Below are 57199 nucleotides of genomic sequence, written 5' to 3'. Positions count from 1 at the left end.
TGTCGATGTCGTCCAGCCCGGCGACCCGGTTGATCTGGTTGTGCATCCAGTTGGCCCGGTAGACATTGCCCGATGCGGCGGTCATGATCCCCTCGCCGATCTCCAACTGGTGGGAGCTGTCAACCTCGCCGGTTTCCCGGTTCACCAGAATGAAGGTGCTGGGCGAGGATCCGTCCCCGGTGTACAGGCTCACCGAGACGAAGTCGGTGCCGGGCAGATCCTGACCCACGACCCACTCGGCGTCCAACGCGCCATCGGTCGCCTTGTTCAGGTCGAGCTCCCACTTCGTGCTGCCGTCGGTCACGTCGATCAGATACACCGGCACCGGATCGGCCGCATCGACCGAGGACGAGTACACCAGCGCCAGATCATCGCCGGCCGGGGCCCATTGCAGGTCTTCGGCCTTCTCGGGCAACCGGAAGGTCCAGGCGATCTCGGGGGCCTGATCGATATCGGGCACCGTGGGCGAGTCGGAGTCGCCACCGCGGAACATCGTCCACCACACCACCCCGCCGATCGCGGCCAACACCACCAGCACCCCCACCAGGGCGATGATCAGTGGGGCTCGACGACGGGCCCCGGGGACGGCCGTGGCCGGGGCGGGGGCCTCGGGTGTCGGCTCCGCAGCGCCGGCCGGGGCGGTCTCAGGGTCGGTCTCGGGAGTGGGTTGAGCCTCGGCCGGAGACACGATGGGCTCGGGGTCGTCGGTGGGGGAGGGCGCCGAACCAGGGGGTACGAAATCGGGCCGGTTGGCGTCGTCCATCATGTCCTCGTGATTCGTCGCAGGCGGATGCTGCCTTGATCTTCCAATCCGTCCGCCGGGGGCGCAACTCAGATCACACTCTGGCCCGTTCCAGGTGCTCCAGAATGTCGCCCACCGTCTCCTCGGGGGTCTGGGCCGAGGAATCCAGCCAGTACCCGAGCCGAGTGGTCTCGTTGCGCAGGGTGTTGTCCATCGCCCCGACCGACATGTAGGTCTCGGATCGCTTGTCCCGTTGACGTTCGCGCCATTCCAGGGCCGACACGCTGGGGGAGAGCACCACCAGGAAACGGTCCACCCCGGTCAGGCGCTCGATGAAGGCCGGCAGGTCGTCGCCGATGATCACGTCCTGGACGATCGCGTCGAATCCGTGCCCCGCCCAGGCCAGTGCGACATGGGCGGCGAGGTCGTAGCGCAGGTCCAACTGGGCCCGCGCCTCGGCGGTGGGGTGCAAGGTCATCTCGGCCCGACCGTTGACGATCATCCGGCGGAAGGAATCCCCCCGGATGTGCACCGAGCGCGGCAGATGATGGGCCAGCATCTCGGCCACGGTCGACTTGCCGGCCGCCATCGCTCCGGTGATGACGATGACACGACCGGTGGAAGGGACTGGCTGTGGCTGGGACACACGCATATTGTCTCCGGTAGTTGGCGGTTGGGTGTCGGCGACTCGCGGAGTGGGCCGGTATCATCGCTGTTCGCGTTTTGACCCGGTGGGATACAGCAAGTAATCTATCTCCTTGTGTTCGGCTTGTCCGGACTCTTGTGCGTGCCTCGACATGGATCGGGCGGTGGTCCGGCCCCGACTGGGAAGCGCGTACTTACTGTTTCGGTGCCCCCGCGCCAGCGTGGTCGGGCCCAGCAGTGTCGCCAGGTCGTGTTGAAAGTTCAATACGCCCCAGCAACGAGGCAAGACATTCGAGCAAGACCACAACGGAAAGAGACATCAGCCGGTGCCCACAATCCAGCAGTTGGTCCGCAAGGGCCGCTCCACCAAGGTGAACAAGAACAAGACCCCCGCGCTCAAGGGCGGCCCCCAGCGTCGTGGCGTTTGCACACGCGTGTACACCACCACGCCCAAGAAGCCGAACTCCGCACTGCGCAAGGTTGCTCGTGTTCGGTTGTCCACCGGTATTGAGGTCACCGCCTACATTCCCGGTGTCGGCCACAACCTGCAGGAGCACTCGATGGTGCTCGTGCGCGGCGGCCGTGTGAAGGACCTGCCGGGTGTTCGCTACAAGATCGTCCGCGGCTCCCTCGACACCCAGGGTGTCAAGGGACGCAAGCAGGCTCGCAGCCGCTACGGCGCGAAGAAGGAGAAGTAATGCCGCGCAAGGGACCCGCCCAGAAGCGCCCGATCAACGTCGACCCGGTTTACGGTTCTCCGCTGGTCAGCCAGCTGGTTTCCAAGATCCTCAAGGACGGCAAGAAGACCGTCGCCCAGAACATCGTCTACACCGCTCTGGAAGGCACCCGGGCCAAGACCGGTGTCGACCCGGTGCAGACCCTGAAGCGTGCGCTGGACAACGTGAAGCCCTCGCTGGAGGTTCGCTCCCGCCGCGTCGGTGGCGCCACCTACCAGGTGCCCGTCGACGTGAAGCCGGGTCGCTCGACCACCCTGGCGATGCGTTGGCTGGTCGGCTTCGCCCAGCAGCGCCGCGAGAAGTCGATGGCCGAGCGTTTGATGAACGAGATCCTGGACGCCTCCAACGGCCTCGGTGCCGCGGTGAAGCGTCGCGAGGACACCCACAAGATGGCCGAGGCCAACAAGGCCTTCGCTCACTACCGCTGGTGATCCCAGCCCACCCCGCACGTCCTCACATCAGTTAGGAAGACCTCCGTGGCCGTCCAGACCAAAATCGACCTGGCTAAGGTTCGCAACATCGGCATCATGGCTCACATCGATGCCGGCAAGACCACCAGCACCGAGCGCATCCTGTACTACACGGGTATCAACCACAAGGTGGGCGAAACCCACGACGGTGGTGCCACGACCGACTGGATGGAGCAGGAGAAGGAGCGGGGGATCACCATCACCTCCGCGGCCGTGACCTGCTTCTGGGAAGGTCACCGAATCAACATCATCGACACCCCGGGCCACGTGGACTTCACCGTCGAGGTGGAGCGTTCGCTGCGGGTGCTCGACGGTGGTGTGACCGTGTTCGACGGCGTTGCCGGGGTGGAGCCCCAGTCGATGACGGTGTGGCGTCAGGCCGACAAGTACCGCGTTCCGCGGATCTGCTTCGTCAACAAGATGGACCGCACCGGTGCCGACTTCTTCCACGTGATCGACACGATCCACAACCGGTTGAAGGCCACCACCGCGATCCTGCAGCTGCCGATCGGTGCCGAGGCGAACTTCGAGGGCGTCATCGACCTGGTCTACATGCGTGCGCTGACCTGGCGCGGCGAGACCAAGCTCGGTGAGGACTACGCCATCGAGGAGATCCCCGCCGACCTGGCCGACAAGGCCGAGGAGTACCGCTCCCTGCTGCTGGAGACCATCGCCGAGAACGACGACGAGTTCATGGAGGTCTACCTCGGTGGCGAGGAGTTCACCCCCGAGGACCTGAAGGCCGCGATCCGTCGCTGCGTGCTGTCCAGCTCGCTGACCGCCGTGCTGTGCGGCACCGCCTTCAAGAACAAGGGTGTGCAGCCGCTGCTGGACGCCGTGGTCGACTACCTGCCGTCGCCGCTGGACGTCGAGGCGATCGAGGGCTTCAAGCCGGGCAACGAGGAGGACCGTGTCGAGCGTCACCCCTCCGAATCCGACCCGCTGTCGATGCTGGCCTTCAAGATTGCCGCCGACCCGCACCTGGGTCGTCTGACCTTCATCCGGGTCTACTCCGGCAAGCTGGAGACCGGTTCGCAGGTGCTCAACTCCACCAAGGGCAAGCGCGAGCGGATCGGCAAGATCTACCAGATGCACGCCAACAAGCGTGAGGAGATCACCTCGCTCGGGGCCGGCCAGATCGGTGCGGTGATGGGCCTGAAGGACACCGGCACCGGTGACACCCTCTGTGACATCAACGACCCGGTCGTGCTCGAGTCGATGACCTTCCCCGCCCCCGTGATCGAGCAGGCCATCGAGCCGAAGACCAAGGGCGACCAGGAGAAGCTCAGCACCGCGATTCAGCGCCTCGCCGAAGAGGACCCCACCTTCCAGGTGCACACCGACGAGGAAACCGGCCAGACCATCATCGCCGGCATGGGCGAGCTGCACCTCGAGGTGCTGATCGACCGGATGAAGCGCGAGTTCAGCGTCGAGGCCAACATCGGCAAGCCGCAGGTGGCCTACCGCGAAACCCTGCGTCGTCCGGTGCAGAAGGTCGAGTACACCCACAAGAAGCAGTCGGGTGGCTCGGGCCAGTACGCGAAGGTGATCATCGACCTGGAGCCGACCGAGGCCGGCAGCGGCTACGAGTTCGTCAACGCCGTCACCGGTGGCCGCATCCCCAAGGAGTACATCCCCTCGGTGGACGCCGGCATCCAGGAGGCCATGCAGTTCGGTGTGCTCGCCGGCTACCCGGTCGAGGACATCAAGGTGACCCTGACCGACGGCGCCTACCACGACGTCGACTCCTCCGAGCTCGCCTTCAAGATCGCCGGTTCGATGATCTTCAAGGAAGCCGCCCGCAAGGCCGACCCGGCCCTGCTGGAGCCGATGATGGCGGTCGAGGTGACCACCCCGTCCGACTACCTCGGTACCGTGATCGGTGACCTGAACTCCCGTCGCGGTCTGGTGCAGGGCACCACCGAGCAGCACGGCAACCAGGTGATCAACGCGCTGGTGCCGCTGTCGGAGATGTTCGGCTACGTGGGCGACCTGCGTTCGAAGACCTCCGGTCAGGCCAGCTACTCGATGGAGTTCGACTCCTACGCCGAGTGCCCGAAGTCGGTGGCCGACGAAATCGTGCAGAAGGCGCGCGGGGAGTAAGGTAAGAAGGCCCGTATCGGTTTGACGTTCGGGCCATAGTCGAGAAAACTTGATTCGGTTCCCCCGAACCCGGGGGGACGGGTCGTAAAAACCAGTACAAGTACAAGCCTCGCAACCGCGTGGCGGACATCCAGAAGGAGCCCCAGTGGCAAAGGCCAAGTTCGAGCGGAACAAGCCGCACGTCAACATCGGCACCATCGGACACATCGACCACGGCAAGACCACGCTGTCCGCCGCGATTTCCAAGGTGCTGCATGACAAGTACCCGGAACTCAACGAGGCGTCGCCGTTCGACATGATCGACAAGGCCCCCGAGGAGCGTCAGCGCGGTATCACCATCTCGATTTCGCACATCGAGTACCAGACCGAGAACCGTCACTACGCTCACGTTGACTGCCCCGGTCACGCCGACTACGTGAAGAACATGATCACCGGCGCTGCCCAGATGGACGGCGCGATCCTCGTGGTCGCCGCCACCGACGGCCCGATGCCGCAGACCCGCGAGCACGTGCTGCTGGCCCGCCAGGTCGGCGTGCCCGCCATGGTCGTCGCCCTCAACAAGTGCGACATGATCGACGATGAGGACGAAGAGCTCATCGAGCTCGTCGAGATGGAGGTCCGCGAGCTGCTGTCGTCGCAGGACTTCGATGGCGACGACTGCCCGGTGGTTCGCGTTGCCGCCTTCCCGGCCCTGCAGGGCGAGGAGAAGTGGGTCAACTCGATCCTCGAGCTGATGAACGCTGTGGACGAGTACATCCCGACCCCGGAGCGCGAGGTCGACAAGCCGTTCCTGATGCCGGTTGAGGACGTGTTCACCATCACCGGTCGTGGCACCGTGGTGACCGGCCGTATCGAGCGCGGCATCGTCAAGGTCAACGAGACCGTCGACATCGTCGGTATCCGCGACGACAAGCAGACCACCACCGTCACCGGTGTGGAAATGTTCCGCAAGCTGCTCGACGAGGGCCAGGCCGGCGAGAACGTGGGCCTGCTGCTGCGTGGCACCAAGAAGGAAGACGTCCAGCGCGGCATGTGTGTCATCAAGCCGGGCTCGACCACTCCGCACACCGAGTTCGAGGCCAACGTCTACGTGCTGAACAAGGACGAAGGCGGCCGTCACAAGCCGTTCTTCAGCGACTACGCGCCGCAGTTCTACTTCCGCACCACCGACGTGACCGGCACCGTGACCCTGCCCGAGGGCACCGACATGGTGATGCCCGGTGACAACACCGACATGACCGTGAAGCTGATCCACCCGATCGCGATGGAGGAGCAGCTCAAGTTCGCCATCCGTGAAGGTGGCCGCACCGTCGGCGCCGGCCGTGTCACCAAGATCCTCAAGTGATCTGACCCAGCCGTAACACCAGGGCCGCATCCCACTCGGGGTGCGGCCCTGGTGCTTTTCTTGGGGTGGCTGTCTGCTGACCGGGAGTGTGATGGTGCCCGGGGGCTATTGGTCGAGAAGCTGTCGCCATGTCCGCAACAGAGACCTTTGACGTAGTCGTCCTCGGCAGCGGTGCTGCCGGTGCGGCCGCCGCGATCAGCGCCTACGACGCCGGCGCCTCGGTGGTGATCCTGGAGAAGTGCGCACCCGACCAGGCCGGTGGCAACACCCGGGTCTCCGGCTCGAGTATCTTCCACAGCCTGGACGCCGAACGCGGGGCGGACTACCTCAGGGCCTTGGCCGACCGCTTCCCGCTGCCCGAGGACGTGGTACGGACCTGGGCGGACGAAACCGTGGCCAATGCCGAATGGCTCACCTCGATCGGCGCGAACCTGCAGAAGGTGCCCGGCTACGGTGAGCAGCCCGAATACCCCGAACTGGACGGCTCGGACGCCTACGGCGGCTACCTGGCCATCGACGGGGTGCTGGGCCATCAGGTGCTGTGGCAGTTCCTGATGCAGGCGCTGGCCGACCGCGGCATCGAGATCCATTACGAGACCCCGGGCCGGCGGCTGCGCACCGACGGGCAGGGCACCGTCACCGGCGTGATCGCCGAACACGACGGCACCGAGGTCGAGTTCGGCGCCCGGCGTGGGGTGGTCTTGGCCACCGGCGGTTTCCAGGCCAATGCCGAACTCGTCCAGCAGTACCTGCCGCTGTCGGAACCCAAGCTGTGGGGTACCCCGCACGCCACCGGCGACGGGCTGAAGATGGCGATGGCCGTCGGCGCCGACCTGTGGCACATGGACAACATGATGTCGATCTCGGGGGTGCCCGACCCGGAAACCCAGCAGGCCTGGTACCAGGCCTTCGTCTTCCGGCCCGGATTCATTTGGGTGGCCCCCGACGGGCGCCGCTTCATCAACGAGCGCGCCAAGTCCGGTCACGGGGTGGCGCTGCTCAACGACGTCTACGAGGTCTTCCCGACCCGGCGCATGCACGTGGTCTTCGACGAGGCCACCCGGGCGGCCGGCCCGATCAGCCTGGGCAAGGACCTGATGGCGGTCGGTTGGAACGTGCTGATCAACGACCGGCACTGGAGCGCCGACAACCTGGCCGAGGTCGAGGCGGGCATCCTGGTCAAGGGCGACACCATCGCCGAACTGGCCGACCAACTCGGCGTCGAGGCAGAAGTGCTCACCGAAACCATCACCAGGTACAACGCGGCCTGCGCCGCGGGGGAGGACCCCTACTTCGGCCGCGACCCCGACAGTCTGGTGCCGCTGGAAACCGGCCCCTATTACGCCTACACCGCCGAGCCGATGCTGGCCTGGACCAACGGCGGGCCGCGGCGTAACGGCAAGGCCAGGGTGCTGAACGTGTGGGGTGAGCCGATCGGCGGCCTCTACGCGGCCGGGGAGATCAGCTCCACCTACTCCCTGGGCAAGGACGGCGGCTTCCACATGGCCGACGCCCTGGCCTTCGGCCGGGTTGCCGGACGGGAAGCCGCCGCACGCGAGCTGTCCTAGGCGTTGGCCGGCAGATCGGTGCCGGCTCCGCGCTTGCGGATCGCCACCTCGGGGGCGGTGTGGGTTTCGGGCTCGGGTTGGGGTTCGGTGTCCTTGACCTTGCCGAGGATCTCGAAGCCGGCGTCGGCGATCATCTTCAGGTCGTCCTCGCCGGTCTGCCCCTCCGAGGTGAGGTAGTCACCGAGGAAGATCGAGTTGCAGATCTCCAGGGCCAGCGGCTGCAGCGAGCGCAGGTGGTACTCCCGGCCGGCGGCGGCCCGCACCTCGGCGTCCGGGTTCACGAACCGCACCATCGCCAGAATCTTCAGGCAACGCTGCGGGGTGAGCTCGGTGTGGGTGGCCAGCGGGGTGCCCTCGAAGGGCAGCAGGAAGTTCACCGGCACCGAATCGGCACTCAGTTCGCGCAGCCCGAAGGCCACGTCCACCAACTGCTCGTCGCTCTCGCCCATCCCGGCGATCAGGCCGGAACACGGCGACAGGCCGCCGGCCCGGGAAGCCTCGACGGTGCGGGCCCGGTCGTCGTAGGTGTGGGTGGAGCAGATGTCGGCGTAGCTCGACTCGCTGGTGTTCAGGTTGTGGTTGTACCGGGCGGCACCGGCCTCGGCCAGGGTGGAGGCCTTTTCCTCGTCGACGAAGCCCAGGCAGGCGCAGATCTTCACCTGCGGGTGCTCCTTGTGGATGTCCTCGATGTAGCCGGCGACCTTGTCGGTCTCGCGCTGGGACGGGCCGCGTCCCGACGCCACCAGGCACACCGTCGAGGCACCCCGGTCGACCCCGGCGCGCACCGCCTCACCGACCTGCTCGGAGGTCAGCCAGGTGTATTTGAGGATCTCGGCCTTCGACCCCAGAGCCTGCGAACAGTAGGAGCAGTCCTCGGGGCACATGCCCGACTTGAGGTTCACCAGGTAGTTCAGCAGCACGGTGTTGCCGTAGAAGTGTCGGCGCACCCGCCCGGCGGCGGCGACGATGCTGAGCACATCGGCGTCGTCGGCGGCCAGCAGGGCCAGCGCGTCCTCACGGTCGATCGAGGCCCCGGTCAAGGCGGTGGTGACCATGCGGTCGAGATTGAGGGAGGTCATGTCAGTTCCTTGTCTGGCAGTTGGGCAGGGGATGAGGGTTTGATCCGCGACCACAGCAGGTGGCCGGCGATACCGAGGACGAGCCAACTCAGGCCCACGGTGATCGTGATCTGGGTGCTGCGGGACAGCGCCAGCAGCAGGGTGGCGATACCGGCGACCGGCACCACCAGGTGGGTGAGCCAGCGGGTCGAGCGTTCGGTGCCCAGGCAGCGGGCCAACACGGCCAGGTGCAGCAACACGTAGGACGACAGCGCCCCGAAGGTGACCAGGGAGGTCATCAACTCGGCCTGTTCGGCGAACACCACCGATACCACCAGGGCGATCGCGCCGATGGTCAACACGGCAACGTGCGGCACCCCGCGGGAACTGGTGCGGGCCAGTTGACGGGGCAGCACGCCGTCGCGGGCCATCGCGAACAGCAGCCGACTGGAGGCGGCGTGCGCGACCACCAGGCAGGCGAAGATCGCGACGAAGGCGTTGGTCAGGGTGAACACCGGCACATACCAGCCAGGGGCGACCGCATCGACCGCGCCGTAGAAGGCCCGGTTGGTGGCGGCCCCCGGTGCGAATCCGGTCGCATCGCTGACCACCGCCGCGGCCCACAGTTGCAGGCAGAACAGCACGGTGATCAGGCCGAGCAGCATGGTGGTCGCCCGGGACACCGCCTTTCCGCCGCCGCGGGCCTCTTCGTTCAGGGTGTTGACCGCATCGAAGCCCAGGAAGCTCAGGGCGGCGATCGAGACCGCCGACAGCACTGCGGCCCAGGAAACCTCCGGACGCCACAGGCTGTGCAGGGTGAGGGTGATCTGCCCGGCCGCGGCCGCCTGCAGGACGAAGCCGACGAAGAGTGCGATCACGACCAGTTGGATGGCCAGCAGCACCAGGCCGACCCGGGTGGTGATCTTCATTCCGCGCAGGTTCATCAGCACCGAGGCACCGACGAAGACCGCAGCGTAGACCGCGGGCGGAATCGGCCAGATGTGGCCCAGCGCGACTGCCGACAGGATCGTCAGCAGGGCCGGCATCAAGATGTAGTCGAGCAGGATCAGCCAGCCCGCGACGAAACCCAGGAAGCGGTTGGTGGACAGCCGGGTGTAGCCGTAGACCGAGCCGGCCACCGGAAACCGGCGGGCCATCTGGGCGTAGCTGATCGCCGACAGGGCCATGATCGCCGCCGCGACCAGGTACACCAGCACCGGCACCCCGCCGGAGCGGTTCACCACGATGCCGAAGACCGCCACCGGAGCCATCGGGACGAAGAACAGCAGTCCGTAGACCAGCAGATGGCCCATGCCCAGGTTGCGGCGCAGGGCGGGGGTGTAGCCGAGTTTCAGCAACTCGGCATTCGCCGTACCGACTTCGGTCGGCGGTGGACTGTGGGTGGTCACGTCAGGTGCTCCTTGTCGAGGGGGCCGGGTCGGCTGCCGAGCCCGGCCGGTAGGGCCGCCAGCAGGTCGCAACCGGCTGCGGCGGGTAGATCGGTGAGATTGCATTGCTCGGCCAGATCGGGATGGTCGGGCATCGAGCCGATGATCAGGCCGGTCACCGTGTGCTGCCGGGCCCGGATCGCAGCACAGGTCAGCCCGGTGTGGTTCAGGGTGCCCAAGCCGGCTCGGGCGACCACCACGAAACCCGGTGGCATCCCGAGCTCGACCAGTTCGTCGGCCAGGTCGAGCACAGTGGCGCCGGCGTCGTCCAGGCCGACCAGCACCCCACCGGCACCCTCGACCAGGACATGCTCGTAGTCGTCGGCGAGCCTGCGGAGGCGGTCGGCATGTTCGGCCACCGAGGGCAGGGCTACGCCCGCGCGCCGTCCGGCGGTGGTTGGGGCCAGGGGCTCCGGTACCCGGATGCCCTCGACGGTGTGTTCGGGGAGCAGCCCCGAGAGGCGACAGACCTCGGCCAGGTCACCCGGTTCGTCGGCGCTGACCCCGGTCTGGGCGGGCTTGCAGACCAGCACCGTGCGGCCCCGCTGCAACAGCGCGCGGGTGAGTGCGGCGGTTGCCACGGTCTTGCCGACGTCGGTGTCGGTGCCGGTGACGATGGTGATGCCGGGCGGTACCGAGAGCGACTCAGCCATGCTGCCCCGCTGCCTGTTCCGAGCCGCGGACGGCTGCGGTCACCGCGGCGCGGATGCCACCGGCGATGGTGCGCACCTCGTCGTCGGTCGCGACATAGGGCGGCATCGCGTAGATGAGCTTGCCGAAGGGACGCAGCCACACCCCGTGGGCGACCGCGGCCTCGGTCGCGATTCTCAGGTCGGCGGCGCTGCGCAGTTCGACCGCGGCGGTGGCGCCCAGCACCCGCACATCGGCCACCCCCGGATGGGTCCGCAGATCGTCCAGCTCCGCAGTCAGCACCGCCTCGATCCGCGGTACATCGCGTTGCCAGCCGCCGGCGGCGATCAAGCCCAGGGAGGCATTGCTGACCGCGCTGGCCAGCGGGTTGGCCATGAAGGTCGGCCCGTGCATCAGCACCCCGGCCGGGCCATCGGTCAGGGCGCGAGCCACCCGTTCGGTGGTCAACACGGCGGCCTGGGTGAGGTAGCCGCCGGTCAGGGCCTTGCCGACCGCCAACACATCGGGACGAATCCCGGCCCAATCGCAGCCCCACAGCCGTCCGGTGCGCCCGAAACCGGTGGCGATCTCATCGGCCACCAACAGCAGGTCGTACTCATCGGCCAGTTCGCGCAGACGGCGCAGCGCAGCAGGCGCCCAGGCCCACATTCCGCCGGCGCCCTGCAGTACCGGTTCCAGCACGATTCCGGCCAACTCGTCGCGGTGCTGCCGGATCAGGGCACTGGCCTTGTCGTCCCAGGCAGCCAGCTCGGCCTCGTCGGCGTCGAAGGCCGGTGGCCGGGGCAGGAAGACGTGGGATTGCACCTGCCCGGCGTAGAGCGCGTGCATGCCGCCATCGGGGTCGCACACCGACATCGCACCCCAGGTGTCACCGTGGTAGCCGCCGTGCAGGGCGGCGAAGCGGGTGCGCGGACGGGCTCCGGCGATGCCGGCCTGTCGGACGATCTTCAGCGCCACCTCCATGGCCACCGAACCCGAATCGACCGGGAAGACCCGGGCCATGCCGGGGGCCAACTCGAGCAGCCGCTCGGCCAACTCCACCGCCGGGGCATGGGTCAGACCACCGAACATCACATGGGCGAAGCGGGCGGTCTGTTCGGTGACCGCGGCGTCCAGCACCGGGTGGCGGTAGCCGTGGATGGCACTCCACCAACTCGCCATTCCGTCGACCACCTCGTGACGGTGGGTGCCGTCGTCGAGTACCAGCCGGCAGCCCTCTGCCTCGATCACCGCGTAGAGCGGGTCGTGGCGGTAGGGATTGGCGTAGGGGTGCCACAGCTTTTCGCGGTCGCTGGTGATCAGCTCGGCCCCGGTTCGCATGCGGTCACGTTAGCAAAAATCCGAACAGTGTTCAGATCAGGCTGCGTGACGTTCACGATAGGGTGAATATGTGCTGACCCGTGCCGATGTCTTGCAGGCCGCGGCCGACATTCTCGACGAATTCGGTCTGGCCGACCTCAGTATGCGCCGGGTGGCCGGCTCCCTCGGGGTGCAACCGTCGGCGCTCTACACCCACCTGCCCGACAAGCAGACCCTGCTGGCGGGGGTGGCCGACCTGATCCTGGCCGAGGTCGCCGAGCCGCTCGGCCGGTGGCGTCCGGCGGTGGAGGAGTGGGCCGCCGACCTGCGCCGGGTGCTGCTGGAGCACCGCGATGCGGCCGAGTTGGTGATCACCGCCCGCGGTTTCGGGCTGAGCCGGCACGACACCACCAGGCATCCGACCACCCTGCTGGCCGCCGCCGGGCTGACACCGGACGAAGCCCGGATCGCGGCCACCACCCTGCTGCATCTGGTACTGGGCCAAGTGGCCGAGGAACAGGCCCGCCAGGACTGGGAACGTTTCGCCGGGCCCCAGCCCGACACCGAACCCGGCGCCGACCGCAGTTTCGAGATCGGCGTCGGCCTACTGCTGGACGGGGTCGAAGCCCGGTTGTGAGGCTCAAGCCCAGATCGTCGCCGGGTCGCAGGCCTCGGTGGCCGGGGGAGTGGGCATCGTGGCCTCGGTGCGCGAGAAGCGCGGGGCCGGCGCCGGTTGCACCACGCCGTCCACCTCGACCAGCGAACCGCGCGCGGCGATGTGGGTGTCCTCGGCCGCCTCGGCGAAGGTCAGCACCCCGGTGACACAGGCGTCGGTGCCGTCGAAGATCTCTTCCCATTCGGCCCGGGTCCTGGTGGCGATCCGCTCGGCGAAACGCTCCTTCATCGCCGGCCAGGTCGAACGGTCGTGCTGGTTGGGCACCTCATCGGCGTCGAAGCCCAGCCCCTCGAGCAGCATCGCGTAGAACTGGGGCTCGATCGCACCGACGGCCAGGAACTTGTCATCGGCGGTGCGGTACACCTCGTAGAAATGGGCACCGGAATCGACGTAATTCGAGCCGCGCTCGTCATTCCATACCCCCATCCCGCGGAAGGCCCACACGATCGTCGACAGCGACAGGGCACCGTCCACCATCGCCGCATCGATCACCTGACCTTGACCGGAGGTGCCGCGCTCCAGCAGGGCGGCGAGTACCCCCACCACCAAGTACATCGAACCGCCGCCGAAATCACCGAAGAGGTTCAACGGCGGCACCGGAACCTCATCGGGGCGGCCCACCGCATGCAACAACCCGGTGCGCGAGATGTAGTTCAGGTCGTGGCCGGCCTGCTGGGCTCGCGGGCCGTGCTGACCCCAGCCGGTCATCCGGCCGTACACCAGCCCCGGGTTGCGGGGGAGCAGATCATCGGGCCCCAGCCCCAGACGTTCGGTCACCCCGGGGCGGAATCCCTCCAGCACCACGTCGGCCTTGTCCAACAGACTCAGGGCGACTTCGCGGCCCGCATCGCTGCGCAGATCGGCCTCCACCACCCGGCGGCCACGCAGTTCGGCATCGGGGGTGCCCTTCGGCAGCATGCCGGGGCGCTGGATGCGCACCACATCGGCTCCCAGGTCGGCCAACAGCATCGCCGCGTGCGGCACCGGGCCGATCGTGGCCAGTTCAACAACGCGTACGCCCCGCAACGGTCCAGTGCTCATGTGGTCAGGCTAGGAACGCGGTCGGAAACGCCTTGAGACGTTCTCCCATCCAATGGGATCGCCGTCGGAACTCGCCGCGCCAGGTCCGAACATGGACAAGGTTTACCGCAGTCACCGAAGGGGAACACAACGTGTCGATCGAAGAACTGGACGCCACCGCCCTGGCGGCCGAAATCCGCGCCGGACGCATCAGTGCGCGCGAGGCGGTCGAGGGTGCGATCGAACGGATCGAAGGCGCCCGGGAGTTGAATGCGGTCGTCCACGAACGTTTCGACCAGGCCCTGGCCGAGGTCGACGACCTGCCCGAAGGCCCGCTGACGGGGGTGCCGACCCTGGTCAAGGATCTCGGTATCCAGGTCGCCGGGCTACCGCTGACCAATGGCAGCCGGTTGTTCGCCGAACAGGTCAGCGAGGTCGACTCCCACCTGGTGACCCTGTTCCGCCGGGCCGGTCTGGTGATTCTCGGATCGACCAACACCCCCGAACTCGGCCGCAACGGCAGCACCGAACCGCTGCTGTACGGGCCCACCCGCAACCCCTGGAACCAGAACTACTCCACCGGTGGCTCCAGCGGCGGGTCGGCCGCCGCGGTGGCCGCCGGTCTGGTGCCGGTCGCCCACGCCAACGACGGGGGCGGCTCGATCCGGCTCCCCGCCTCGATGTGCGGCCTGGTCGGCCTGAAGCCGAGCCGGGGTCGGGTGTCGTCGTGGCCCAGCCCGTCGGTCTTCTCGTCCCCGCATTCGATCGGCCTGGCCGTGACCCGCACCGTCCGCGACAGTGCCCTGCTGCTCAACATCGCCTCGCAGCGCCGGCCCGGGGACGGGTTGGGTGGTGGCCCGGAGGACTTCCTGGCGGCCGCCAGCACCCCGCCGGGCAAGCTGCGGATCGGCTGGTCGACCACCATGGTCGACGGTTCGGGCACCGACCCCGAGGTCGCGGCCGCGGTCGAGCAGGCCGCGCAGTTGCTCACCGAGCTCGGCCACGAGGTGACCGAGGCCCGTCCGAAGGTCGATGTCGCGATGTGGCAGCGCACCTTCGTGGCGATGATGCGCGCCGACCTGCAGGGCAATATCCGGCGCCGACTCGACGCACTCGGCCGCGAACTGCGTGAGGACGACCTCGAACCCTTCACCCACCAGATGTACCGGGGCAAGGTCACCATGGAGCAGTACCAGGACGCCCTGCGCGACAGTGCCGAGATCGGATGGCAGGCCGGGGAGTACTTCAACGACTACGACCTCTGGCTCAGCCCCACCGTCGGTGCGCGCGTACCCGAACTGGGAGTACTGGACACCCGCGACCCCGAGGCGATGATGGCCCACGCCCCGGCGATCTCACGGTTCACCAGCCTGTTCAACATGACCGGGCAGCCCGGAATCTCGGTGCCCTTCGGCTTCGACGACAACGGTCTGCCGATCGGAATTCAGCTCGTCGCCGACACCGGTGGCGAGGGCCGTTTGCTGTCGGTTGCCGCCCAGATCGAACAGGCGCGGCCGTGGCCGCAGATTGTTACCGATCGGAGTTTCCGGTGAACGGGATACCCGTGCCGAGCCCCCCTCGGCTACTGGTTGTCTCGCCCGGTAGCCGGACCTCATTGAAGGAGACCCGCTGATGTCACACACGAAGGAGAGGAGGAGCCTTGCGTAAGTTTCTGCGCACAGTTCTCGAACTGCTGGCGGTGCTGTTGCTGGTGAGTTTCGGAACGTTCATGCTGGTATCACTCCTCCCCAATGACCCCGCGGTCATCATTCTGGGTGAAGGACACCCGCCGGAAGCCTATGAGCAACTGCGGCAGGAACTGGGCCTGAACGACCCGATCCTCCAGCGTTACGCCGACTGGCTCGGCAGCGCCCTGCAAGGTGACCTCGGCAAGTCGATCGTGCCGCCCTACAGCGTGGTGTCCGATCGGATCGCCGCCGCCCTGCCGGTCTCGGTGCAGTTGGCCGTGATGGGCATGGTGCTCGCCCTGCTGGTCTCGGTGCCGCTGGCGATGTGGTCGGCCTACAACCAGGGCGGACGCGTCGACCGGGTGGTCAGCGCCGGCACCTTCGCGGTGCTCTCGGTGCCCAGCTTCCTGGCCGGTCTGCTGCTGATCATGGTCTTCGTCAACTACCTCGGCTGGTTCCCCCGTGCCGAGTGGTCACGGCTGTCCGAAGGCATCGGCAAGAACCTCTTCCACGCCGCCCTGCCGGCGGTGACCATCTCGCTGATGGAAGCGGCCACCTTCACCCGAATCCTGCGCAACGACCTGATCACCACCTTGCAGGAGGACTACATCCTGGCCGCGAAGGCCAAGGGCATGTCCCCGGTGCACGTGCTGGTCAGTGACGCTCTGCGCCCCTCGTCCTTCTCGCTGATCACGGTGATGGGTATTTCCCTGGGCCGCTTGATCGGCTCGACGGTGATCGTCGAATACCTCTTCGCCCTCCCCGGTATGGGGTCGCTGGTGATCGGTGCCGCCGACACCGGTGACTACACGATGGTGCAGGGCACGGTACTGGTCATCGCGGTGATCTACGTGTTGATCAACGCCCTGGTCGACCTGTCGTACGGCTTCCTCGATCCACGCACCAGGAGGGCATGATGAGCCAGAACACTCCTACGCCCGAATCCGAGACCGTGGACGCCGCCGCGGCCGATCCGATCACCCCGCCGCCCGGGGATGTGCCCAAGTTCAAGCGCAAGGGCAGTCTGTGGGTCGGTATCGCCGTCGCCGTGATCGGCCTGCTGATCATTCTCGGTGCCCTGATCTCGATGCCGATCGGCTGGTTGCAGCTTTTGGTCTTCGTGGTCGGCTGTGCGGTGATGTGGTGGGGCGTCGACCGGGCCCTGAAGTGGGTCTTCGGCCCGTCCTTCGACCTGCTCACCTGGGCCTGTGTGGCCTGGCTCGGCATCCTGATCCTGGCCGCGATCCTGGCCCCGGTGCTGCCCCTGCAGGAGCACGCCGACCTGGCCCGGGCGCTGCAGGACGGCACCAAGCCGATGCGCCGCCCCGATGTGCTGTCGCCGAACCTGTTGGGTACCAACAACTTCGGTCTGGACCTGCTGGCCCGTGTCATCTACGGTGCCCGCGCCTCGCTGGTGGTCGCCCTGCTGGCGGTGCTGATCGGCATCGTCTTCGGTGGTGCGATCGGCATGCTGGCCGGCTTCTTCCGCAAGGCCACCGACACCGTGGTCGGCATCTTGACCAACGCCCTGTTGGCCATCCCGCCGCTGATTCTGCTGATCGCCCTGGCCACCGTGCTGGAGCCGAACATGCGCAACCTGTCCTTCGCCCTGTCCCTGCTGGCGCTGCCCAGCATGGTGCGAATGGCCCGGGCCAACACCCTGACCTTCGCCCAGCGCGAGTTCGTCCTGGCGGCCCGTTCGATGGGTGCCACCAACGGCCGGCTGATGTTCAAGGAGATCATGCCGAATGTGCTGTTGCCGCTGCTGTCGTACTCGATGGTCGTGGTCTCGGCACTGATCGTGGCCGAATCCTCGCTGAGCTTCCTGGGTCTGGGTATCCAGCCCCCGCAGCCCTCCTGGGGCAACATGATCTCCGAGGGTGAGGGCACCACCTTCCGGGAGCACCCGCACATCGTGCTGGTGCCGGGTGCGGTGCTGTTCTTGACCGTGTTCTCGTTCAACATGCTCGGCGAGCGCGCACGCAAGCTGTGGGATCCGCGCCAGGCGAAGCTGTGAGGAGCTGTTAGATGACGACGACAACGACCGAACCAGCCGTGTTGGACCCGCGCGACGGCGACCCGTTGCTGGTGGTGGATGCCCTGCACACCGAGATCATGACCCCGCGGGGGGCCCTGAAGGCGGTGGACGGGGTCACCTTCAGCCTCCGCCAGGGCGAAACCCTGGGCGTGGTGGGGGAATCCGGCTCCGGTAAGTCGGTGATGGGCCGTACCGTGATGGGCCTGTACCGCTCCGGCGGCAACATGAACGTCAGCGGTCAGGTGCTGCTCGACGGTGAGGACATCCAGTCGATGACCCCCCGCGAACTGCGCCGGATCTGGGGTTCCAAGGTCGGCATGGTCTTCCAGGACCCGATGACCGCCCTGAACCCGGTCAAGAAGATCGGCGCCCACCTCACCGAGACGCTCAAGGAACACTCCAAGCTCGACGGCAAGGCGGCCCGCAACCGGGCCGAAGAACTGCTCAACCTGGTCGGCATTCCCGAACCTCGGCGTCGACTCGACCAGTTCCCGCACGAGATGTCGGGCGGTATGCGTCAGCGCGTGGTGATCGCCATCGCCCTGGCCAACAACCCGCGGCTGTTGATCGCCGACGAGCCGACCACCGCCCTGGACGTGACGGTGCAGAAGCAGATCCTCGACCTGCTGCAGCGGCTGCAGGCCGAACTGGGCATGGCGGTGATCCTGATCAGCCACAACCTGGGTGTGGTTGCCGGTCGCGCCGACCGGGTCGGGGTGATGTACGCCGGCCGGTTCGCCGAACTGGCTCCGGCCAAGTCGCTCTTCGGTCAGCCCCAGCACCCGTACACCCATGCGTTGTTGGCGGCGATCCCGAAGCTGGAGCAGCCGCCGCATGTGCGCCTGGACGCGATCGAGGGCGCCCCGCCCAACATGATCAACCCGCCGCACGGCTGCCGCTTCGCACCCCGGTGCAAGTTCGCCCAGGACGATTGCACCCAGGTGCCGCCGCGCCTGGTGCCCACCGATCAGAGCAACCGGATGGGGCATCTGCGGCATTGGTACGCCTGCTACCACCCCGTTTCGCACGACACCCGTGGAGGTGAATGATGGCCGGAAGTGGTTCCGACCACCTGCGCGCCGATCAGGACCAGGTGCTCACCGTCACCGACCTCGTGGTCGAGTTCCCGACCAAGGGTGGCGGCAAGGTGCACGCCGTCTCCGGCATCAGCTTCGACCTTCTGCGTGGTGAGACCCTGGGCATCCTGGGCGAATCCGGCTGTGGCAAGTCCAGTGCCGGACGCGCGGTGATGCAGTTGCCGCCGCCGACCTCGGGTTCGGTGCGGCTGGAGGAAACCGAGCTGACCGGGCTGAGCAAGACCGCGGTGCGCAGCAAGCGACGCCCGATGCAGATGATCCTGCAGGACCCGGTCTCGGCGCTGAACCCGCGTCGCCGGGTCAAGGATCTGGTGGCCGAAGGGCCCCGGATCTGGGGCAAGAAGGTCACCACCGAACAGATCCGCGCCGTGCTCACCGAGGTCGGCCTGGATCCCGATGTGGTGATGGATCGCCGCCCCTACGAGATGTCGGGTGGTCAGTGCCAGCGGGTGTGTATCGCCCGGGCGCTGATGCTGGAACCGACGGTGATGATCTGTGACGAGCCGGTGTCCAGCCTGGACGTGTCGGTGCAGGCCCAGATCCTGAACCTGTTGGAGCGCACCAAGGAGACCCACAACATCTCGATGGTCTTTATCGCCCACGACCTGGCGGTGGTGAAGAACATCTCCGACCGGGTGATGGTGATGTACCTGGGCAAGGTCTGTGAGATCACCCCCAGTGACGGCCTGGCGAGCAGGGCTCTGCACCCCTACACCAAGCTGCTGCTGGACTCGGTGCCCGAGGCCGAACTGCTGGACGACGGTGAGGTGGCCCGCGGTGGCCAGACCAGCACCGAACTGCCGTCGCCGCTGAACCCGCCGAGCGGTTGCCGATTCCGCACCCGCTGCCCGCTGGCCAGCGAGATCTGCACCGATGAGGAACCGACCCTGCGGGAACTGGCTCCCGGTCAGTGGGTGGCCTGCCACCACGCCGACGACGGAGCCGCGCCGACCCGCGCGGTGATCGGCGAGGAGGGCAACCCCGAGACCGGTCTGGTGGCCGAGGAGGACTGACCTCGAACAACCCCGGCAGCGGCATACCCTAATCTCGGGGTATGCCGCTGCCTGTTGTGTCGATCATTCTGTCCCCGCACACCGCCCCCGAACGGTACGTGCCCCTGGCCCGCCGGGCCGAGGAGGCCGGTGTCACCGAGATCTGGGTGTGGGAGGACTGCTTCTACGAATCCGGCATCGCCGCGGCTGCGGCGATCCTGGGCGCCACCGAACGCACCAAGGTCGGCATCGGCCTGCTGCCGGTGCCGCTGCGGGCGGTGTCGCTGACCGCGATGGAGATTTCCACCATCGCCCGGATGTTCCCGGGCCGGCTGATGCCGGGCATCGGCCACGGCGTCCTCGATTGGATGGCCCAGGCCGGGGTGCGGGTGCGCTCGCCACTGACCTTGTTGCGGGAGTACGCGACCGCCCTGCGCAGCCTGCTGGCCGGCGAGGAGGTCAGCACCGAGGGCCGGTATGTGAACCTCGACCGGGTGCGGTTGAACTGGCCGGCCGACCCGACCCCGCCGATCCTGATGGGTGCCGAGGGGCCGAAAACCCTGGCTCTGGCCGGCGAACTGGGCGACGGGATCCTGCTGGTGGGCAGCCTGGATGCCGAACAGACCGGTGCGAAGCTGCGCACCGCGCTGGACGCCCGGTCAGCGGCCGGGGTGACTGGTGACTACACCGTGGTGAAGTTCGACGAGATCGCCTTCGACGCCTCGGCCGATCAGGTGCGTGCGAAGGCATCGGCCCTGGCCGAGGTCGGGGTGCAGCGGATGCCGCTGCTGACCTTGGACGCCGAGGGCAGGCCCGACCCCGGCGACGGCATCGAACGGTTGATCGACACCGTTGCCGAGGTGATGGGCCGGTAGGTGCGGCCGGCGGTTCAGGTCAGCGGCGGACGGAGCAGGAAGGACAGCACCGCGGCCTCCCAGCGCTCCTTCTGCTCGATCATCGCCCAGTGGCCGCACTTGGGCAGCACGTGCAACTCGGCGTTCGGGATCATCCGCATCGGCAGGGTGGCCATGTCCACCGGGGAGACCCGGTCATCGCGACCCCAGGTGAGCAGCACCTCGGCCTTGATGGTGTGCAGCATCGACCAGTAGGGCGGCCGGTCGGCGGCCGGCGGGGCGCTCATCGCGGCCTTGTTGTACATCCGCTTGGAGAACTCCAGGGTGGCCGGCTCGGTGGCCAGGGCCCAGCGTTCCTCGATCAGTTCCTCGGTGATCATCGACTGGTCGTAGACCATCGACTGCAGCCACCGGATCAGGCCGTCGCGGGTCGGGTTGGCGGTGAAATCCACCAACAGGTTGATGCCCTCGGCCGGCGACGGCACATTCATCGCCACGCCCATGCCGCCGATGGTCACCAGCTTGCCCAGCCGGTCGGGGCTCTGCATCGCGAAGTTGGTACCGACGATGCCGCCCATCGAGTTGCCGATGATGTCGACCTTGTCGATGCCCAGCCCGTCCAGGAAGTCGGTGACCGCCGGTAGGGCGGCCATCATCGGGTGCAGGTCGGTGTCGTCGGACACCCCGAAGCCGGGGAATTCCAGGATGTAGGTGTGGAAATGCTCGGCGAAGACCCCCAGGTTGCCCTTGAAGTTGCGCCACCCGGTCACACCCGGGCCCGAACCATGCAGCAACAACAACGGCGGGCCTTCACCGGCCTCGTGGTACCGCAGTACCCCGTTGTCGGTGGCGAGTTCGCGCTGCGTGGATTCATGGGTCAGTTCGGTCATGGGATTCCTCGTGATCGTGGGCTACGGGGCCACGCTAGGAAGGCCGCCCGTCGGCACCCGACCCGATCCCGTTGATCGGGATCTTCCGATGGGTTCGGCGGGGGTGCGGCGGTTCGATGAGCGTTGCACTGATCTACGAGGAGAAAACATGCCCGTGTCCGACCCGTTGCACCGTCCCGCATATCAGGGGGATCTGTTGATCACTGCGTTGCGCAGGCAGCGCAATGTCCCGGTTCTGCAGGTCGGGGACGAGACCATCACCGGTCAGCAGTTCGCCGACTGGATCTCCACCGTTCGACAGGCCCTCATTTCGGTCGGCCTGGGGCCGGGTTCGACCACCGCGATGCTCAGCCCGAACCGTCCCGAGGTGCTGGTGCAGCTCGGCGTCGGCATGGTGCTGGGGCTGCGCAACACCCCGGTGGGCACGATGGCCTCGTTGGACGACCAGGCCTCGATGCTCACCGACGGTGAGGTCGAAACGCTGATCTTCGACCCGATGTACGCCGAGCGGGCCGCCGAGCTGGCCGAACGTGTGCCCACGCTGACCAACCTGTTCTCCTTCGGCCCGGCCGAGGTGGGTACCGACCTGCTGGCCCTGGCCGAGCAGTTCGAGCCCGAACCCCTGGTGATCTCGGAGCTGGAACCGTGGGACTACTCCTCGCTGGTCTACACCGGTGGCACCACCGGTCGTCCCAAGGCTGTGATCGGTACCTACGGCATCGGCAACGCGCTGAACTACATCCAGATGAGCGAATGGCAGATGCCGGATCGGCCCCGATTCCTTTTCTGCACCCCGCTGACCCATGCCGGGGCGGCCTTCTTCCTGCCCGTGCTGCTGCGTGGCGGCACCCTCATCGTGTTGCCGGCCTTCGAACCGGGCGCGGTACTGGAGGCGATCGAGAAGTACCGGATCACCGCCCTGATGTTGGTGCCCACGATGATTTACAAGGTGCTGGATCACCCCGACCTGGCCACCCGCGACCATTCCAGCCTGGAACGGATCTACTACGGCGCCGCGGCGATGTCGCCGACTCGGCTCGCCGAGGGCCTGAAGGTCTTCGGGCAGGTGTTCTTCCAGTTCTACGGTCAAACCGAATGCGGCATGACCATCTGTGTGCTCAAGGTCGACGAGCACCTGGCCGACAACCCCGACCGGCTCGCCAGCGCGGGACGTCCGGTGCCGTGGCTGCACGTCAAACTGCTCGACGACCAGATGAACGAGGTGCCCACCGGTGAGGTGGGGGAGATCTGCGTGCGCGGCCCGCTGGTGATGTCGGGGTACTGGAACCGGGTGGAGGAAACCGAGGAGGCCCTGCGCGGCAACTGGCTGCACACCGGCGACATGGCCAAGGCCGACGAGGACGGCTTCCTGACCATCGTCGACCGGCGCAAGGACATGATCGTCAGCGGCGGCTTCAACGTCTTCCCCCGCGAGGTCGAGGACGTGATCGCCACCCATCCCGCGGTGTCGCAGGTGGCGGTGATCGGTGTTCCGCACCCGACCTGGGGTGAAGCGGTGACCGCCTGCGTGGTGCTCCGGGAAGGAGCCCAGGTCGACCCCGACGAGCTGGTGGCGATGGTGCGCGCGGCCAAGGGGCCGGTACATGCCCCCAAGACCATCGAGATCGTCGACACCCTGCCGGTCACCCCGTTGGGCAAGCTGGACAAGAAGCGGATGCGTGCCGAGCGTTGGGAGGGGCACGACCGACAGGTCTGATGCCCACCTTCCACGCCGTGGCTGCTGCCCACTTTCCACGCCGTGGCTGCTACCCATTTCCACGAAGTGGAAGTGAACATTCCACCCGGCACCGCGCCCGGGACACAGTGGTTGCTCCGATCGTCCAGGAGGAACCATGGGTGCTCAGCGTTTGGTGCCGGGTGAGGCACGCTTCCCGAAGAATGCCTGGTATGTCGCCGCCTTCGCCGAGGAGGTGACCACCCGGCCGATGCACCGGCTGCTGGTGGACGCCGATGTGGTGCTCTACCGCACCGCCGACGGCACGCCGGTGGCCCTGATGGACCGCTGCCCGCACCGTGGCTACCCCTTGTCCGAAGGTGGGGTGACCGTCGGTGACAACATCCAATGCCAGTACCACGGTCTCCAATTCGGCCCCGACGGGCACTGCCGGGTGGTGCCGTCGGGTGATCGTCGTCCCGAACGCATTCGGGTGCGCAGTTACCCGCTCGTGGAGCGTTACGAACTGCTGTGGATCTGGGTCGGTGACCCCGAGGCGTGTGACCCCGACCTGATTCCCGACTACGGGGTCTACGGCTACGGCGCCGAGGGGATGCATTACAAGACCGGCATCAAACTCGAGATCGAGGCCAACTACCTGCTGCAGATCGACAACCTGCTGGACGCCACCCACATCACCTACCTGCACGAGGGCCAGATCGACACCGGGGATGTGGCCGGCGAGCCTCTGGAATTGTTCGAACGCGACGGACGGGTTTTCGTCCGCCGCACCATGCGCAATGAGGAACAGGCCCCGCTGACCATGAAGTCCTTCGGCTTCGCCGGGGGCCGGGCCCACCGCACCGTCACCACCGAGGCTTGGCCACCGTCGCTGTGCGGGGTGTTGATCGAGTTCGAGGAGGCCGAGGTCGACAACCCCAAGAAGCAGACCATCCAGTTGATCGCCGCAATCACCCCGCAGGACCGCACCCACACCCTGGTCTTCACCACCGGCGTCAAATCCTTCCCGCCGGTCAATCCGAACGAGAATGCCGACAGCCGCGCACTGCTGGGTGAGGACGCCGCCGCCCTGGAGGCGATCCAGCGCCGGCACGACAAGCTCGGCCCCGACGAATGGGTCGAGTTCGGCCTGCCCGCCGATCAGGCCCAGTACCGGGCCCGGCAGATCATCCAGCGGATGCTGCAGATCGAGGACGGGGAGATCACCGCCGCCGAGGCCGCCGGTGACAAGACCCTGCAGGCCACCGTGGACCTGACCAACTGAGGAGGCACCCGGATGACCGCATCAACCTTGGACCCGAACGGACCCCAGCCCTACTCGGTGGAGATTCCCGAGGCCGAAGAGCTGATCGAACGGGCCAATGTCCTGACCGAACCGATCGCCCGCTTCGCCGATTACCACCAGGAACACCGCACGGTGCACCCGGACGTGATCGAGATGATTCAGCAGGCGGGCCTGTTCCGGGTGCTGCGCCCGAAACGCTGGGGCGGCTACGAGATGTGCCCCACGGTGGCGGCCGAGGTGCAGTTCGCCCTGGCCAAGGCCGACCACTCGGTGGGGTGGGTCTTCGGGGTGCTCAGCGTGCACGCCTTCGAGATGGCACTGTTTCCCGACCAGGCCTGCGCCGATGTGTACGGGCACAACGACGAGGCGCTGATCTGTTCGTCCTTCCAGCCGGGCGGCAATGCCGTGGCCACCGAGGGCGGCTTCCTGTTCAACGGGCGGTGGCGCTTCGCCAGCGGCTCGAACCACGCCGACTGGTGCTTCCTGGGTGGCCACCGCGAGGACGGTTTCATCACCTGTCTGATTCCGCGGGAGGAATACGAACTGGTCGACACCTGGTTCACCCCCGGCCTGCGCGGTACCGGATCCCAGGACATGATCGTGGCCAACCGGGTGATCCCCGAACACCGGATCCACGCCGCCATCGACGGCTTCCACTGCGACTCCCCGGGCAATGCGGTGAACACCGGGTTGCTCTACCGGCTGCCCTTCCACCAGGTGTTCATCCGGGGCATCACCAACTCCTCGATCGGTGCCCTGGACGGGATGATCGACGCCTACATCGACTACATCACCCAGCGGGTCACGGTGTACGGCACCAAGGCCGGCGAGGACCCCGACGTCCAACAGGCCCTGGGCGAGGCGATGCTGACCTCACGCCAACTCAAGGCCGAACTGCGGGCCAACTACGCCGAACTGTCCGAGTACGCCCGGCGTGGCGAGGCACCGCCCTTCGACCTGCGGTTGCTCACCAAACTCGGTGCCGCCTCGGTGGCCGACCGCTGCCGGGAGGCCGCCCAGCGACTCTTCGAATGCACCGGTGGGCACGGCCTCTTTGAACGCAACACCCCGTTCGGACGCCAGTACATCGACATGATCTCGGCCAAACAGCACATCGCCGCCCAGAACCACACCACTGCCCGCAATACCGGGGCGCTCGCGCTGGGGCTGGATTCGGGGGAGTTCTACCTCTGAGCAGGACGGGCTACGAATCGGGCACCCGGACCCTCGTTCCCGTCCCGCGCACGGACCTTCGAGTTCGCTCCTGCTGTAACCGGCCTGATTTTGGCTCGGCGCGCTGTCCACGTGGATGGTGGCGCGGAATCGGGCTGGTTGCAGCAGGGGAGCGGTGGGAGTTGGGTGGTTCGGGTTCGAACCGGGAGCGCCGCGTCGTCAGCTCGCCCGGGCCCGCGGACTCTCGCCGCGCCGTCAACTCACGTAAGCCGTCAACTCGCGTACGCCCGGTGCACCTGACGGCCGGCCGCGGTTTCGATCGCATGGCAGGTGCTGCGCAGCGCGCTCTCCAGGGCCCGGGCCGAGGCCTGGATCCGCTCCCGCGGGCCGCTGATCGAGATCGCCGCGATCATCGGGGTGCCCACGGTGGTGTGCCCGTCCGGCTTGGCCACCACCGCCCGGGCGATGCAGCCGACCTCCGGCCACGATTCGCCCCGATCATGGGCCAGGCCCTCCCGGCGCACACGGGCGATCTCGGCGGTCAGATCCTCGAAGGTGGTGATGCTGTTCGGGGTGGCCTGGGTCAGTCGGTGGCGGCTGAAGTCGGCCAGCAGTTCCGGGTCGCCGGCGGCCAGGATGGCTTTGCCCGAGGCGGTCAGGTGCGCGGGTCGGCGGCCACCGAAGCGGGTGGGAATGATCGCGCCCTCCCGCCCGGACAGCTTCTTCCAGAAGACCACGTCCGGTCCGTCCAGAAAGGTCAGGTGCACGGTCTGGCGGGTGCGCAGATGCAGTTCCATCAACTCGGGCTGGGCCAACCGGAAGAACCAGTGTTCCTCCCCGGCGCCCATCTCCAGCATCCGCACCCCGAACTCGTACTGGTTGCCGACTCGGCTGAGCCAGCGCATCTCGACCAGGCTGTCCAGGAACCGGTGCACCGTGGTGCGGGGCAGACCGGTGCGCTGGCAGACCTCGGTGAGGGTTTGTCCCCGCTGCTCCTGGATGGCACTCATCACTTGGTCCATCCGGTGCAGTACCGACTTGGATGATTCAGCTGACATGACTCACTGCGCATTCTGTGGGGTGGAGCTCAGGTCCGTTGCCGCAGTGTAGGACCCGATGGAAAGCGTTATCTAGAAGTTTTCCGGATACCGGGACTGTTGGTCGCCACTGTTCGGTTGTGCTGTTTGGCTCAGGCCCACACGATGAAGGGACGAATTGATGGCTCAACAACGGTTCGGCTGGGCCCGCCGAGTGGCGGCCCTGGCGATGGTGTCGGTCCTGGTGGCCGCTGGATGTACCCGGGGCACCGATGGCCCCGAGGGTGAGGAAACGGCACCGGCACAGAAGTCCAAGTGGACACCCGGCATGCTCCATATCAAGGAGGACGGCACCCCGTCCCCCGGCGGCGAACTGACCTTCGGAGGATTGTCCGAGCCGCGCAGCCTGGATCCGGCCATGAACATCATGTCGGGTCTGACCGGCGGTATGGAGATGGCCGCGATCTTCGATGTGCTGATGCGCTGGGATGTCGAGAGCGGTGAACTCGTGCCGCAGTTGGCCGAGGGGCTGGAGCACAACGACGACCACACCGAATGGACGCTGAAGCTGCGCGAGGATGTGAAGTTCAGCAACGGCAAGCCGCTGAACGCCGAGGCCGTGATCTGGAGCCTCGAGCGCTACATGAAGATGCCCACCGACGAAGCGCGGATGTGGCAGGGCAAGGTCGCCTCGACCGAAGCCGTGGACGAGCGCACGGTCAAGTTCACCCTGAACGACCCGTGGCCGACCTTCGGCTACATGCTGACCACCGCCCCCGGCATGATCGTCGCCGAGGGCTCCGACGGTGCCACCCCCGAGGAGTTCAAGCCGATCGGGGCCGGCCCCTACGTCCTGGAGCGCCACGCCCCGGGCGAGGAGATCGTGCTGACCGCCCGCGACGACTACTGGCGCGGTGAGGTGAACATCAAGAAGCTGCGCGCGGTCTTCCTGGGTGCTCCCGAGGCCACCTCCGAGAGCTTCGAGGGCGGCAATATCAAGCTGGCCGCGCTGAACGACCCGGTGCTGGCCGACAAGTACATCGACAGTGACACCCAGATGTTCCTGAACATGGTGCCGTTGGGCCGGGTCGCGATCATCAACGCGACCGAGGGACGTCCGGGTGAGGACGTGCGGGTGCGCAGGGCGATGGCGCTGGCCGTCGACCCGACGGTGATCCAGGACCGGGCCTTCGGCGGGTCGGGCTATGCCAGCGATCAGATCTTCCCGGAGATCTCGGGTTGGCACTCCGGTGTGGAGGGTTACGGCCACGATCCGGAGGAGGCCAAGAAACTCCTCGAGGAGGCCAAGGCCGACGGTTTCGACGGCAAGGTCTCCTACACCTTCCCGAACACCCCCAGTGCCCGGGAGCAGGCCATGGCGATCAAGGCCCAGCTCGACGCGGTGGGCTTCGAGACCGAACTCGACCCCCTGCGCGGCACCCCGGAACTGATCAAGAAGGTGCTGATCGACCGCGATTACGATCTCGGTCAGTCGGGTATGTCGTGGCGTGAGGCCGAGCCGTGGGCCCGGATGGCCGCGGTCGGGCACAGCACCGGCAACCCCAGCGGTACCTACACCAGCCCCGAGATGGATGGGCTGATCGACGAGTTCGGGCGCGAGGCCGATCACGACAAGAAGGTCGAGATCGCCGGCAAGATCCAGGAACAGTGGAACCAGGACGTGCCGGCGCTGATCTTCGCCCCGGCCGCCGACTACGTCATCTGGTCCGACGACGTGCGCGGTATCAAGAGCCACATCAATGTGATGGTGCTCTTCGACGAGGCCTGGATCGAGAAGGGCTGATCCCGTTGCCGGGGGCCCGGTCGAGGATCAGGCCCCCGGCACGTACCGGGTCGCGCCCAGCGCATCGGCGAACAGGGCGCGCGACTCCTCCCGGCCGTCCAGCAGTCGGTTGGTGCGCCGGGAGATCTTCCACCCCTCATCGGTGCGGACGAACTCCCAGACACTGGCGGTGGCGCGGCGCGGGTAGAACCGGAACTCGCCCTCGTCCTTGATCACCATCAGGGTGTGGCCGACCGCGGTGGCGGTGTCCCCGTCCACCTCGATGGTGAGCGGGCCGGTGAAGTGCGCCGCCCCACCGGTGATCCACCCCTGATGCCCTTCACTTTTCACCATCGCGCGGATTTCCTCGCGGTTGTTCATGCAGATCTCGTCCACGTCGTAGACGCCGTCGGCGATGTACAGGTCGGCCACCGCATCCGGGGCCCCACTGTCGACCAGGGGCCCGTAACTCATCGCCAGGTTGGTGATCTCGGCGATATCGCGCAGGTGGCGCACCTCGGTCTCCAGGGCCGCCAGTCGTTCTTCGATGGTCATCTCATGCTCCTCGGTTGGTGCCGGACAGGTCGGTCAGGTCGGCCAACGTGGCCAGTTGTTCGCAGTAGTGGTCGGCCGAGTCGGCGCGCATCTGCACCGCGACGACCGTCGCCCCGGCGGCCACCGTGCGGTCGATCCGGCGCCGGGCGCCGTCCGGGTCTCCGATCGGGTCGAGCGGGCCGGTGGACAGCACGACCTCGAAACCTTCCGGCAGGTCGAACTTGGCCAACAGTTGCTGGAGCTGCTCGAAGCCCAGCCCGAAGGGCAACCAACCGTCGCCCAGGGTGACCGCCCGACGCAGTGAGCGCTGGCTGCGGCCCCCCACCCACATCGGGACGTGGTCCTGCACCGCGTGCGGCTGCACCACCATCCCGGAGTAGTCGTAGTAGTCGCCGTGGAACTCCGGCTCGGCCACCGACAGGCTCGCGCGCAGGGCGGCCATCGCCTCATCGGCCCGGGCCCCGCGATCGGTGAAGGGCGCGTCCAACAGCTCGAATTCCTCCTCCAGGCTGCCGACGCCCAGGCCCAACACCAGTCGACCGTTGCTGACCAGGTCGAGGGTGCCGTACCGCTTGGCGATCTCGAGCGGGTGGTGGTAGCCGAGTACCAGCACCTGGGTGACCAGGCGCAGCTTCTCGGTGCGGGCGGCCAGGTAGCCGAAGGTGGCCAACGGGTCCCAGTAGGTCAGCCCGCGGGACTCCGCCGAGCGGGGGAGTGCCACGTGTTCACTGCAGGACATGTGGTGGTAGCCGAGCCGGTCGGCGGCCTCGGCGATGGTGGCGAGTTCGCCGATGCCGGCGTCGGCCTCCCACTCCGAAGCGATGCCGGGCTGTTGGATCACAATCGGGCTCGAAATACCGATCCGCATAACGGGTTCTCCTTCTCAGGGCACAAGTCTTTTCATCCTCACGGCGCACCCGGCCTCGGGTGCGGCTCGATCCCGCCCAATGGAAGCCCGGAAATCCGGGATATCTTGAAACCAAGTGAGCGCTTGGTTGAGAAATTGGCCGAAAAGTCTTCCATCCCGGCCCCCGGGCTGATAGAGATAACGGGTAGAATCGATTTCAGTCCATCGGTTCTTCCCCATCGCAGGAGGAGAGAAACGCATGTCCCTGGCCGTCAGTGTTGATGAGCAGGTACCGGCGCGGCGCGAGCTGCCCCCGTCCATGGTCGAACGAATGACTTTGATTCTGGATGCCTTCGACCGGCCGCACGCGCGGCTGACGCTGGAGGACGTGGCCCACCGAACTCATCTGCCGCGGTCCACCGCGCACCGCATCCTCGATCAGTTGGTGCGACTCGACTGGCTGGAACACACCTCCTTCGGGTACGTCCTCGGTAGCCGCTCGCTCGGTCTGGGTGGCGGCCAGAACAACCACGCCCCGATCCGCGAAGCCTCCGCGATGCGCCTGCAGGAACTGCATCTGCGCACCGGCATGGTGGCCCATCTGGGCATTCTCGAGGGCGGCGACGTCTACTACCTCGACAAGGTCGGTGGGCGACTGGCGCTGAGTGTTCCCTCCCGGGTCGGCGGCCGTCTGCCGGCGCACACCACCGCACTGGGCAAGGCGATGCTGGCCTGGCTGGAACCCGAGCAGGTCGAGCGTCTCGCCGGTGTTGCGGTCTGCCGCGACGAAGAACGTCCCAGCGGCATGCTGCACCAGGAACTCGCCCGGGTGCGCTCCCGCGGCGGCCTGGCCTTCGAGCGCGGCGAGGCCTACCCCGGTATCGCCTGTGTCGCGGCCGCGGTGCGCGGCCCGCAGGGCCCGGTGGCCGCCCTGTCCCTGGTCGGTGGCATGCAGACCCCGCTGAATCGGGTCGCCCCGCTGGTCGCCGATGCCGCCCGACAGATCTCGAAGGAGTTGTGGCCCGATCTGCGCCTGACACCCCGCTCGCGACGTCTGGGTCTGGTGGGACAATCCTGAAATGAGCGATGTCCTGAAGGTCCGGGTACTGGAGGTCGTCCAGGAAACCCCGGACGCGAAGTCCTTCGCGGTCGAACCGGTCGATCACCCCGAGATGTTCAAGTACAAGGCCGGGCAGTTCCTGACCTTCCGCATCCCCACCGACTGGCCCGAAGGTGCTGCCCGCAGCTACTCGCTGTGCAGCTCACCCTCCCGGGACGAACCGATGCGGGTGGCGGTCAAGCGAACCCTGGGCGGATACGCGTCCAACTGGTTCTGTGACACCGTGCGGGTCGGTGACGAGTTGGACGTGCTGCGTCCGGCCGGCGCCTTCACCCCGCGTTCGTTCGACGGCGATTTCCTGTTGCTGGGCGCCGGGTCGGGCATCACCCCGATGCTGTCCATCCTGAAGGCCGTGCTGGACGAGTCGGACGGGCACGTCACCCTGATCTACGCCAACCGCGACGAGCGCTCGGTGATCTTCTCCCAGCAGATCAAGAACGAGGCCGACAAGTACGGCAGTCGACTCACCGTCGTGCACTGGCTGGAAGTCCTCCAGGGGGTGCCGACCGATGACACCTGGCGCTCGCTGTTGGCCCCCTATGCCGACCGGCAGGTCTTCATCTGCGGGCCCGAACCGTTCATGAACCTGTGCGAGAAGGTGCTGCCCGAGGTGGGCACACCGAGCGAGAACATTCACATCGAACGTTTCACCTCGCTGACCAACGACCCCTTCGCCGAGTCGCACGTCGAACTCGACAGCTCCGGGCCGATGAGCACCGTGGAGGCCACCCTCGACGGGGAGACCAGGACGGTCGACTGGCCGCGCAGCAACAACCTGCTCGACGTGCTGCGCGAGGCCGGGATGGACGCCCCGTTCTCCTGCCGGGAGGGGGCCTGCAGTGCCTGTGCCTGCTTCGTCCTGGAGGGCGAGGTCGAACTGGCCAACAACGAGGTCCTGGACAAGGACGACCTGGCCGAAGGGCTCATCCTGGCCTGTCAGGCCACGCCGCTGACCGACTTCGTGAAGGTCAGCTACGACGAATGACCCGTTCAGCGGGACTGGCGGAGCCCGGTTCTCCAACCGGTGCCACCGTGAGTCCTGGGAACTACGGGCCCCAATATCAGCACCAATCGTCCCGCCCATGGGTGTGGACGACGGTCCCAACGACCGGAGAAGAGGAGTCATGACCAATCCCGTGATGCAGGCCATCGAGGAACGGGCCGAACTGTTCCGAGACTGCGCCGCCAGCAACGAGAAGCTCACCAAGCTGGACGACCGCGCCGCGCAGGGCCTGCGCGAGACCGGTGTCATGCGGATGCTGCAGCCGGCCACCTTCGGCGGCCAGGAAGCGCACCCGGTGGAATTCGCCGAGGCCGCGATGGAGATCGGCAAACATGATGCCTCGACCGGCTGGGTGGCCGGCATCGTGGGCCTGCACTCCTGGGAGGTCGCCCTGGCCGACCCCAAGGTGCAGCACGAGATCTGGGGTGAGGACCCCGAGGTCTGGATCGCTTCGCCCTACGCTCCGCTGGGTGTGTTGAAGCCGGTTGACGGTGGCTACATCTTCAACGGCCACTGGCAGTTCTCCTCGGGCACCGACCACTGTGACTGGATCTTCCTGGGCGCCTTCATGGGCGACGAGAACGGCCAGCCGCTGATGCCCCCGCAGTCGTACCACGTGATCATGCCGCGCTCCGACTACGAGATCGTCGAGGACTCCTGGGACACCGTCGGTCTGCGCGGCACCGGCTCGCGCGACATCATCGTGCGCGACGCCTTCGTGCCCGACTACCGGGTGATCGACGGCGGCAAGGTGATGGACGGCACCCTGCCCAAGGAAATGGGCGTCACCGCCACCACCTACAACGTGCCCTTCACCTCGGTCTTCCCGCTCGGCATCACCTCCGCGGTGATCGGCGCCTGCGAGGGTGCCCTGGCCGCCGCGCTGGCCTACCAGCAGGGCCGGATCCAGATCACCGGCACCAAGATCAAGGACGACCCGCACACCCTCTTCACGATCAGCGAGGCCGCTGCCGATATTCAGGCCTCCCGCACCGCGATGCTGGACAACATCAACCGGATGTACGACCGGGTCGAGGCCGGCAAGGAGATCACCTTCGAGGAGCGCGCCGAGAACCGCCGCACCCAGGTGTCCGCCTGCTGGCGTGCGGTGCGCGCGATGAACGAGGTCGTGGTGCGCTCCGGCGGTAACGGGATGCGCGTCGACAGCCCGATCCAGCGCTTCTGGCGCGACGCCAACATGGGGCTGGTGCACGCGATCCACGTGCAGGGCTCGGTGTACCACGTCGCGGCGCTCACCTCCATGGATATCGAGCCGCCGATGGGCCCGATCCGCTCGATGATCTGAGGGGAGACCGCGTGAACAACAAGGTGAATGACGTCCGGCCCCTGCAGGTCGGTGAGGTTTCCGGCTTCGACCACGAAACCGATGTGTTGGTGGTCGGCTACGGCATCGCCGGCGGTTCGGCCGCCTACGAGGCCGCCAAGGCCGGTGCCGAGGTGATCGTCCTGGAACGATCCAGCGGCCCCGGCGGGTCGTCGGCCCAATCCGGCGGTGAGCTGTACCTCGGTGCCGGCACCGAAGTGCAGCAGGCCCACGGCTACGGTGACGACAACGCCGACGCGATGTTCGAGTACCTGCGTCTGGCGCTCGGCCCGCACGCCGACGAGGAGAAGCTGCGGCTCTACTGCGACGGTTCCAAGGAACACTTCGAGTGGTTCCGCGACGAGATCGGACTCGAGTTCGGCGAGGGTTTCTACGACCGGCCCACCTGGATGCCGTTCACCAAGGACGGCCTGATGTGGCTGGGTGAGAACGCCTGGCCCTACAACGAGGCGGCGACTCCCGCACCCCGCGGGCACCGGCCGAGCACCGAGGGTTTCGCCGGCTGGCTGTTGATGGAGAAGATGGCCAAGGCCGTCGAGAATGCCGGCGGCGTCACCCACACCGACACCCGGGCCGTGCGGTTGATCCTGGACGGTGACCGCGTGGTGGGCCTGCAGGCCCGCAAGTTCGGTGCCGATGTCACCTACCGGGCCCGCAAGGGTGTGGTGTTGACCACCGGCGGGTTCGTCGACAACGACGAGATGTTGGCCGACCACGCCCCGGCGCTGATCGGTCACGGCAAGGTCTCCGACGGCATGAGCGACGGATCGGGTATCCGGATCGCCCAGGCGGCCGGCGCCGCCACCCGCCGGATGGGCGTGGTCGAGGTCGCCTACACCGCGATTCCGGCGATGGTCTGCCGCGGCATGCTCGTCAACGAGCGCGGCGAGCGGTTCTACAACGAGGATGTCTACCCGGGTCTGTGGAGCCACGCCGCCCTGCACGAACAGGGCAAGGTCTGGGTGATCATGGACGAGAAGGGCTTCGAGGACGTCCCGCCGATGGATGCGATGGGTCTGCAGCCGGCTTTCGCCGCCGAGACCATCGAGGAACTCGCCGAGGAGATCGGAGTGTCGGTCGACGGGCTGACCCGCACCCTGGATGCGTACAACGCCGGTGCGCGGGCCGGTCAGGACCTGTTCCACAAGGATCCCAAGTGGCTGCGCGAACTCGAAGGACCGTTCGCGGCCTTCGACCCCGCCAAGGGCCTGTCGCCCCTGCAGGAGGTCGCCCCCGACTTCACCGGGTTCAACGGCTTCACCCTCGGTGGCCTGCACACCGACGTCGACGGGCAGGTGATGAACATCTCCGGTACGCCGATTCCGGGTCTGTTCGCCGCCGGCCGGGCCAGCTCCGGAATGCACGGTGAGGGCTACATCTCCGGCACCTCGCTCGGTGACGGTTCCTTCTTCGGCCGTCGGGCCGGACGCAAGGTGGCGGCCGGCTGATGGGACGCTTCGAGAACAAGAACGTCGTACTGACCGGAGCCGCCTCCGGGATCGGCCGGGCGACCGCGCTGCGCTTCGCCGCCGAGGGGGCGAAAGTCTTCGCGATCGACCGCAATGCCGAGGGCCTGGCCGAAACGGTCGCCGGGGCCGAAGGTGATGCGATCATCACCCACGTGGCCGACCTGTCGGACGAACAGGCCCTCGTCGATGCCGCCGCAGCCGCGGTGCAGGAGTTCGGCACCGTCGACGTGCTGGCCAATGTGGCCGGATTCTTGCGGGTCACCCCGCTCGACACGGTCACCTCGGCCGACTACGAGGACATGTGGCGGGTCAACTTCCTGGCGCCCGCGCTGATGTGCCGCGAACTGGTGCCGGCCCTACCCGACAACACCGGCGTGATCGTCAATGTCTGCTCGGTCTCGGCCACCAAGGCCCACCCGTACATGACCTCCTATGCGGCGTCCAAGGGTGCCCTGCTGGCCTACTCGCTCAGCCTGGCGGCCGAACTCGGCGGCCGGCGGATCCGGGTCGTGCCGGTCTCGCCCGGCGGGGTGATCACCCCGTTGACCCAGAGCAGCGAGGGGCTGGCCGGCCTGGACACCTCGCACTACGCCCGCACCTTCCCGCTGTGGGGAGAGATGGGAACACCGGAGGAGATCGCCGCCGGCATCACCTTCGCCGCCAGCCCCGAAGCCAGTTACCTCAACGGCTTCGAGGTGCGCCTCGACGGCGGCTCCCACGTCTGAGATCCGAAACGCTTGAAGGCGCGTCCCCCGCGGGGACGCGCCTTCAAACTTCTTCCGGGCTTTACTCCGACTGCGGGGGCAGCAACTTCTTGGACGCCTCGTGGGCGGCCAGCAGGATCTGCTCCCGATTCGGTCCCTGACGGGCCTCGACACCCTTCTCGTTGCCCTCGGCAATCTTGGTCGGGGTCTTGCCGAGGTTCTCCAGGCCCTGGCGGGCGACATCGGCCGGTTCGGAGACGTGCATCCCGGGGATGTCCATGTTCAGCCCGGCCCGAGCCATCGCCGGGGTGCGGGTCACCCCGAGGATCAGGTCCAGCACGTCCACGTTCTTCTCCCGCAGCTCGACCCAGAGGCCCTCGGCGAAGATCCGGGCGAACGCCTTTGCCGCGGCGTACACACTGATCTGCGCCGAGCCGCTGAAGCCGGCCATCGAGCCCACCAGAATCATCCCGCCCCGGCCACGGTCGGCGAGGACCTTGCCGAAGTGCTGGGTCAGTTCCAACTGGGCGGTGATGTTGAGGTCGACGACCTCACGGAACCTGGTCAGGTCACCGGTGATGAAGTCGTGCCCGTAGGTGTTGGCACCGGCGTTGTAGATGAACAAGCCGACGTCCAGGTCCTGGGTCTGCTCGATGATGGTCTGCCGTGCCTCGGCCTGGGTCAGGTCCAGGGCCAGGGTGCGCACTTCGACGCCCTTCGCCCGAACCGTCTCGGCGGTCTCCTCCAACGGGCCGGGCTTGCGGGCGATCAACACCGAGTTGATACCCGCATCGGCCAGTTGGAGGGCGAACTCCGAGCCCACCCCTTCCGAACCACCGGCGATCACGGCCCAGGGGCCGTACTTGCTCGCATCGATCACAGTTTGCCGTCCTTCAGATCGAGTAGTTCCGACACGATGTGCAGTTGCCCCAACACCGCGGCCTTGCGCACCGATTCACGCAATGCCGAGCAACCGGGAAAACGACCGTCGGCCGAGTTGCTCGCCCGGCGCTCGACGCACGCTTCCATGGCCTCGCTGTGCCACTGGATGCTGGTCTGGTCCCACGTGCTCTTGCGCACCTCCACCTGTTGGCGGCAGGTCTCGCAGGTGACCGGCTCCATCGGGGCGTCGTCGAGACGCACATCCGGACGGGGGTTGGGTTTCGCCATCGCTCAGGCCTTCTGCTCTTCGCTCTCGTCCTCGGTCTCGGAGAGGATGCGCTTGATGTTCTCCTCGACCTCGGCTCGCCAGGCTTCGTTCGGGCGGGTGGTGTCGATCTCGAACTCGAAGCGGTCGGTCATCTCCGGGGTGATGTCGGCGACGTCGGTGTAGAACTGCTGGTACCAACGACGCAACTGGTAGACCGGCCCGTCCTCCTCACACAGCAGCGGGTTCTCGATCGGGGTCTTGTTGTTCCAGATCTGGACGTCCTGCTCGAAACCGATCTTGATGAAGATGGCCATCTTCTCGGCCATTTCCTCGGCCATCTCCGGGGTCGGGTAGTCCTTCTTGTTGACCTTGATCGCGTAGTTCAACATGAAGTTGTTGTGGTCGATCGGGTAGTGGCAGTTGATCAGCATCGAGTTCACGTCGAAGTCGCCGTAGTGGGACACCATCGGGTTCAACATGAAGGACGGGCCGTAGTAGTGCGCCTCGGAGCTGTTGCCGCTGCGCACGGGCACGCCGGCCCGTACCGCGTGGGGGTCGTTGTCACCGCGGCTTTCGCCGTTCATCCACTGCGAGGCGATGTGACCCTCGAAGACGTTCTTGAAGTAGGTCGGGAACGACTTGTGGATGTAGAAGAAGTGGGCCATGTCGACGACGTTGTCGATGATCTCGCGGCAGTTGGAGCCCTTGATCTCGAACTTGTACCAGTACCAGTCGGTCCAGTCGGGGTCGTCGGCCATCGGAATGTCGGGGATCATCTGCTCCGGAATCGGCGGGTTGCCCTCCGGGTCGTTCCACACGAACAGGATGCCGTCCTTGACCATGGTCGGCCAGGTTTGGGTGCGGGCGCGCAGGGGGACGCGGCGGGAGTAGGGGATCGAGGTGCATTTGCCCTCGCCCGACCAGCGCCAGTCGTGGAAGGGGCAGGCGACTTCGTCGCCCTTGACCTCACCCTGGGAGAGGTCGCCGCCCATGTGGCGGCAGTAGGCGTCGAGGACGTTGATGTTGCCCTTGGTGTCGGCCCAGATCACCAGTTTTTGGCCGAAGGCGTGCAGGGTGTGGGGCTTGCCGTCGGAGAACTCCTTGGCCTGGCCCAGGCAATGCCAACCACGGGCATAACGCTGCGGGGCATCGGCCCCGGTTTCAATCTTGCGAACTTCGACGTCGGTCATGGCATCCTCCGGTAAGGCTGTGAAGTCGGACCACTGCGGAACTTTCTCGACGTTATGTCGGACCCCTCGAAGTTGGCTGATTCGCTCCCGGTGATTGGAAGCGTCACACGCCGCCTCGGCGGGGCCAATCAGACCATTGTCTCAGGCCCGTCCCAGCCTTCGGTACCCCCTCCTTCCGCAGATAGCGTTTGCTGGGCAACGCTAGCCCCACACCCCAGGGACAGAGAGGTACGCATGGTCAAGATGGTTGCCGAGCGACCCACGGCGACACCCGAGTCCGCCGAACAACGTGCCCGCCGCAGCCGCATCCTGCGTGCCGCCACCAGGTTGGCGACCAAGCAGGGCTTCGACGGGGTGCAGATGCTCGACATCGCCAAGGAATCCGGCGTGGCGATCGCCACCTTGTACCGATACTTCCCGTCCAAGACCCATCTGTACTCGGCGGTGATGCGCTCCCAGGTCGACAGCCTGGCCCGCAATATGCCCGAGATCGACGTCTCACTGAGCCCCGGGGAACGCGTCTCGGCCTACCTGCATCACGCCACCCTGGTGCTGATGAGCCGGCCCCTGCTGGCCGATGCCCTGACCCGCGCGAACTTCCATGCCGCCCCCGACCAGGAATCCATCGATTCCGACTATGCCTTCCGAGTCCAGTTGCTGCGCATCGCCGGAGTGGTCAAGCCCAGCGAGGAGGAGCTGCTGGTGGCCGGGTTGATCAGCCGCTGCTGGTTCGGTGTGCTGGTCGCCCACCTCAACGGGCGCAGCACCCAGCTCGAAGCCCTCGAAGAGATGCGGGTCGCCTGCGAACTGTTGCTGGCCCGGATTGCCGACGCCTGAACCAATCGGTCCCCTTCAGCGGGAGATTCCCCGTCATCGGTTGGGCCGCCGGTTGAATCGGCCCATGAACAGATTTTCCGAACGACGGGTCCTGATCACCGGTGCCGGTTCCGGGATCGGACGCGCCACCACCTTGCGGCTGGCCGCCGAGGGTGCCGAGATCTTCGCCCTGGACATCTCCGCCGAGGGCATGGCCGAGACCGTGTCGATGGCCGAGAATCCGGAACGGATCACCACCCGGGTCACCGACGTCACCGACGAGCGGTCCGTCATCGACGGGGTCGCCGAGGCGGCCGAGAAGCTGGGCGGTTTCGACGTCTTGTTGAACATCGTCGGCGTCCATCTGGCGACCCCGATGGACGGGCTCGACATGGCCGTGGTGCGCAAGACCTTCGACATCAACGTGATGAGCGTCTTCATGGTGACCCGCGAGGCGCTTCCGCACCTTCGCGACGGCGGTGCGATCGTGTCGATGTGCTCGCTGTCGATGCACCAGGCCTACCCCTACATGACCGCCTACGCGGCCTCGAAGGGCGCGGTGCTCGGCTTCTCGCGCACCCTGGCCGCCGAACTGCTGCCACGCCGGATTCGGGTGAACACGGTCTCGCCCGGTGGGACGAATACCCCGCTCACCTTCGCGGTACAGGGTGAACTGGGCGAGTTGTCCAAGACCGACATCGATCTGTCTTTCTACCGGCAGGAGCAACGGCACTTCGGTTTCACCGAACCCGATCAGGTCGCCGGGGTGATTGCCTTCGTGGCCTCCGACGAGGCCGCGCACATGACCGGCACCGATGTCCGTTTCGACGGCGGCGCACACATCAGTTGAGGGATCGATCGAAGGACGATCGACCGGATGGGAGAAGACATGGCACGGCAAGTAGTGGTTACCGGTGCGGCATCGGGTATCGGCAAGGCGGTCACCGAACTGTTGCGCAGTCAGGGGCACACCGTGATCGGGGTGGACTTGAAGGGCGTCGAGGTGAACGCCGACCTGTCCACCCCGGAGGGCCGCAAACAAGCGGTGGACGAGGTGCTGAAGCTGTCTGACGGCAAGATCGACGCCGCCATCCTGGCGGCCGGCATCAGCCGCCCCGAGCCGCTCACCGTATCGGTCAACTACTTCGGCGTGGTCGAGTTCGCCGAGGGCATCCACGAAGCCCTGCGGGCCAGTGCCGAACCCCGCCTCGTGGTGCTGGCCTCCTCGGTGGCCGGCACCCAGGAGCCAGACCCGGCGATCGTCGAGGCCTGCCTGGCCCACGACGAAGAAGCTGCCTGCCAGGCCGGCGCCAAGGCGGCCGAGGAAGGCCGTGGGCAGACGAACTACAACTCGTCCAAGAATGCGGTGGCCCAGTGGACCCGTCGCACCGCGCTGGCCTGGGCGCCCGACGGGATCGCGGTGAATGCGATGGCCCCCGGTGTGATCCTCAGCCCGATGGGCCAGGCGATCGCCCAGGACCCGCGGTTGACCGAGGTGCTGGATCGGGTACAGCCGATGCCGTTGCTGGGTCACGCCGAGCCGGAGGACCTCGCCCCGGTGATCGCCTTCTTCGCCTCGGCGGAGAACACCATGTGCACCGGTCAGATCATCTACACCGACCGTGGTGTGGAGGTGACCCTGCGACCGCAGGACCGGGTCTGAGACCCCGATGAACGGCGAAGGCCGGGTCCCCGCCCGTGGGGACCCGGCCTTCTGCTGTCTCAGCGAGCCTGCAGGTTCTGCACCCCGGTGTCGTCGAGCTTGGCCAGCGAGTACGCGGCGAAGGTCTGGTACGGGCTGCGGTCGGCGAAGTAGGGCTGGAACTGCTCGGCCAACTCGTCCACGGTGAAGATGTCACCGGCGGCGTCGAAGCGCTTCTCGACCTCGGCCGGCTTCAGCAGGGCGACGAACTTGCCGTACACCACGAAGAGCTGTCCGTTGACCTTCTGCGCGGCCGGGGAGGCCAGGTAGGCGACGAAATCGCCCACCCGGTCGGGGGACAGGATGTCGGTGCTGTTGTCGTTGGGGTCCTCGGCGAACACGTGCGAGGTCATCTCGGTGCGGGCCCGCGGGGCGATCACATTCGCGGTCACCCCGTACTTGGCCAACGCCTGGGAAGTCGACAGGGTCAGCGCGGTGATCCCGGCCTTGGCCGCGGAGTAGTTCGGCTGTCCGCCGGAACCGAACAGACCGGCCTCGGACGAGGTGTTGATCACCCGTCCGAAGATCTTCTGATCGGGAGCCGCCTTGCCCTTGGCCCGCCAGTACTTGGCGGCGTGGGTGCTGGTGGCGGCGTGGCCCTTCAGGTGCACCCGGATCACGTCGTCCCACATGTCCTCGGTCATGTTGAACAGCACGGTGTCGCGCAGCACACCGGCGTTGTTGACGAGGATGTCGAGGCTGCCCCAGGTGTCGACGGCGGCGTCGACCAGACCGGCGGCGAACTTCCAATCGCTGACATCGCCCTTGACCGCGATCGCGTCGCGACCGAGGGCCTTGATCTCGGCCACCACCTCGTCGGCCTTCTCACCGATGTCGTTGACCACGACGTTGGCGCCCTGCCGGGCCAGGGCCAGGGCCTCGCTGCGGCCGAGGCCGGCTCCGGCGCCGGTGACGACGGCGTTCTTGCCGTCCAGGGAAGTTTCGTTGCTCATGGATTCTCCTGATGTTTCTGGGCAGGCTGTGTACCAAGCGGACGTTAGCCGGGCAGAACCGGCCGCACCGATCGATGGTCCGGCTGGTTGGGACCGCCCGTGCCCGATCCGCGTCGGGATGCTTAACGTCGCGTCGTGACTTTGAATCTTGCCAGCCTGTACGAGGCCGTCGCTGCGGCCATCCCCGACCGCATCGCGGTGATCTGCAATGACGTCGAACTGAGCTATGCCGATCTGGACCGCCGCGCGAACCGGGTGGCCAACCACCTGATCGCGGCCGGGATCACTCCCGGGGAGCACGTCGGCCTGCATGCTCAGAACAGCCTGGCCTATGTCGAATCACTGCTCGGGGTGTTGAAGGCCCGCGCCGTGCCGATCAACATCAACTACCGCTACACCGGCCACGAACTGCAGTACCTGTTCGCCGATGCCGATCTGGTCGCGGTGATCGCCTCCGGCGCCTACGCCCCGCACAGCGCCGACCTCAAGCCACAGTTGCCGAAGCTGCGCCACATCATGGTGGTCGCCGACGAACACGGCACCGTCGAGGACACCGACTGGCCCGATGGTCTGACCGCGGTCGACTACGAGACCGCCCTGGCCGAGGCCGGCGACACCACGCCGCCGACCGACCAGCGCTCGGCCGACGACCTGTTCATCCTCTACACCGGTGGTACCACCGGGATGCCCAAGGGCGTGGTGTGGCGGCACGAGGACTTCTACTTCGCCGCCCTGGTCGGCGGCAACCGCTACGGCCCGCCACATCGCAGCGCCGAAGCCCTGGTGGCCGCCGCGGTGGAACGCACCGAACAGATGGTCAACATGGTGTCGGCGCCGTTGATGCACGGGGCGGCGATGTACGCGATGCTGACCGCCTTCTACTCCGGCTCCAAGGTCGTCCTGTTGCCCCGGTTCGACGCCCTGGACGTGCTGCGCCGGATCGACCGGCACGGCGTCAACGTGGTGCAGCTGGTGGGCGATGCCACCGCCCGTCCGATTGTGGATGCCATCAAGCAACACCCCGGTGAGTTCGACCTGTCCTCGGTGCGGGTACTGGGTTCGGGAGGGGCGATCCTGTCGCCCTCGGTTCAGGACGACCTGCGCGCCGCCATGCCGCAGGCCCGGGTGGCGACCACCTTCGGGTCGTCCGAAACCGGTGCCGACGGTGCCCTGGAGATGGCTCCCGATGGCACCATGCGGATGCCGGCCAGCCCCACCGCCGCCGTCCTGAACGATCGCCTCGAGCCGGTCTCGGTCGGCACCGGCGAACTCGGGTTCGTCGCGCGGCGCGGCCACGTGCCGCTGCGCTACTACAACGCCCCCGAGAAATCGGCCGCCACCTTCCCGGTGATCGACGGGGAACGCTGGTCGATCGTGGGTGATCTGGCCGAGGTCGCCACCGACGGCACCATCATCATCCACGGCCGTGGCTCGGGCACCATCAACTCCGGTGGCGAGAAGGTCTTCCCCGAAGAGGTCGAACAAGCCCTCAAAGCCCATCCCGGGGTGATGGACTGCCTGGTCGCCGGGGTTGCCGACGCGCGCTTCGGCGAACGGGTCGGGGCAGTGGTCGAACTTCGTCCCGAGGCGGCCGGCACCGACCCCGAGGAGATCCGGCAGTTCTGCCGCGGCACCCTGGCCGGCTACAAGGTGCCGGCGGTGGTCAAGATCGTCGACGCGGTGCTGCGCTCACCCACCGGCAAGGCCGATTACCGCTGGGCGAAACGGCAACTCAACCCCTGATTCCCGGCGTGATGCCACGGACAGGTACCAAAACCTTCAACTCACCTGGGCCATTCGCCGGCTCCGACCCGAATCCGCGGGCTGAGTTGTGGATTTACGTACCCGAGGGTTTCGGCCCTGCGGCTGCAACCAGCCTGGTTTCGCTCCGGCATCCACGTAGACAGCTTCGCGACACTGAAACAGGCCAGTTCCAGCAGACACATGGCCGCCCCAGAGACCCCCGAGACAGCGACAACCCCCGCACCCAAGACCGGTGGCCGCCAAGCCGATGGATGAGAACGCACCCCAAACTGCCCGATCCGGCCTGACGGCACGAGATGGGCCGCCCAGAGGTGCGGTTTCATCCACGACGACGAACAACCCCGCACACCGCGAAGGTGACAGCGCTGCTTCGGGCGGGTTCAGCCCAGCGGCACTGGTGGGCCCGTGAGGTTCTGGTCCACTGGCTGGGACCGGGGCTACGCGGCGGTAGTGCCCACTTGGTTCCCTAGCCGCGTGACCCTGAATCTTGCAAATCTGTACGAAGCCGTCGCCGCCGCGGTGCCGGAGCGTATTGCTTTGGTGTGCCGCGACGAGCCCCGCACCTTCGCCGAATTGGACCAACGTGCCAACCGGGTTGCCAACTACCTGATCTCCGCCGGCATCAAGCCCGGTGATCACGTGGGCATCCACATGCTCAACTCCCACGCCTATGTCGAGACCCTGCTCGGCGCCTTCAAGGCCCGCGCGGTGCCGATCAATATCAACTACCGCTACACCGGTGCCGAACTCAGTTACCTGTTCAACGACGCCGACCTCAAGGCCGTCGTGGTCTCCGGTGAGTTCGTCGGCCGTGACCTCGAGATCATCGCCGAAACCCCGCAGATCAAGCTCTTCCTGGTCACCGCCGACGAGCACGCCTCGGCCGCCGACCTGACCGCCCCCGAGGGCGTCACGATCGAGGACTACGAACAGGCGGTGGGCTCGGCCGACACCACCGCCCCGCTGGTGGACGAGCGCCGATCCGACGACACCCTGGTGATCTACACCGGCGGCACCACCGGCATGCCCAAGGGTGTGATCTGGGGTCACGAGGCGTTCTACTTCGCCTGCCTCACCGGCGCCAACCCCTACGGTGACCCGTACATGAATGCCGAGGAACTGGTCGCCGGGGTGACCAATCCCGAAGCGATGCAGATCGTGTACTCGCTCACCGCGCCGCTGATGCACGGTGCCGCGCTGTACACCGTGTGGACCGCGCTGCTGGCCGGTCACACCACGATCATGATGCCGAAGTACGACCCGGTGGAGTTCCTGGCCCTGGTCGACAAGTACAAGATCAACATCTGCATGATCGTCGGCGACGCGATCGCCCGTCCGCTGGCCGATGCGCTCCGTGACCACGGCAGCGAGTACGACCTGTCGTCGCTGTTCTACGTCGGCGGCGGAGGCGCGATCTTCTCCGAGACCGTGCAGACCGAGTTGAAGGAACAGTTGCCCAACATCATCCTGGGCAACTCCTTCGGCGCTTCCGAATCTGGTGTCGACGGCACCATCACCCTGGGGGAGGACGGGCTGATGCGCCTGGCCCCCAAGCCCTCGGTCACCGTGCTGGACGAGAACCTCCGCCCGGTCGAGCCCGGCTCGGGCGACCTCGGCTACGTGGCCCGCACCGGCCACATCCCGATGGGCTACTACGGCGACGAGGAACGCACCGCCCGCACCTTCCCGGTGATCGAAGGGCAGCGCTGGGTGATCCTGGGCGACATGGCCGAGATCGAACCGGACGGCACGATCATCGTGCATGGCCGTGGCTCCGGGGTGATCAACACCGGTGGCGAGAAGGTCTTCCCCGAAGAGGTGGAGCAGGCGATCAAGGCCTACCCGCCGGTGGAGGACTGCCTGGTCGCCGGCGTCGAGGACGACACCTACGGCCACCGGGTCGGCGCGGTCGTCCAACTCCGCGAGGGTGCCGGTGAGTTCACCGAGGAGGGACTGAAGGCCCACCTGCGCGAACACCTCGCCGGCTACAAACTGCCCGCGGTGGTCAAGGTGGTGGACAGCATCGTCCGCTCCCCGTCCGGCAAGGCGGATTACCGCTGGGCCAAACGCACGCTGAACTGATCCAGCCGTGAACGGGTGCCGGAGGTTGTGTCCGGCACCCGATTCATGTCCGACGAAAGGAACCCCATGGCCGAAGCAGTCATCGTCGAAGCAGCACGCACCCCGGTCGGCAAACGCTACGGGGTGTTGTCCGGGGTGCACCCCGCAGACCTGCTGGGCGTGGCCCAGCGCGCCGTCGTCGAGCGGGCCGGCATCGACCCGGCCATCGTGCGCCAGGTGATCGGCGGCTGTGTCACCCAGGCCGGCGAGCAGTCGAACAATGTGGTGCGCAACGCCTGGTTGTCGTCCGGCCTGCCGTACGCCACGGCCTGCACCACGATCGACTGCGCCTGCGGTTCGTCCCAGGAATCGGTGCAGTTGATCGCCGCCCTGATCGAATCGGGACGGATCGACGCCGGCATCGGCTGCGGGGTCGAATCGATGTCCCGCGTCTTCCTCGGGGCAGCCGCCACCCCCGGCACCGGTAACCCCTTCCCGCCGAGTTTCGAGGTCGACCTGCCCGACCAGTTCACCGCTGCCGAACGCATCGCCGAACTGCGCGGCATCACCCGGGAACAAGCCGATGCGCTGGGGCTGCGTTCCCAGGAACTGGCCGCCCGCGCCTGGGCCGAGGGCCGGTTCGACTCCCAGGTAGTGCCGGTGGAGGCCCCGGTGATGGGGGCCGACGGACCCACCGACGAAACCCACCTGGTCGACCGTGACCAGGGCCTGCGGGAGACCTCGGCCGAGAAACTGGCCGCACTGAAGCCGGTGATCCCCGAGGGCATCCACACCGCCGGCAACTCCTCGCAGATCAGTGACGGGGCCGCCGCGGTACTGCTGATGAGCCGGGAACGTGCCGAGGCCGAGGGGTTGCGGCCCCGGGCGCGGCTGCTGGCCTCCACCCTGGTCGGCTCCGACCCCTACTACCACTTGGACGGCCCGATCGACGCCACCCGGGACGTGCTCGCCCGCACCGGCATGACGATGGGCGACATCGACCTGATCGAGATCAACGAGGCCTTCGCCTCGGTGGTGTTGTCCTGGGCACAGGTGATGGAAGCCGACCTGAACAAGGTGAACGTCAACGGGGGCGCGATCGCCCTCGGTCACGCCGTCGGATCGACCGGTGCCCGGTTGATCACCCAGGCGGTCAACGAACTGGAACGCACCGGGCAGCACACCGCCCTGGTGACCATGTGCGCCGGCGGGGCGCATGCCACCGCCTGCATCATCGAGCGGATCTGAGGAGACTCCCATGACGATCGGATTGACCGACGAACAGGTGGAACTGCATCAGTTGGTGCAGTCATTCGTCTCGAAGCAGATCACCGAGGACGTCCTGCGCACCGCGATCGATGCCGAGAGCGAAACCCTGCCCGAGCACTGGTCGAACCTGGCCGAGATGGGCCTGCTCGCCGTGCACCTGGACGAGGAGGCCGACGGCTCCGGTCTCGGTATCGCCGAACTCGCCGTGGTCACCGAGGCGCTGGGTTATGGCCTGGTGCCCGGACCCTTCGTCCCCACCGTCCAGGCCTCGGCGATTCTGGCCCGGGCCGGACACCGCGAACACCTGCGCGGCCTGGGTGACGGCAGCCTGATCGGCGCGGTCGCGATCACCCCGGTCAAGGCCACCCCCACCGGTGACGGCGGCTACCAACTCAGCGGCGAGAACCTGGTGGTGATGTCGGGACACCTGGCCGACGTGCTGGTGCTGCCGGTGATGCACGATGGCGGTATCAACTGGGTGGTGCTCACCGGTGACCAGTTCACCGCCACCCAGGTCAACAGCCACGACCTGACCCGCCGCACCGCCACCGTCGAGGTGAACACCACCGTCGCCGCGGCTGCGGTGCTGGACATCGACTTCATGCTGCCCTGGGATGTCGTCAGCGCCCTCTACGCCGCCGAAGCCAGCGGTATCGCCGACTGGGCCACCCGCACCGCCACCGAATACGCCAAGGTGCGCGAACAGTTCGGCCGTCCGATCGGCCAATTCCAAGGGGTGAAGCACCGGGTCGCCTGGATGCTGGCCCACGGCGAAGCCGCCCGGGCCTGCGCCTGGGACGCCGCCAACGCGATCGACGACGCCCCCGACGAGATCGGTCTGGCCGTCTCGGTGGCTGCGGCGACCAGCGTCCAAGCCGGCTTCACCAACAGCAAGGACCTGATCCAAACCCTCGGCGGCATCGGCTTCACCTGGGAGCACCTGGCCGGGTTCTACCTGCGCCGGGCACACACCCTGCGGCTCACCCTCGGGTCGGAGGCCCACTACCAGCAGCGGGTCGCCCGCCTGGTGCTCAGCGGTGTCCGCCGCACCCTCGGCGTCGAGCTGCCGGAAGAAGCCGAGCAGATCCGTGCCGAGATCCGCGCCGAACTCGAACCGGCCAAGGCGATGGACGCCGGCGAGCAGCGCCGCTACCTCGCCGAGAAGGGCTACACCCTGCCGCACCTGCCCCAACCCTGGGGCAAGGGGGCCAGTGGGTTGACCCAACTGGTGATCTCCGAGGAGATCGCCAACGCCGGGGTCACCCCGGTCGACATGGTGATCGGCACCTGGGTGGTTCCGTCGCTGATCCACTGGGGTACCGACGCCCACCGGGAGAAGTTCGTCCCGATCTCGCTGAACGGTGAGATCTCCTGGTGCCAGCTCTTCTCCGAGCCGGGCGCCGGCTCCGACCTGGCCTCGATCCGCACCCGCGCGGAGAAGGTCGAGGGCGGCTGGAAGGTCAATGGCCAGAAGGTCTGGACCTCGATGCACATCCCGCCCGACTACGGCATTCTGCTGGCCCGCACCGACCCGGACGTGCCCAAACACAAGGGTCTGTCGTACTTCATCGTCGACATGAAATCGCCCGGCATCACCATCCGTCCGCTGCGCGAGCTGACCGGTGAGGCGATGTTCAACGAGGTCTTCCTCGACGACCTGTTCATCCCCGATGACATGATCGTCGGCGGCCCCGGCGACGGCTGGAAGGTGGCGATCACCACCCTGGCCAACGAACGCGTCGGCATGTCGCAGCTCTCGTCGATGGGCGACGGCCTGGAAATGCTGGCCGACCTGGCCCAGGGCAAGGACGACCTGGAAACCCTGACCAAGATCGGCAGCCTGGTCTGCGAATCGCAGAGCGGACGGCTGCTGTCGCTGCGCGAGACGATCCGCTCGATCAGCGGCGCACAGCCCGGCCCGGGCTCGTCGGTGGCCAAACTGTTCAGCGGTGGACACGCCCAGCGGGTGTGGGAGACCGTGGTGGAGATGCAGGGCCAGCGGGCCCTGATCCGTCCGGACGAGGACGACAAGGAACGTGACCCGATGTGGTACTTCCTCAACACCCGCTGTCTGACCATCGCCGGTGGAACCACCGACGTGCAGTTGAACATCATCGGTGAGCGCATCCTGGGCTTGCCCCGTGACCCCGAACCCACCAAGAAGTGAGGAAACAACAGTGAACAGGACCTTCGTCGCCGGTGTCGGCATGACCAAGTTCACCAAGATCGAAACCCGCGAGGACGAGTACCCCGAGATGGTCGCCGAGGCCGTGAACACGGCCCTGGCCGACGCCGGCCTCGACTACGCCGATGTGCAGCGGGCCGCGGTGGGTTATGTCTTCCAGCCCTCGGCCGCCGGCCAGCGCGCCCTCTACGTGGTCGGGCGCACCGGCATCCCGATGGTGAACGTGAACAACAACTGCGCCACCGGTTCCACCGCACTGCAGATGGCCCGCGAATGGGTCGGTGCCGGGCTGGTTGATGTCGCCCTGGCGGTCGGCTTCGAGAAGATGACCAAGACCTCGATGGCGGGCAGCTTCGAGAAGCCCAAGGTCACCACCCTCGACCCGCACATCAAGATCATGACCGACAAGTACGAGTGGTCGTCCGCGCCGCTGACCACCCAGATGTTCGGCAACGCCGGCCTGGAGCACATGGAACGCTACGGCACCACGGTGGAGCAGATGGCCGCGGTCGCGGTGAAGAACCACAAGCACTCGGTGCACAACCCCTACGCCCAGTTCCGCGACGAGTACACCCTCGAGCAGGTGCTGAACGACAAGCCGATCCACGGCCCGCTGACCCGTTCGCAGTGCTCGCCGACCTCCGACGGCGCCGCCGCCGCGGTGGTGGTGAGCGAGAAGTTCGCCCGCGAGCGTGGCCTGGACGACCGGGTCGTCGAGATCATCGGCCAGTCGCTGGTCACCGACACCGACGAGGGCTTCAACGGCTCGATGATCGACGCCGTCGGAGCCCCGATGACCCGCCAGGCCGCCGCCGAGGCGCTCGGCGAAGCCGGGATCACCATCGACGACGTCGACGTGATCGAACTGCACGACTGCTTCTCGGTGAACGAACTGATCACCTACGCCGGCTTGGGCATGTGCGCCCCCGAGGAGGCCGGCAAGCTCGTCGAATCGGGCCAGACCACCTACGGCGGCAAGTGGGTGGTGAACCCGTCCGGCGGCCTGATCTCCAAGGGCCACCCGCTGGGCGCCACCGGCCTGGCCCAGTGCACCGAACTGACCTGGCAACTGCGCGGCATGGCCGATCAGCGGCAAGTTCCGGACGCCAAGGTCGGACTGCAGCACAATCTTGGGCTGGGTGGGGCCTGCGTGGTCACCGTCTACCGCAAGGGCATCTGAGAGGAGCCGGAAAATGCCGATCGATCCGAAGGTGGCGCTCGAGGCCGAGCCGACCACCGCAGAGATTGCCTGGACCCGCCGCGACGTCCTGCTCTACAACCTCTCGGTGGGAGCCGGGAACCGGGGCGAGGACGATCTCGACTACGTCTACGAGAAGAACCTCAAGGTGCTGCCGACCTTCGCGATGGTCGCCGGCGGGGGCATCTCGGCCGGGGAGGACCGCGGTGGCGGCACCTCCGGACTGGACCGTCCGGGCCTGGACATCGACCTGTACAAGGTGCTCCACGGAGGCCAGACGGTGACGGTGCACCAGCCGATTCCGGCCAGCGGCACCGCCTCGGTGGCCACCCGGGTCAGCAACATCTACGACAAGGGCAAGGCCGCGGTGATCGAGATGGAAGCCGCCGCGACCGACGCCGACGGCGCCCCGCTGTGGACCAATGTGATGCAGATCTTCGTGCGCGGTGAGGGCGGTTTCGGGGGTGACCCGGGCCCGCAGAGCACCTGGTCGGCACCCGAACGTGAACCCGACCATGTGCTGACCTCGGCCACCGACGAACGTCAGGCGATGCTGTACCGGCTCAACGGTGATCTGAACCCGTTGCACGTCGACCCGGCCTTCGCCTCGATGGCCGGCTTCGAGAAGCCGATCCTGCACGGCCTGGCCTCCTACGGAACCGTGGCCCGCACCCTGGTCGACGAAGTCCTCGACGGTGACCCGACCCGGCTCGAGTCCCTGACCGTCCGCTTCGCCGGATCGATCTACCCGGGTCAGACCATCGAGACCAAGGTGTGGCGCGAGGGCGACGAGTTGCTGCTGGCATCCACCTGCCCCGAACGCGACGACGCCCCGGTGCTCACCCACGCGGTGGCCAAGGTGCGTGCATGACCGAACCCCACAGCGACGAACTCACCGCCGCCCCCAACAACGAGGGGGTGGACGCGGCGGTCGACGCTGCCCGCCGGGTGATCAACGCCCTGCTGCATGCCGGTGACAACACCGCCGCGGAGATGCGTCCGATCGCCGAGCAACTGAATCAGGTCGCCGAATACCTGGAATCCCACGCCCCCTCGATCGACGAGCGACTCGTCGACATGTGGGCGGGGGAGGGCGTCACCCGGCACGATCCGATCACCGGACCCGAGAACGCGATCGCCCCGCCGCTGGCCCTGACCGGCCATGAGGACGGTTCGATCTCCGGTGAGGTGACCCTTGGGTTGCCCTACCAGGGCCCGCCCGGATTCGTCCACGGTGGGGTGTCGGCGATGCTGCTCGATCACACCCTCGGGGTGGCGAACTGGTGGGGCGGGCTGTCGGGAATGACCGCCCGGCTCACCGTCGACTACCACCACCCGACCCCACTGTTCACGCCCCTGACCATCACCGGCAAACAGGTGCGCGTCGAGGGACGCAAGATCTGGACCGAGGGGTCGATCGCGGCCAACGGGGTGCACACCGTCACCACCGAGGGGTTCTTCATCGCCAAGGAGCTCCCACGACCACGCTGAGGCGGCCGGGGCCGACCACGATCGTTCTGGTGCTGTGCGCGGCCGCACTCAGCGCCGTGCTGATGCAAACGGTCGTGATGCCGTTGATCCCGGATCTGCCGGCGATCCTCGGCACCGACCTGGTCGGCGCCTCCTGGGTACTCACCGCGACCCTGCTCACCGGGGCCGTGGCACACCCGATCAGCGGACGGCTCGCCGACATCTTCGGTAAACGCCGGATGCTGTTGATCTGCCTGGCCGTGGTCGCCGGGGGCTCGGTGGTCTCGGCCCTGAGCAGTTCCCTGGTGCCGATGGTGATCGGCCGGGCCATGCAGGGCCTCGGGATGGGCATCATCCCGATCGGACTGGCCCTGATGCGTGACCTGTTGCCGGCCCACCGGCTGCAATCGGGGGCCGGCACCCTGAGCGCCACGATGGGCTTCGGTGGGGCACTGGCACTGCCGATCTCGGCCGGTGCCCTGATGTACGTGCACTGGAGCTGGCTGTTCTGGTTCGCCGCGGTGCAATCGGTGCTGTGCATGCTGCTGGTGCTGCGGGTGATCCCGGCCGATCCCGTCCGGCACCGGGCGGGGTCGATGGACGTCCCCGGCGCGATCGGTTTCGCGGTGGGCACCCTCGCCCTGCTGGTGGTGATCACCCAGGGCCCCGAGTGGGGCTGGCTGAGCCTGCGGGTGCTCGGCCTGCTGGTCGCCGGCTTGCTGGTGCTCGGGGTGTGGCTGGTCTATCAGTGGCGGACCAAGGACCCTCTGGTCGATCTGCGACTGTCGCTGACCCCGTCGTTGTTCTGGGCCAATGTCACCGGTTTCGCGATGGGCTACGGCATGTTCGTGTCGAACCTGGTCTTTCCGATCATGATCTCCGCCCCGATCGAACTGGGTTACGGCCTGGGGCTCAGCGTGGCCCACATCGGCCTGCTGCTGATGCCCAGCGGTATCGCGATGATGCTCGCCGGGCCGATGTCGGGCATCGTGTCGCGGCGGGTCGGGCCCCGCGCCACCCTGCAGATCGGCTCGGTCTTCGTCGCGGTCGGCTACGGCCTGGCCCTGATTCTGGGCGGGCCGGCCAAGGTCGTCGTCGCCACGGTGGTGGCCAGCGTCGGATTCGGGCTTACCTATGCCGCCCTGCCGCTGATCATCATGAACGGGGTGCCCGATGAGCGCACCGGGGCCGCCAACGGCCTGAACGCGCTGATGCGCACGATCGGGCTCACGGTGTCGGGTGCGGTGACCGCGATGATCCTGTCGCTGCACCGGGTATCGGTCGGCGGTGCCGACTTCGCCGGCCCGGCGGTGATGACGATCGCCCTGATCACCGCCGTGGTGGCGGCGCTGTCGTCGGTGGTGCTGGCCTTCGGCATCCCCCATCCGGCGAAGAATGCCGAAGGCTGATCCGGCTCAGCCCTGACCCGGGAGCTGCTTGCGGGCCACCTTGCCGGTGGCATTGCGCGGCAGCGGCTCGGTGGTGAGCTGCCACTTGGAAGGCACCTTGTAGTAGGCGAGCTGGCCGGCGGCATACTCCTGCAGAGCCTCCTCCGACACCTCGGCCCGGTCGTCGATCACCACCACGGCCATCACTTCCTGGCCCAGGTCGGCGTGCTCGATGCCGACCACGGCCACCTCCCGCACCGCCGGATGTTCGGTCAACACGTTCTCGACCTCGGCGGGGTAGACATTCTCCCCGCCCCGCAGAATCAGGTCCGAACGTCGGCTGGTCAGGTACAGCAGGCCGTCGCGCAACATCCCGATGTCACCGGTGTGCAACCAGTGGTCGGGCTCCAGGGCCTGCCGGGTGGCCTCTTCATTGCCCCAGTACCCGGCCATGTTGTAGGCGCTGCGTACACATACCTCGCCCTCGACCCCGTCGGCGACCGGCTCGTTGAAGACATCGCGGATCTCGATCTGGATCCCGAGCCCGGCGCGGCCGACCGTGCCGGGATGGTTGATCACGTCCATCGGGGTGGCGACCGCGGCCCCGGTGGAGGTTTCGGTCATGCCGTAGGAGTCGACCATCTGGGTGGCGAAGGGCAGCCCGGCCCGCACCCGCTCCTTGAACGCCGGCGAGGAAGGGGCGGTGGCCAGCGCGAAGGAGGTCAGGCTGGACAGGTCATAGCCCTCCACCCCGTGCTCGACCATGCGGTGCGCCATGGTCGGCGGCGCGCCCCAGCTGGTCACCCGGGCCGACTCGATCAGTCGGCACACCTGGTCGACATCGAAGGCGCCCAGGTGCAGCACCACGGTCGACCCGGTCGCCAGCCGCGGCATCGCCAGGTTGTGCAGGCTGGCGATGTGGAACAGCGGCAGGGCCAGCAGATAACGCTTGTCCTTGGGATCGGTTGGGTCACCGAAGGCGGTGGCGATGGCGTCGTTCATACGGTGGTAGGCATTCACCATCGACATGTTGAGGTGCACGTGGGTGACGGCCTTGGCCAGGCCCGAGGTGCCGGAGGTGAACAGGATCGCCGCCGGGTCCATCTCATCGCAGGAGACCTCGGGCAGGGCACTGTCCGAAGTGCCGTGGCCGCGAACATCGTCGAAGGACAGCAGCGGCAGGTCACCGATCACCTCGGCCATCGCATCGGCCCGCTTCCGATCGGCCACCACCAGCTTCGGGGTGGTCAGGCCGAGGCCGTGGGCCCATTCCCGGGCACTCCACCAGGCATTGCCGGCCACCGCCACCGCGCCGAGGGCCTGGATCGCCCAGAAGGCCACGATCCACTCAACCCGGTTGGCCCCGGCGATCATCACCCGGTCGCCGGCCTCGATGCCGTGGTCGGTGCGCAGCTTCTCGGCCAGACCGGCCACCTCGCGCAGATGATCGGTGAAGCTCAGGGTTTCCTCGCGGGTGATGATGTAGGGCCGGTCACCGTATTGGGCCGAATCGGCCAGCACCTGCTGCAGATTTCGATCACGGTTGGCGAAAACCGGCAGGGTGGTGCCGAAGACCTCGGCCGGCACCATCTCGAACGGTCCGCCCGGACCCACCAGCTTGCCCATCACTTGGGCCTGCATCTGCGCAGCGTCAGTCATCTTGTCCCTTCCCACGATGTTGAAGGACATGGTGTGTGACCGGCGAGCACAAATTCACGGCCGTTATCGATCACCGGGATAGGCGTTTCTGCTGGTTGCCGGGCGCCGTGGATGAAAACGCACCCCACAGCCGGTCAGGAGGCACGCGGCACCCCATTTCGCCCACTTGGGGTGCGTTTTCATCCATCGCCCACTTCGCCGGCGAGGTTTTCGATGACCGGGACCGGTCCTGACCGTCGACGACGGCAGCACCAAAGATGGCCGGGAGGGAAGGAGCGCCGATGGGAGCGTTGACGGGAAAGGTGGCTCTGATCACCGGAGCCGGACAGGGAGTCGGGCACGGTATCGCCACGGCCCTGGCCAAGGAGGGCGTTGAGATCGCCGCGGTCGGACGGACCCTGGAGAAGGTCGAGCGGGCCGCGGCCGAACTGGCCGAACTCGGGGTCAAGACCCGAGCCTACGAACTCGATGTGACCGATCTCGACGGGATCAAGCCGATGGTCGATCAGGTGGCCGAGGACTTCGGCGGCCTCGACATCCTGGTGAACAACGCCTACACCGGCAAGCTCGGCAAACTGCTCGACCTGGACGATGCCGGCTTCCAGAGGGGATTCGTCTCCGGCCCCTTCGCAACCTTCGCGGCGATGAAGGCGGCCCACCCGCACCTGGTGGCCCGCGGGGGCGGCAACATCATCAACCTGGTCACCTCGGCGATGGTGCGCTGGGATCCGACCGGGTACGGCGCCTACGCCGCGGCCAAGCAGGCGGTGAAGGCGGTATCGCGCACCGCGGCCGCCGAATGGGCCGCCGACGGCATTCGGGTGAATGCGGTCGCCCCGCACGCGCTGTCGCCGGCATTGCAGTGGTGGACCGAGAACTTCCCCGAAGAGGCCGCGGAGTTCGTCAAGACCATCCCGATGGGGCGGATCGGTGACTGTGAGGCCGATATCGGACGAGCCGTCGTCGCCCTGGTCGGCACCGACCTGCAGTACATGACCGGCGCGGTACTACCGCTGGACGGTGGCCAGGCCTACTTCGGCTGATTGCCGGACGAAGGGAGCAGACGGTGCACGGTGGTGATCAGCACCTCGAGCACCTCGGGGATCGGTCGGCCGGTGGTCACCGACACCATTGCCCCCAGGAACATGCAACTCAGGATGCTGGCCGCCTCGTCCAGGGACTCCTCGGAATGGCCCTGGGTGTCCCCGGCGCGCAGGGCGGCACCGATCCACGCCGCGCGCTCGGGGCCGAAGCCGATGCCCTCGGGCAGGGCCGGCCCCCAGGCCACGAAGGCGCGGTACATCGCCTGGTAGAGCAGCGGTTTGTCGGCCACCTGGGCCATGATCCGGCGGAAGACGTCGCTGACCCGGTCGGCGGGGGAGTCCCCGGCGGGTCGGCGTTGCTGCACGCCGGCGGTGGACCGCCCACCCAGTTCCAACAGGGCCTCGACCAGCAGTTGGTCCTTCGAGGAAGCGTGCTGGTAGGCGGTGGGTACCGACACCTCGGCCCGGGCCGCAACGGTGCGCACGGTCACCGCCTCGTAGCCGCCCTCGGTCGCCAGGTCGATGGCGGCGGCGATGAGCTTCTGCCGGGTGGCCGCCCGAGCCGGCGACAGCAGCGGGGCAACCACCGGGGGGTTCGGTGGAGAGGTGTCCATCCAATCAGCATAGACATCTTCAAGACTGCTGTATACCTACGCACTACAGATTGATAGATACGGGATTGACAGGTGTCTACCGTTCTGGTGAACTTGACCCGTTCCCCGAGAGACCCGAGGACTGACATGGATTTGCGAGAAACACCGGAGCAGCTCGAGCTGCGCCGCGAACTGCGCGCCTACTTCGCCCAACTACTCACCCCCGAACAGCGCCGCCGGGTCGGCGAAGAAGGTGTCGGTGGCGAGAGTTTCCGCGAAGTGGTCAAGATGTTCGGCCGTGACGGCTGGCTGGGTATCGGCTGGCCCACCGAGTACGGCGGTCAGGGCCGCTCCCTGGACGAGCAGTACGTCTTCTTCGACGAGGTACAGCGCGCCGGCCTGCCCTTCCCCTTCGTCACGGTCAACACCGTCGGCCCGACCCTGATGCAGTACGGCACCGAGGAACAGAAGAAGCGCTTCCTGCCCGGCATCCTCAACGGCGACATCGTCTTCGCGATCGGCTACACCGAACCCAACGCCGGCACCGACCTGGCCTCGCTGAGCACCAAGGCCGTCGCCGACGGGGACGACTGGGTGATCAACGGCCAGAAGATCTTCACCTCCGGCGCCAACACCGCCGACTACGTCTGGTTGGCCGCCCGCACCGACCCCGAGGCCCCCAAGCACAAGGGCGTCTCGATCATCATCGTGCCGACCGATGCCGAGGGCTTCTCCTGGACCCCGATCCAGGCCGTGGGTGGCATGGTCGTCACCGCGACCTACTACGAGAACGTCCGGGTACCGCGCAGTGAAACCGTCGGTGAGGTGGACGGCGGCTGGCGCCTGATCACCGCCCAGTTGAACCACGAGCGGATCGGCCTGGCCGCCCTGGGTGGCCGGATGATCGCCCTGTGGGAGCAGGTGCTCGCCTGGGCCAAGCAGACCGGCGCGATCGAGAAGCCCTGGGTGCGTGCGGAGTTCGCCCGCACCTACGCCAAGCTCGAGGCGATGCGGTTGATGAACTGGAAGATGACCGCCGCGGTCAACGAGGACAAGCTCACAGGAGCCACCGCCGGGGCCGCGAAGGCCTACGGCACCGAGACCCACATCGATGTGCAGCGGGCGCTGACCCAGATTCTGGGCGCGGGTGGCCGGGTGCGTCCCGAACAGCCGGGTGCCGAGCTGGCCGGTCAGATCGAACAGCTTTCCCGTCAGGGCATCGTCAACACCTTCGGTGGCGGCGTGAACGAGGTATTGCGCGACATGGTGGCCACCCAGGGCCTGAACATGCCGCGGGTGAAGAGGGCCTGATGAGCGACAACGACTACGAAGCCCGGCTGCAGGCCTTCGTCGGCCACCAGGTGACCCCCCGACGCAAGGGCCAGGATGCGGTCAACCAGGCGATGATCCGACACTGGGT

At 67.1% G+C, this 57199-nt stretch carries 52 protein-coding genes (2 of these 52 only partly in view); 35 read left to right on the top strand and 17 right to left on the bottom strand.

The genetic code is table 11. The features are described 5' to 3' along the window. Window positions 1-763 carry the 5' end (the start) of an outer membrane protein assembly factor BamB family protein gene (locus ACR4XW_RS03035; RefSeq protein ID WP_434759033.1) on the bottom strand. The gene continues 782 nt to the left of window position 1, outside the view, so only the first 763 of its 1545 coding nucleotides appear in the window; it begins with the start codon at window positions 761-763; the stop codon falls past the left edge of the window. Between the two features lie 73 nt (window positions 764-836). Continuing rightward, window positions 837-1394, bottom strand: a complete 558-nt coding sequence (locus ACR4XW_RS03030; protein WP_434759032.1) for a phosphotransferase-like protein — start codon at window positions 1392-1394, stop codon at window positions 837-839. Window positions 1395-1713: 319 nt separating this feature from the next. Here ACR4XW_RS03030 and rpsL point away from each other — a divergent pair, with 319 nt between their 5' ends. The 5 genes from rpsL (at window position 1714) to ACR4XW_RS03005 (ending at window position 7610) form a co-directional block, all read left to right on the top strand. After that, window positions 1714-2085, top strand: a complete 372-nt coding sequence (gene rpsL / locus ACR4XW_RS03025; protein ID WP_434759031.1) for a 30S ribosomal protein S12 — start codon at window positions 1714-1716, stop codon at window positions 2083-2085. Next, window positions 2085-2555 carry a 30S ribosomal protein S7 gene (gene rpsG, locus ACR4XW_RS03020; RefSeq protein WP_434759030.1) on the top strand — a complete coding sequence of 157 codons (471 nt, stop codon included), beginning with the start codon at window positions 2085-2087 and terminating at the stop codon, window positions 2553-2555. Before rpsL ends, rpsG begins: the two co-directional genes overlap by 1 nt. Before the next feature lie 45 nt (window positions 2556-2600). Next, window positions 2601-4697 carry an elongation factor G gene (gene fusA, locus ACR4XW_RS03015; protein WP_434759029.1) on the top strand — a complete coding sequence of 699 codons (2097 nt, stop codon included), beginning with the start codon at window positions 2601-2603 and terminating at the stop codon, window positions 4695-4697. A 145-nt stretch (window positions 4698-4842) separates the two neighbouring features. Further along, window positions 4843-6042, top strand: a complete 1200-nt coding sequence (gene tuf / locus ACR4XW_RS03010; RefSeq protein ID WP_434759028.1) for an elongation factor Tu — start codon at window positions 4843-4845, stop codon at window positions 6040-6042. 128 nt (window positions 6043-6170) lie between these two features. Further along, window positions 6171-7610, top strand: coding sequence for an FAD-dependent oxidoreductase (locus ACR4XW_RS03005; protein ID WP_434759027.1), 1440 nt, complete (start codon window positions 6171-6173; stop codon window positions 7608-7610). Here the strand turns inward: ACR4XW_RS03005 and bioB are convergent. From bioB to bioA, 4 genes are all read right to left on the bottom strand, one after another. After that, window positions 7607-8689: a biotin synthase BioB gene (gene bioB / locus ACR4XW_RS03000; protein WP_434759026.1), complete on the bottom strand. Its 1083-nt coding sequence runs from the start codon at window positions 8687-8689 to the stop codon at window positions 7607-7609. The genes ACR4XW_RS03005 and bioB overlap by 4 nt on opposite strands. Then, a complete protein-coding gene (locus ACR4XW_RS02995; RefSeq protein ID WP_434759396.1) occupies window positions 8686-9981 on the bottom strand; it encodes an APC family permease in 1296 nt (431 codons plus the stop codon). Before ACR4XW_RS02995 ends, bioB begins: the two co-directional genes overlap by 4 nt. A 92-nt stretch (window positions 9982-10073) precedes the next feature. Further along, on the bottom strand, window positions 10074-10769 hold the full coding sequence (bioD, locus tag ACR4XW_RS02990; protein ID WP_434759025.1) for a dethiobiotin synthase: 696 nt from the start codon (window positions 10767-10769) through the stop codon (window positions 10074-10076). Beyond that, window positions 10762-12087, bottom strand: a complete 1326-nt coding sequence (gene bioA, locus ACR4XW_RS02985; RefSeq protein WP_434759024.1) for an adenosylmethionine--8-amino-7-oxononanoate transaminase — start codon at window positions 12085-12087, stop codon at window positions 10762-10764. Before bioA ends, bioD begins: the two co-directional genes overlap by 8 nt. Before the next feature lie 70 nt (window positions 12088-12157). On the opposite strand from bioA, the gene ACR4XW_RS02980 reads away from it, so the two are divergent. Then, a complete protein-coding gene (locus tag ACR4XW_RS02980; RefSeq protein ID WP_434759023.1) occupies window positions 12158-12703 on the top strand; it encodes a TetR/AcrR family transcriptional regulator C-terminal domain-containing protein in 546 nt (181 codons plus the stop codon). A 3-nt stretch (window positions 12704-12706) separates the two neighbouring features. Here the strand turns inward: ACR4XW_RS02980 and ACR4XW_RS02975 are convergent, their stop codons facing one another. Next, window positions 12707-13783, bottom strand: coding sequence for a CaiB/BaiF CoA transferase family protein (locus ACR4XW_RS02975; RefSeq protein WP_434759022.1), 1077 nt, complete (start codon window positions 13781-13783; stop codon window positions 12707-12709). 131 nt (window positions 13784-13914) lie between these two features. On the opposite strand from ACR4XW_RS02975, the gene ACR4XW_RS02970 reads away from it, so the two are divergent. From ACR4XW_RS02970 to ACR4XW_RS02945, 6 genes are all read left to right on the top strand, one after another. After that, on the top strand, window positions 13915-15315 hold the full coding sequence (locus ACR4XW_RS02970; RefSeq protein ID WP_434759021.1) for an amidase: 1401 nt from the start codon (window positions 13915-13917) through the stop codon (window positions 15313-15315). Window positions 15316-15422: 107 nt separating this feature from the next. Then, window positions 15423-16367, top strand: coding sequence for an ABC transporter permease (locus tag ACR4XW_RS02965; protein WP_434759020.1), 945 nt, complete (start codon window positions 15423-15425; stop codon window positions 16365-16367). After that, window positions 16367-17467, top strand: a complete 1101-nt coding sequence (locus ACR4XW_RS02960) for an ABC transporter permease (protein WP_434759019.1) — start codon at window positions 16367-16369, stop codon at window positions 17465-17467. The genes ACR4XW_RS02965 and ACR4XW_RS02960 overlap by 1 nt, the downstream gene beginning before the upstream one ends. An 11-nt stretch (window positions 17468-17478) precedes the next feature. Beyond that, entirely contained in the window at window positions 17479-18537 is a 1059-nt protein-coding gene (locus tag ACR4XW_RS02955; RefSeq protein ID WP_434759018.1) for an ABC transporter ATP-binding protein, read from the top strand. After that, complete coding sequence (locus tag ACR4XW_RS02950; RefSeq protein WP_434759017.1) at window positions 18537-19598, top strand: ABC transporter ATP-binding protein; 1062 nt, start codon at window positions 18537-18539, stop codon at window positions 19596-19598. Before ACR4XW_RS02955 ends, ACR4XW_RS02950 begins: the two co-directional genes overlap by 1 nt. Window positions 19599-19639: 41 nt before the next feature. Then, window positions 19640-20452 (top strand): LLM class flavin-dependent oxidoreductase, encoded by an 813-nt coding sequence (locus tag ACR4XW_RS02945; protein WP_434759016.1) that lies wholly within the window; start codon window positions 19640-19642, stop codon window positions 20450-20452. Window positions 20453-20466: 14 nt separating this feature from the next. Here the strand turns inward: ACR4XW_RS02945 and ACR4XW_RS02940 are convergent, their stop codons facing one another. Continuing rightward, a complete protein-coding gene (locus ACR4XW_RS02940; RefSeq protein ID WP_434759015.1) occupies window positions 20467-21321 on the bottom strand; it encodes an alpha/beta fold hydrolase in 855 nt (284 codons plus the stop codon). A gap of 148 nt (window positions 21322-21469) precedes the next feature. Here ACR4XW_RS02940 and ACR4XW_RS02935 point away from each other — a divergent pair, with 148 nt between their 5' ends. The 3 genes from ACR4XW_RS02935 to ACR4XW_RS02925 all read left to right on the top strand — a co-directional run bounded on the left by ACR4XW_RS02935 (window position 21470) and on the right by ACR4XW_RS02925 (window position 25496). Further along, window positions 21470-23038: an AMP-binding protein gene (locus ACR4XW_RS02935; protein WP_434759014.1), complete on the top strand. Its 1569-nt coding sequence runs from the start codon at window positions 21470-21472 to the stop codon at window positions 23036-23038. 136 nt (window positions 23039-23174) lie between these two features. Continuing rightward, window positions 23175-24281, top strand: coding sequence for a Rieske 2Fe-2S domain-containing protein (locus tag ACR4XW_RS02930; protein WP_434759013.1), 1107 nt, complete (start codon window positions 23175-23177; stop codon window positions 24279-24281). Between the two features lie 12 nt (window positions 24282-24293). Beyond that, window positions 24294-25496, top strand: a complete 1203-nt coding sequence (locus ACR4XW_RS02925; RefSeq protein ID WP_434759012.1) for an acyl-CoA dehydrogenase family protein — start codon at window positions 24294-24296, stop codon at window positions 25494-25496. A gap of 251 nt (window positions 25497-25747) precedes the next feature. Here the strand turns inward: ACR4XW_RS02925 and ACR4XW_RS02920 are convergent, their stop codons facing one another. Then, complete coding sequence (locus tag ACR4XW_RS02920) at window positions 25748-26533, bottom strand: IclR family transcriptional regulator (protein WP_434759011.1); 786 nt, start codon at window positions 26531-26533, stop codon at window positions 25748-25750. 160 nt (window positions 26534-26693) lie between these two features. Here ACR4XW_RS02920 and ACR4XW_RS02915 point away from each other — a divergent pair, with 160 nt between their 5' ends. Next, complete coding sequence (locus ACR4XW_RS02915) at window positions 26694-28316, top strand: ABC transporter substrate-binding protein (RefSeq protein WP_434759010.1); 1623 nt, start codon at window positions 26694-26696, stop codon at window positions 28314-28316. Window positions 28317-28343: 27 nt separating this feature from the next. Here the strand turns inward: ACR4XW_RS02915 and ACR4XW_RS02910 are convergent, their stop codons facing one another. After that, complete coding sequence (locus tag ACR4XW_RS02910) at window positions 28344-28850, bottom strand: nuclear transport factor 2 family protein (protein WP_434759009.1); 507 nt, start codon at window positions 28848-28850, stop codon at window positions 28344-28346. A gap of 1 nt (window position 28851) precedes the next feature. After that, on the bottom strand, window positions 28852-29718 hold the full coding sequence (locus ACR4XW_RS02905) for an LLM class F420-dependent oxidoreductase (protein ID WP_434759008.1): 867 nt from the start codon (window positions 29716-29718) through the stop codon (window positions 28852-28854). A gap of 238 nt (window positions 29719-29956) precedes the next feature. On the opposite strand from ACR4XW_RS02905, the gene ACR4XW_RS02900 reads away from it, so the two are divergent. The 5 genes from ACR4XW_RS02900 to ACR4XW_RS02880 all read left to right on the top strand — a co-directional run bounded on the left by ACR4XW_RS02900 (window position 29957) and on the right by ACR4XW_RS02880 (window position 35359). Continuing rightward, on the top strand, window positions 29957-30775 hold the full coding sequence (locus tag ACR4XW_RS02900; protein WP_434759007.1) for an IclR family transcriptional regulator: 819 nt from the start codon (window positions 29957-29959) through the stop codon (window positions 30773-30775). A gap of 1 nt (window position 30776) precedes the next feature. Then, window positions 30777-31802: a 2Fe-2S iron-sulfur cluster-binding protein gene (locus ACR4XW_RS02895; RefSeq protein WP_434759006.1), complete on the top strand. Its 1026-nt coding sequence runs from the start codon at window positions 30777-30779 to the stop codon at window positions 31800-31802. 139 nt (window positions 31803-31941) lie between these two features. Further along, window positions 31942-33126 (top strand): acyl-CoA dehydrogenase family protein, encoded by a 1185-nt coding sequence (locus ACR4XW_RS02890; protein ID WP_434759005.1) that lies wholly within the window; start codon window positions 31942-31944, stop codon window positions 33124-33126. Between the two features lie 11 nt (window positions 33127-33137). Beyond that, window positions 33138-34613: an FAD-dependent oxidoreductase gene (locus tag ACR4XW_RS02885; RefSeq protein WP_434759004.1), complete on the top strand. Its 1476-nt coding sequence runs from the start codon at window positions 33138-33140 to the stop codon at window positions 34611-34613. Next, complete coding sequence (locus tag ACR4XW_RS02880) at window positions 34613-35359, top strand: SDR family NAD(P)-dependent oxidoreductase (protein WP_434759003.1); 747 nt, start codon at window positions 34613-34615, stop codon at window positions 35357-35359. The genes ACR4XW_RS02885 and ACR4XW_RS02880 overlap by 1 nt, the downstream gene beginning before the upstream one ends. A gap of 61 nt (window positions 35360-35420) precedes the next feature. On the opposite strand, the gene ACR4XW_RS02875 is transcribed toward ACR4XW_RS02880, so the two are convergent. Genes ACR4XW_RS02875 through ACR4XW_RS02865 form a run of 3 tightly spaced genes read right to left on the bottom strand, consistent with a single transcriptional unit; the run spans window position 35421 to window position 37678 of the window. Continuing rightward, on the bottom strand, window positions 35421-36218 hold the full coding sequence (locus ACR4XW_RS02875) for an SDR family NAD(P)-dependent oxidoreductase (protein WP_434759002.1): 798 nt from the start codon (window positions 36216-36218) through the stop codon (window positions 35421-35423). After that, a complete protein-coding gene (locus ACR4XW_RS02870; protein WP_434759001.1) occupies window positions 36215-36508 on the bottom strand; it encodes a hypothetical protein in 294 nt (97 codons plus the stop codon). The genes ACR4XW_RS02875 and ACR4XW_RS02870 overlap by 4 nt, the downstream gene beginning before the upstream one ends. A gap of 3 nt (window positions 36509-36511) precedes the next feature. Further along, entirely contained in the window at window positions 36512-37678 is a 1167-nt protein-coding gene (locus ACR4XW_RS02865) for a 3-ketosteroid-9-alpha-monooxygenase, oxygenase component (RefSeq protein ID WP_434759000.1), read from the bottom strand. 234 nt (window positions 37679-37912) lie between these two features. Between ACR4XW_RS02865 and ACR4XW_RS02860 the strand changes: the two genes are divergently transcribed. From ACR4XW_RS02860 to ACR4XW_RS02850, 3 genes are all read left to right on the top strand, one after another. Beyond that, window positions 37913-38515, top strand: a complete 603-nt coding sequence (locus ACR4XW_RS02860; RefSeq protein ID WP_434758999.1) for a TetR/AcrR family transcriptional regulator — start codon at window positions 37913-37915, stop codon at window positions 38513-38515. 64 nt (window positions 38516-38579) lie between these two features. After that, entirely contained in the window at window positions 38580-39344 is a 765-nt protein-coding gene (locus tag ACR4XW_RS02855) for an SDR family NAD(P)-dependent oxidoreductase (protein WP_434758998.1), read from the top strand. Between the two features lie 39 nt (window positions 39345-39383). Next, on the top strand, window positions 39384-40157 hold the full coding sequence (locus ACR4XW_RS02850; RefSeq protein ID WP_434758997.1) for an SDR family oxidoreductase: 774 nt from the start codon (window positions 39384-39386) through the stop codon (window positions 40155-40157). 59 nt (window positions 40158-40216) lie between these two features. On the opposite strand, the gene ACR4XW_RS02845 is transcribed toward ACR4XW_RS02850, so the two are convergent. Next, window positions 40217-41149 carry a 3-oxoacyl-ACP reductase gene (locus tag ACR4XW_RS02845; protein ID WP_434758996.1) on the bottom strand — a complete coding sequence of 311 codons (933 nt, stop codon included), beginning with the start codon at window positions 41147-41149 and terminating at the stop codon, window positions 40217-40219. A gap of 135 nt (window positions 41150-41284) precedes the next feature. On the opposite strand from ACR4XW_RS02845, the gene ACR4XW_RS02840 reads away from it, so the two are divergent. From ACR4XW_RS02840 to ACR4XW_RS02805, 8 genes are all read left to right on the top strand, one after another. Then, on the top strand, window positions 41285-42892 hold the full coding sequence (locus ACR4XW_RS02840) for an acyl-CoA synthetase (protein WP_434758995.1): 1608 nt from the start codon (window positions 41285-41287) through the stop codon (window positions 42890-42892). Window positions 42893-43387: 495 nt separating this feature from the next. Continuing rightward, complete coding sequence (locus tag ACR4XW_RS02835) at window positions 43388-44995, top strand: acyl-CoA synthetase (protein ID WP_434758994.1); 1608 nt, start codon at window positions 43388-43390, stop codon at window positions 44993-44995. 66 nt (window positions 44996-45061) lie between these two features. Beyond that, entirely contained in the window at window positions 45062-46222 is a 1161-nt protein-coding gene (locus ACR4XW_RS02830; RefSeq protein WP_434758993.1) for a steroid 3-ketoacyl-CoA thiolase, read from the top strand. Between the two features lie 10 nt (window positions 46223-46232). Then, complete coding sequence (locus tag ACR4XW_RS02825) at window positions 46233-48410, top strand: acyl-CoA dehydrogenase family protein (RefSeq protein WP_434758992.1); 2178 nt, start codon at window positions 46233-46235, stop codon at window positions 48408-48410. A gap of 10 nt (window positions 48411-48420) precedes the next feature. Then, window positions 48421-49608, top strand: coding sequence for a thiolase C-terminal domain-containing protein (locus ACR4XW_RS02820; RefSeq protein WP_434758991.1), 1188 nt, complete (start codon window positions 48421-48423; stop codon window positions 49606-49608). 13 nt (window positions 49609-49621) lie between these two features. After that, window positions 49622-50497, top strand: a complete 876-nt coding sequence (locus tag ACR4XW_RS02815) for a MaoC/PaaZ C-terminal domain-containing protein (RefSeq protein ID WP_434758990.1) — start codon at window positions 49622-49624, stop codon at window positions 50495-50497. Further along, the gene (locus tag ACR4XW_RS02810) at window positions 50494-51117 is read left to right on the top strand and encodes a PaaI family thioesterase (RefSeq protein WP_434758989.1); all 624 of its coding nucleotides are present in this window, start codon (window positions 50494-50496) and stop codon (window positions 51115-51117) included. The genes ACR4XW_RS02815 and ACR4XW_RS02810 overlap by 4 nt, the downstream gene beginning before the upstream one ends. 29 nt (window positions 51118-51146) lie before the next feature. Continuing rightward, on the top strand, window positions 51147-52505 hold the full coding sequence (locus tag ACR4XW_RS02805) for an MFS transporter (protein WP_434758988.1): 1359 nt from the start codon (window positions 51147-51149) through the stop codon (window positions 52503-52505). Window positions 52506-52511: 6 nt separating this feature from the next. Here ACR4XW_RS02805 and casG read toward each other — a convergent pair whose 3' ends face one another. Beyond that, window positions 52512-54143: a steroid-24-oyl-CoA synthetase gene (gene casG / locus ACR4XW_RS02800; RefSeq protein ID WP_434758987.1), complete on the bottom strand. Its 1632-nt coding sequence runs from the start codon at window positions 54141-54143 to the stop codon at window positions 52512-52514. A 281-nt stretch (window positions 54144-54424) separates the two neighbouring features. Between casG and ACR4XW_RS02795 the strand changes: the two genes are divergently transcribed. After that, window positions 54425-55186 (top strand): SDR family NAD(P)-dependent oxidoreductase, encoded by a 762-nt coding sequence (locus tag ACR4XW_RS02795; protein ID WP_434758986.1) that lies wholly within the window; start codon window positions 54425-54427, stop codon window positions 55184-55186. On the opposite strand, the gene ACR4XW_RS02790 is transcribed toward ACR4XW_RS02795, so the two are convergent. Next, window positions 55174-55800, bottom strand: a complete 627-nt coding sequence (locus ACR4XW_RS02790; RefSeq protein WP_434758985.1) for a TetR/AcrR family transcriptional regulator — start codon at window positions 55798-55800, stop codon at window positions 55174-55176. The two genes, ACR4XW_RS02795 and ACR4XW_RS02790, sit on opposite strands and share 13 nt — an antisense overlap. 126 nt (window positions 55801-55926) lie before the next feature. Between ACR4XW_RS02790 and ACR4XW_RS02785 the strand changes: the two genes are divergently transcribed. Further along, window positions 55927-57090, top strand: coding sequence for an acyl-CoA dehydrogenase family protein (locus tag ACR4XW_RS02785; RefSeq protein ID WP_434758984.1), 1164 nt, complete (start codon window positions 55927-55929; stop codon window positions 57088-57090). Continuing rightward, window positions 57090-57199, top strand: the 5' end (the start) of a protein-coding gene (locus ACR4XW_RS02780) for a bifunctional MaoC family dehydratase N-terminal/OB-fold nucleic acid binding domain-containing protein (RefSeq protein WP_434758983.1). Its footprint extends 895 nt past the window's final position; 110 of the gene's 1005 nt are visible here — the first part of the coding sequence; its start codon is at window positions 57090-57092; the stop codon falls past the right edge of the window. Before ACR4XW_RS02785 ends, ACR4XW_RS02780 begins: the two co-directional genes overlap by 1 nt.

Source organism: Pseudenemella bisphenolivorans (genome assembly GCF_051133435.1).
In the GTDB taxonomy this organism is placed as follows: domain Bacteria; phylum Actinomycetota; class Actinomycetes; order Propionibacteriales; family Propionibacteriaceae; genus JAAYAO01.
Note: the sequence above shows the minus strand (reverse complement) of the source record. Positions and strands in the feature narration are given on the sequence as shown.

Bases quoted from the DNA above. Each gene is read 5' to 3' on its own strand.
- ACR4XW_RS02975 (WP_434759022.1), bottom strand. From the start codon at position 13,783: ATGAGCACTGGACCGTTGCGGGGCGTACGCGTTGTTGAACTGGCCACG.
- ACR4XW_RS02930 (WP_434759013.1), top strand. From the start codon at position 23,175: ATGGGTGCTCAGCGTTTGGTGCCGGGTGAGGCACGCTTCCCGAAGAAT.
- ACR4XW_RS02850 (WP_434758997.1), top strand. From the start codon at position 39,384: ATGGCACGGCAAGTAGTGGTTACCGGTGCGGCATCGGGTATCGGCAAG.
- ACR4XW_RS02815 (WP_434758990.1), top strand. From the start codon at position 49,622: ATGCCGATCGATCCGAAGGTGGCGCTCGAGGCCGAGCCGACCACCGCA.
- ACR4XW_RS02890 (WP_434759005.1), top strand. From the start codon at position 31,942: ATGACCAATCCCGTGATGCAGGCCATCGAGGAACGGGCCGAACTGTTC.
- ACR4XW_RS02865 (WP_434759000.1), bottom strand. From the start codon at position 37,678: ATGACCGACGTCGAAGTTCGCAAGATTGAAACCGGGGCCGATGCCCCG.
- ACR4XW_RS02910 (WP_434759009.1), bottom strand. From the start codon at position 28,850: ATGACCATCGAAGAACGACTGGCGGCCCTGGAGACCGAGGTGCGCCAC.
- rpsG (WP_434759030.1), top strand. From the start codon at position 2,085: ATGCCGCGCAAGGGACCCGCCCAGAAGCGCCCGATCAACGTCGACCCG.
- ACR4XW_RS02955 (WP_434759018.1), top strand. From the start codon at position 17,479: ATGACGACGACAACGACCGAACCAGCCGTGTTGGACCCGCGCGACGGC.
- ACR4XW_RS02810 (WP_434758989.1), top strand. From the start codon at position 50,494: ATGACCGAACCCCACAGCGACGAACTCACCGCCGCCCCCAACAACGAG.
- ACR4XW_RS02995 (WP_434759396.1), bottom strand. From the start codon at position 9,981: ATGGGCCATCTGCTGGTCTACGGACTGCTGTTCTTCGTCCCGATGGCT.
- ACR4XW_RS02795 (WP_434758986.1), top strand. From the start codon at position 54,425: ATGGGAGCGTTGACGGGAAAGGTGGCTCTGATCACCGGAGCCGGACAG.
- casG (WP_434758987.1), bottom strand. From the start codon at position 54,143: ATGACTGACGCTGCGCAGATGCAGGCCCAAGTGATGGGCAAGCTGGTG.
- ACR4XW_RS02925 (WP_434759012.1), top strand. From the start codon at position 24,294: ATGACCGCATCAACCTTGGACCCGAACGGACCCCAGCCCTACTCGGTG.
- ACR4XW_RS02855 (WP_434758998.1), top strand. From the start codon at position 38,580: ATGAACAGATTTTCCGAACGACGGGTCCTGATCACCGGTGCCGGTTCC.
- ACR4XW_RS02920 (WP_434759011.1), bottom strand. From the start codon at position 26,533: ATGTCAGCTGAATCATCCAAGTCGGTACTGCACCGGATGGACCAAGTG.
- ACR4XW_RS02895 (WP_434759006.1), top strand. From the start codon at position 30,777: ATGAGCGATGTCCTGAAGGTCCGGGTACTGGAGGTCGTCCAGGAAACC.
- ACR4XW_RS02830 (WP_434758993.1), top strand. From the start codon at position 45,062: ATGGCCGAAGCAGTCATCGTCGAAGCAGCACGCACCCCGGTCGGCAAA.
- ACR4XW_RS02880 (WP_434759003.1), top strand. From the start codon at position 34,613: ATGGGACGCTTCGAGAACAAGAACGTCGTACTGACCGGAGCCGCCTCC.
- bioA (WP_434759024.1), bottom strand. From the start codon at position 12,087: ATGCGAACCGGGGCCGAGCTGATCACCAGCGACCGCGAAAAGCTGTGG.
- ACR4XW_RS02935 (WP_434759014.1), top strand. From the start codon at position 21,470: ATGCCCGTGTCCGACCCGTTGCACCGTCCCGCATATCAGGGGGATCTG.
- ACR4XW_RS02940 (WP_434759015.1), bottom strand. From the start codon at position 21,321: ATGACCGAACTGACCCATGAATCCACGCAGCGCGAACTCGCCACCGAC.
- ACR4XW_RS02860 (WP_434758999.1), top strand. From the start codon at position 37,913: ATGGTCAAGATGGTTGCCGAGCGACCCACGGCGACACCCGAGTCCGCC.
- ACR4XW_RS03030 (WP_434759032.1), bottom strand. From the start codon at position 1,394: ATGCGTGTGTCCCAGCCACAGCCAGTCCCTTCCACCGGTCGTGTCATC.
- ACR4XW_RS03005 (WP_434759027.1), top strand. From the start codon at position 6,171: ATGTCCGCAACAGAGACCTTTGACGTAGTCGTCCTCGGCAGCGGTGCT.
- ACR4XW_RS02915 (WP_434759010.1), top strand. From the start codon at position 26,694: ATGGCTCAACAACGGTTCGGCTGGGCCCGCCGAGTGGCGGCCCTGGCG.
- bioD (WP_434759025.1), bottom strand. From the start codon at position 10,769: ATGGCTGAGTCGCTCTCGGTACCGCCCGGCATCACCATCGTCACCGGC.
- ACR4XW_RS02950 (WP_434759017.1), top strand. From the start codon at position 18,537: ATGGCCGGAAGTGGTTCCGACCACCTGCGCGCCGATCAGGACCAGGTG.
- ACR4XW_RS02845 (WP_434758996.1), bottom strand. From the start codon at position 41,149: ATGAGCAACGAAACTTCCCTGGACGGCAAGAACGCCGTCGTCACCGGC.
- ACR4XW_RS02900 (WP_434759007.1), top strand. From the start codon at position 29,957: ATGTCCCTGGCCGTCAGTGTTGATGAGCAGGTACCGGCGCGGCGCGAG.
- ACR4XW_RS02905 (WP_434759008.1), bottom strand. From the start codon at position 29,718: ATGCGGATCGGTATTTCGAGCCCGATTGTGATCCAACAGCCCGGCATC.
- ACR4XW_RS02790 (WP_434758985.1), bottom strand. From the start codon at position 55,800: ATGGACACCTCTCCACCGAACCCCCCGGTGGTTGCCCCGCTGCTGTCG.
- ACR4XW_RS02945 (WP_434759016.1), top strand. From the start codon at position 19,640: ATGCCGCTGCCTGTTGTGTCGATCATTCTGTCCCCGCACACCGCCCCC.
- ACR4XW_RS02785 (WP_434758984.1), top strand. From the start codon at position 55,927: ATGGATTTGCGAGAAACACCGGAGCAGCTCGAGCTGCGCCGCGAACTG.
- ACR4XW_RS02825 (WP_434758992.1), top strand. From the start codon at position 46,233: ATGACGATCGGATTGACCGACGAACAGGTGGAACTGCATCAGTTGGTG.
- bioB (WP_434759026.1), bottom strand. From the start codon at position 8,689: ATGACCTCCCTCAATCTCGACCGCATGGTCACCACCGCCTTGACCGGG.
- ACR4XW_RS02870 (WP_434759001.1), bottom strand. From the start codon at position 36,508: ATGGCGAAACCCAACCCCCGTCCGGATGTGCGTCTCGACGACGCCCCG.
- ACR4XW_RS02960 (WP_434759019.1), top strand. From the start codon at position 16,367: ATGAGCCAGAACACTCCTACGCCCGAATCCGAGACCGTGGACGCCGCC.